Consider the following 56,371-nt stretch of genomic DNA (forward strand, 5'->3'; position numbering starts at 1 on the left):
CGTGCGTACAGGTCGGCGACGACGGCGCGGCGCATGGCCGCCGCGGCGACCTCCCGGTCGCCTCCGGCCGCAGCCAGTTCCGCCGGATCCAGGGGCAGGTCGGCCCGCAGGTGCTTGCCGAGGATCTCCTGCGCCCCGACGGCGTCGGGGCGGTCGATGCGGATCTTCACGTCGAAGCGGCCGGGCCGCAGGATCGCCGGATCGATCATGTCCTCCCGGTTGGAGGCGCCGATGATGACCACATTGTTCAGCGACTCGACGCCGTCGATCTCGGTGAGTACCTGCGGCACGATCATGGTCTCCACGTCGGAGGAGACACCGCTGCCACGGGTGCGGAACAGGGCCTCCATCTCATCGAAGAAGATCACCACGGGCCGGTCCTCGGCGGCGACCTTGCGGGCCTGGTCGAAGATGGCGCGGATCTGCCGTTCGGTCTCGCCCACGAACTTGCTCAGCAGCTCCGGGCCCTTGATGTTCAGGAAGGCGGCGTCGTGGACGCCGGCGCCCGTCGAGCGGGCCAGGGAGGTGGCGACCGCCTTGGCGATCAGGGTCTTGCCGCAGCCGGGCGGACCATACAGGAGCATGCCCTTGGGGGCCTGCAGCCCGTAGGCGCGGTACAGCTCGGGATGCGCGAAGGGCAGTTCGAGGGAGTCGCGGATCTGCTGAATCTGCGGGCCCAGGCCGCCGATGTCGTCCCAGGACACGTCCGGGGTTTCGGCGACGACCAGCTGCTGGACGCTGGTGCGGGCGATGCGGGCGGTTACCAGGTCCGCGCGCAGGTCGGCGGCGAGCGTGTCGCCGGGCCGCAGCGCGTCGGCGTCGAGGTGCCCGGCCAGCCGCACCACGCGGGTGGCGCCGGAACCGGTCGTGACCAGGGCGCGGGCCGCGGGCACCGCGGTGCGCTCATCGGCCGCCGCGGCGTCGTCGCCGTCGGCCAGCACCTCGTCCAGGGTGACGGCCTCACCGGTGTCGGGCGCGGGCAGGGCGTCGACCACCAGCATCTGGTCGTTGACGGCCACGCGCTGCCCCACCCGCAGGTCGGCCGCCTGCAGATCGGGGTGAAGTCCCAGCCGCAGGTGACGTCCGCCCAGGGATACGTCGGCCTCGGCGGGGCCGGGCAGGCCCGTGAGCAGGCCGAGCGTGACGGGCGGGCGGGTGACGGCGTCGAGCTGGGTGCCGAGTTCCGCGATGCGTTCGCGGGCGGCGTTCAGGGCCGTTGCGAGGCGCTCGTTCTTGGCGGACAGGCTGATGGCCTCGGCGCGGGCCTCACGCAGCTGGTGGCTGGTGAAGTCGCGCGCCGGCATGCCCAGGGGTTGGGAGTCACTCATGTTCCGGCTCCTGTGGTTCGGGCAGGCCCGGCTGAACCGGGGTCGCGTCCTCGGGCTGCTTGGCCCGGCAGTCGCGCAGCACGCGGCGGACCTTGCGGTCGGTGCTGGTGCGCTCCCCCACGTCCTCGATGGTCCAGTAGCCGGCGTCGTCGTAGGCGCCGCGGGTGGGCGGGCGTTTACGGGTCAGTGGGGCGGAGTCGGCGGCGAGGCGGCGGGCGGAGATCAGGAAGCCGGTGTGGGCGACCATGCGGTGGTCGGGACGCACGGCCAGGCCGTCGACGTGCCAATTGCGTACCGCCGACTCCCAGGACTCGGGCTCGGTGAAGCGCCTGGACTGGCGCAGTGCCTCCACGGTGCGCGACAGCTGCGGGACCGTGGCGACGTAGGCGAGGAACACGCCGCCGGGCACCAGCGCACGGGCGGCGGCGTCGACGTTCTCCCAGGGGGCGAGCATGTCCAGCACCACCCGGTCCACGCTTGCCTCGGCGACGTGGGTGGCAACCACGTCGGCGAAGTCACCGGTGCGCAGCTCCCAGGCGGGGTGGTGGCGGCCGAACCAGGCGTCGACGTTGGAGGCGGCGATCGCCGCGAAGTCATGTCGCCGCTCAATGGACAGCAGGTGGCCGCCCTCCCCGATCGCGGACAGCAGGCTCATGGTCAGGGCACCGGAGCCCACCCCCGCCTCCAACACCCGGGCACCGGGAAAAATGTCCGCGAAGGCAATGATCTGGCCGGCGTCCTTGGTGTAGACGACCTGTGCGCCACGCGGCATGGACAGCACGTAGTCCGCCAGCAGCGGTCGCAGCAGCAGCAGCTCATGCCCGGACTCGGTGGTGATCACCGTGCCCTCATCGCGGCCGACCACGTCCCGGTGGTAGAAGCTGCCGCGCTGGGACTGGAAGTAGCCGCCGGGGTCGAGCACGAAGGTGTGCTTGCGGCCCTTGGAGTCGGTGACCTGCACGCGTTCGCCGTAGCGGAGGGGGCCGCGGCGCCCGGCCTGCCCCAGTACCTGCTGGGTGGCTACGCGCGGCTGCGCGGCGGGAGTGGTCTGCTCGCTCATCGCGTCCGAGTCTAATAAGCCCCGAAGACGGTGGCGTTACGCTGTTACCGGCGTCCCAACCGCGGGCGCCGACCCGGTTGCACGAATTGCACGGTCCGGAGGAAGTCCGGATGGCGCCGCTCCCCGAGGGGAAAACACAATCAGGCGCTCGTCACCGCGGTCCTGCGGAAATTCGGGCACGTGCCCGGCCGCGGGCCAAGGACTCCAGTTGCACCGGGTGCGTTTTTCGCACCCGTAGGAGTCCTCATGCCGCATACACCGCCGACGTCTGTTCCGCCCACAGTGCCCAATACCTCAGCGGAGAGCAGCGTCTACTTCGACGGCCAGTTCTGGGTGCTGGTCCTGACCATCACTTCCGGTGGCCACGTGTACGCCGCCCGCCAGATACTCGGCGCCCTGCCCAGCGACGCCGAGCTGTACGCGTGGCTACTGGCCCACGGCGGACAGCTGATCGACGCCGCACTTGCCGGTCCCGGAGTGCAATCCACCTCCCGGGGCGGGCCGCAGCGCGTCAATCCCAAACGCGCCGCCCGCCAGGCGGCCAAGCAGGCGGCCCAACACGCGCCCTCGACGGCCTCGCAGGAGGCCTTGGCACGCGCCCGAGAACAGCAGGCCGCCACGCGAGCGCAGGCGTCGACCGCCGCACGACGTCGCCGTGAACAGGAGCGCTATGAGCAACGTCGGATTCGGGCTAAACGCCGCCACCGGGGTCACTGACCTCCGGTTTGCTCCGGCAAGTGGGCCACCACCGCGAGCTGAAGCGGAAGCCGGTCGCGCAGCGCCGCATCGCTGAAGCGGTATCCCTCCGCACCTCGTTCCATGAGCTCGGGCCAGCGGCACCAGGCGGAGAAACGGGTCTCGGTCACCTCGTCGATGACCAGACCGGCTTCGAGCAGCGCGGTGAGGATCTCGCCTACGCCGTGATTCCACTGGTGGCTGACCGTATGGGTGATGGTGGGCGACCCGTCGGCGGCGGCGACGTAGGAGCCCTCGTCCTCCCAAGTCATGGGTTCAGTGCGTTGGAAGTAGGGCTCGTGAAGCGTCAGGCCGTGGGTGGTGTCGTCCCCCACCGCCTGCAGCACAGGGTGGTCGTCGCGCAACACCAGGCGGCCCCCGGGCCGCAGCAGCGAGGCGACCACGCGGGCCCATGCCGCCACGTCGGGCAGCCAGCACAGCACCCCCAGAGAGGTGTACACGAGGTCGAAGTCTCCCGTGAGCGCCTGACGGGCGTCATAGACATTGGCCTGCACGAAGTCGATGTCGGCGCCGGCGCGCTCGGCAATGGACCTAGCGCGGCGCAGGGATTCCCCCGACAGGTCTAGCCCCACCACCCGGCGGGCGCCCAGACGGGCCAGGCTCACCGTGTCCAGACCGAGATGGCATTGCAGGTGAACTACGTCCAATCCGTTCAGGTCGCCCAGGCGCTCGCGGTCCGGGGCGATCTCCGCGGTGATGGCGGTCGGGGAGGCGAGCAGTTCATCAATGCCGTAGCCGCTGGCCTCGTGTAGGGCCGCACGGTCATCCCAGTTGGCACGGTTGTCGGTGAAGCGACCGGCATGATCGGCCAAGTCGGCCCGGACGGCGTCGTTCATGGCGCCAGTGTCCCATGCCCGCGCGATGTGCGGCCGGGCGCCGTCGAGTCAGCGGGCGCCGGTGGGGACGGTGCCGGTGACGCGCCCGCCCTCCACCAGCACCAGCCACCGGGAGACCGTGCGCGCCCGCGCCAGGGCGTCGGCGGCCGGTTGCCCGGTCATCTGGGTGGTGACCGCGGCCGCCGGCAGCACGGTGCATACCTGGCCGACGGTGACGGCGGTGGCGTCGGGCAGGCCGGATCGCTCCAGCTCGGCCAGGGCGGGACCGTCCAGCGTGCCCAGAATCCGCGCGCCGTCGGCCACGAGCACCAGCCCCGCTCCGGCGTCGAGCTGCTCACGCGCAGCGACCAGAGGTGTTTCGGCGCCGACGACGGCGACCGGCCGGGCCAGGGCGCGCAGGTCGAGCCGGGCGGCGGCGCGGGTGCCCCGCCCCAGGCCGAGCACCCGCCAGGAGGTGGTGGCGATGGGCCAGGCGACCATAACTGCCAGGATCAGGCTGAAGGAGTCGGGCCGTGCGCCGGCCAGCAGCGGCGCCAGCACCCAGCGCCAGGCGATACCGACCACGACGGCAAGCCCGCCGACGGCGGCCACCCGCTGGCCCATTCGACGCCGGCCGCTCAGCTGCTCGACCAGTGCGGCCAGCGCATGGCCGCCGTCGAGTGGCAGCCCCGGCAGGGCATTGAAGACGCCCAGGGCGAGGTTGACCCAGGTCAGTGCCCACGCCGCCACGTAAACGGGTGCGGAGGAGGCCCGATCCAGCAGGCCGTGCCCGACGGCCCACAGGGCCAGGTTCACGGCCGGCCCGGCCAGGGAGGTGAGCACGTCCTTCCAGGGGCGCCACCGGGACGACGGGCCGAAGCTGGTGCGTCCGCCCCACAGGTACAGCTCGTAGCGCACCGGCCTGCGCCCCAGCAGCGCACCGACCGCCCCATGGGCGAACTCGTGACACATCACACTCACCCCCACGCCCAGCACCGTGGCCGCCACCGTTCCGAGCACGATGGCGGGGCTATATCCGGCCAGTGCAGAGGACACCAGCGGATACCAGCTCCCGGCGATGAGCAGGCCCAGCAGCAGCGAGGTGGGGGCGACCACCACGGGGGCACCACCGAGCGTGAACAGCGTCCAGGAGTCCGAACGGCGTCGGGCAGCAGATGCAGTCATGCCCCGACCCTAGCGGCGGTGCCTATGGGAGCACCGCCGCCGTCCACAGGACCCGCCCGGAGCAGGGCGTCACGTCGACCTGTGGATGCACGGGCTGCTCGCCAACATTGATGTCGGCCGACGGCGGTAGGTTCGCACCGTGAGTGAGCAACCAGACCGCCCCGACGCAACCCCCGCTGCCGCACCCGCCGAAACGCCCGCCGCGGGTCCCGCCGTCGGCGTGCGCCCCACGGGCCCCGGCGGGAGCGCCCGCCGCCGCGGTTCGGGGCGTACGGCGCTGTCGCCGTCGCGGGCGAAGGACTTCATGCAGTGCCCGCTGCTGTTCCGCCTGCGCACCGTGGACCGCCTCCCGGAGCCCGGCTCCCTGGCCACCCACAAGGGCACGCTCGTACATGCGATTCTGGAGCGCCTGTACGACCTGCCGGCCCGCGAGCGCACCCGCGAGGCCGCCCTGGACATGCTGCCCGGACAGTGGGAGACGCACCGGGAGAAGCATCCGGAGGTCATGACCCTGTTCCCGGACTCCGCCGCGATCGATCCCTGGCTGGACGAGGCCAGGACGCTGATCAGCGCCTACTTCCAGCTGGAGAACCCCACGCGTCTGGAGCCGGCCGAGCGGGAGCTGTTCGTGCAGACCGAGACGCGCGACGGGCTGCTGCTGCGCGGTTTCGTCGACCGCCTGGACGTGGCCCCGGGCGGCGCCATGCGGGTAGTCGACTACAAGACCGGCCGCTCCCCCAGCCCACGCTTCCAGGAGGATGCGCTGTTCCAGATGCGCTTTTACGCCCTGGTGCTCTGGCGGCTGCGCGGGCGGGCTCCGGCGCGCTTGCAGATCGTCTATCTCAAGGACGGCCGCACCCTCACCCACGATCCGCGCCTGCCGGAGCTGGAGGCGACCGAGACCAAGCTCGCCCACATCTGGGACGAGGTGGAGGACTGTGCCGCCGCCGGCGAGTTCGCCCCGCGCCGCTCCCGCCTGTGCGACTGGTGCGCCTACCAGGCCCAGTGCCCGCTGTTCGGCGGGACCACCCCCGAGCTGCCCGCCGACGGCGTCGCGCGGCTGCTCACCGCCCGGCGCGCGCCTACAGCCCGAGCCTGATCCGGCCCCGCGTCTCACAAAGTGGTATCCCCTTGGCATGAGGCCACCGCCCGCGCCTACGATTCCGGCCACCGCTGCCGACCTCAGTCGGTGACGGTCATCAACCCCTCCCCTGCACGGAAGAAAGCACTCATGAGCTCCCAGATCGCAGCCCGCAACCTTCGCGCCCGGCGCGGAGCGTGTTGCTGCATGCTCGACCTGGCCAGGGCTCACTGAGGCAGCAGCACCCAAATACAGCACACTCGAGCGAGTACGTAACCCTGCTTCTTCCCCCGGCCCACCGGCGCAACGGCACGCGCCGGTAGGCATCCCTGGCCAGGCCAAAGCCCAACCCCCATCACAGTCGCGGGTGGGCCACGCCTGTGGCCGACGGCGTCATCGCGCCGAAGCAGTCGCCCCACCTGCGTCCTTGACCACAGATTGCAGGCCGCTCTCCCAGCGGCCCGGACAGTCGGACAAAGGACCTCCATTGATATTCACCGGACTACTCGTCGGCGGCGTGCTCGGACTCGTCCTCCAACGCGGCCGCTTCTGCATCACCGGCGCCTTCCGAGACCTTTGGGTCTCCGGATCCTGGCGGTGGATGACCGCCTTCCTGCTGGCCATCGCCGTCCAGGCCGTCGGCGTCACCCTGCTTACGGCTACCGGCGCCATCACCCCCGAGGTGCCCACGCTGTCGGTCGTAGCGACAGCGGTCGGCTCTCTACTGTTCGGCGTCGGCATTGTGCTGGCCGGGGGCTGCGCCACCGGCACCTACTACCGCGCCGGAGAGGGCCTGGTGGGGTCCTGGTTCGCGCTCATCGCCTATGCCGGCACGGCGGCGGCTTCGAAGACCGGCGTGCTCGCCCCGGTGACCACCTGGATCAAGGGCCTGTGGACCACGCAGCTGACCACGATTCCCGCCGCCTTCGGGCTACCCGACTGGGTCGGCGTGCTCGCACTGGTGGCGGCAGTCGCTCTTCTGGTGCGTTGGCAGCTCCGGCTTGCGGCGGACCGGCCCGCCGTACTACAGCTGGCTCCCCAGCGCACGGGCCTGAACCACCTGCTGTTCGAACGCGCTTGGAACCCGCTGGTGACCGGCGTGCTCGTCGGACTCGTGGCGATCATCGCTTGGCCGACCTCGTGGGCCAGCGGCCGCCACGACGGGCTGGGAATCACCACGCCGTCGTCGAACCTGGTCGGCTGGTTGGTGACCGGGGATGCCGACCGGCTCGACTGGGGCGTGCTGCTGGTGCTCGGCATCCTCCTCGGCTCCCATCTCAGCGCCCGCGCCTCGGGCGAGTTCCGCGTCCGCGTACCCTCCGCCACCGTCATTCGCCGTTCGATCGCCGGTGGGCTGCTCATGGGCGTGGGCGCGGCCTGGGCCGGCGGCTGCTCCATTGGCAACGCCCTGGTGCAGACCTCCCTGCTGTCCTGGCAGGGCTGGACCGCGCTCGTCTTCCAGGTGCTGGGCGTGGGCACCGCCGCGTACGTCACCCTTATCCGCCCACGCAATCAGCGGCGTGCCGCGCGCGCAGCAGCGGCCTCCGCCGCCTCCTCCGAGCGCCTGGGTGAGTCCGAGGCGGCAGGCGCACTCGCGAGCCGCTGACCACGCACCCCCCGTCATCCCATCCTCATTCACTCATCGAAAGGACCCAGTCATGCGTACCGTGTTGGAGACCGAGGGCCTCGTCTGCCCCTTCCCCGTTATGGAGGCCGAGGAGGCGATGGCCGATCTGGAGATCGGCGACGAGCTCGTCATCGCCTTCGACTGCACCCAGGGCACCCAGTCACTGCCCGCCTGGGCGGCGGACAACGGTTACACCGTCACCGAGTTCACCAAGACCGGCGAGGCCTCCTGGACCATCACCGTCCGCAAGTGAGTCGGAGGGCGCCCCGCCACCCGCCTCCGAATGTCAATCGAGGCGAGTGACGGGGCGCGCCGTCGGCGGCCTGCCCGGTATGGCGCCGACGACGCCATACGGTTGGGCCATGGAACACAGGCGGCTCGGGCGCACCGGATTGCGCGTCTCGGCGGTCGGCCTCGGCACCATGACTTGGGGCCGGGACACCGACGAGTTGGAGGCCAAGGACCAGTTGGAGATCTTCCTCGACGCCGGCGGCACCCTGCTGGACACGGCTGCCTCCTACTGCGAGGGCGCCTCGGAGGAGGTGATCGGCGGTCTGCTCGCCGGGACGGTGGAGCGGCGCGACGTGGTGCTGGTATCCAAGGCGGGTGTGCGCACCTGGCGCACCGGCGCCCGCTCGACGGCGGCCGATGCCTCTCGCGGCACCCTGCTTGACACGCTGGATGACTCGCTGACGCGTCTGGGCACCGACCACCTGGATCTATGGCTGGTGCAGGTCCCCGATGCGACCACTCCGTTTGAGGAGACCGCCGACGCGCTACGAATCGCCGTCGCCAGCGGCCGCACCCGCTACGTGGGGGTGTCTAACCACCCCGCCTGGGCGAGCGTGCACCTGGCGGACCTGCTGCGTGAGGCCGGCGGGCCGGGGCTGGCCGCCGTGGAGGTGGAGCACTCGCTCCTGGCACGCGGCATCGAGCGGGAACTGCTGCCGGCGGCGGCGGGCCTTGGCTTCGGCGTGATCGGCTACGCCCCGCTGGGACGCGGAGTATTGACCGGCAAGTACCGGGCCACCACTCCCCCGGACTCCCGCGGCGCCTCCCCCCACCTGCGCTCCTACGTGGCCCCCTACCTGGGTGAGTCCCATCGCGGGGTAGTCGAGGCGGTGGCGACGGCCGCCACCGGGTTGGACCGCAGGCCCGTGGAAGTGGCCCTGGCATGGGCGCGCGACGCCGCCGGGATGGCCTCCACCGTGGTCGGGGCGCGTACCCCCGCCCAGTTGCGCGGCGCCCTGGCCGCCGAGGACCTGGACCTGCCGGCGCAGATCCGCCACGTCCTTAACGAGGTGACGGCGCCGGAGGTCGGCTACCCCGAGCGCTTCTGACACTCGGCCGGAACGAGAGTTCGAACGTGACCGGCTGCCGGGACCGCGTTGACGCGTAGGTTAAGCCATCCTAACCTGCCTCTGGTCGTGGTTGCCGAGGTCCGTCCGACGGCACGGAAGCAGTGACACAGGAGAACGCTCATGCCGAAGAAACTCAAGAACAGCATCCTCATCCCCCTGATCCCGGCGGCCTTGAGCCTTCTGCTCGTCATTGGGGTGCTGACGGCCTTCTCCGCATGCGGGCCGAAGGATGACGGCACCTGGATGCACTGCCACGACTGTCAGAACGCGGTGGCCGCCGGCGGAGCGGGTCTCCTCGTGCTCTTCGGCGCGTCTGCCTGGGTGAAGAACCCTCCCCTCCGGATCGCGCTGCAAGTCGTCGCCACCGTTGGCGGCGTCGTCGTGTTCCTCATCCCCGGCGTCATCTGCCCCTTGTGCATGATGCGCACCATGCGCTGCTACACGGTTTTCCAGCCCTTCGTCAGAATCATGGCGGTGCTCATCGTCGGCTCCGGCATCGGCGCGCTCATCGGATCGCTGCGGACGACCGGGCCGAGCGCCGCCTGACTCCTCCGGACGGCGACGCGGGCGATGACCGCAAGAATGACCACTCACAGGACCAGCCTCATTGCCTGCGTGGCGGCCCTGCTCGTGCTGACCGCGGCGCTGCTGATGACTGCGGCGGCATGCCAGCAGCGGCGATCGAGCTACCAGCAGGCCGTGCGCCTGTCCGCATCCGGTAACGCCGCAGAGGCCTACCGGATCTTCGATGGGCTCGGCGACTACCGCGACGCCGCGGAGCGGGCGGCCGCACTGGCCCAGGCCGACCCCGCCCTGCCCTACCGGGACTCCCAGAAGGGCGACGTCATCGCCTTCGGCGCCTACGAGCAGGATGGCGACGCCGCCGACGGCGCCGAGCCGGTCGAGTGGTTCGTGCTCGACCGGATAGACGACCGGCTGCTGCTACTGAGCGTCGACTGCCTGGCCTCCCGCCGGTACAACGCCGAGCCCTTCGCATCCGTCACCTGGGAGGACAGCGAGCTGCGCACCTGGCTGAACGACGCCTTCCTCCAGGCCGCCTTCAGCCCGACCGAGCGGCAGATCATCCGGGCCACGCGGTTGCGGAACGACGACCAGTCCGTGGTCGGCACCGACGGCGGCGTGGACACCACGGACCGAGTTTTCGCGCTCAGCCACACCGAGGCACTGATCTACCTGCACGACGACGCCGACCGGGACTACCTGGGCAGGGCGGCCGCCTCCGACGCTGCCGCGACCGGGCAGGCATATGTCGACGCGGACGGGATGGCCGACTGGTGGCTGCGCTCGCCGGGCGGCTACCCCTACGCCGCCCAGTACGTCTCCACCACCGGGGAGACCGCCGAGGCGGGTGCCTACGTGGACGCCGAGTACGGGGTGCGCCCGGCCCTCTGGATGGACGTGTCCGAGGCCGGTGACGGCGAGCCGTGAACCGTAGCCTCTCCCTGCGGACGATACCGCTGAAGAACCTGAGCGCGCATCCGGCCCGGACGGCGATACTACTGGCCCTGGTGCTCGTCCAGGCGGCATGCGTGTTCAGCGGGCTGCTGCTGGTGCAGAGTCTGCGGCAGGAGGCCGCCCTGGCGGAGCAGCGCCTCGGCGCCGACGTGCTGGTGTATCCGACCGCCGCCATGAACCGGCTCTACCAGGATCAGCTGCTCATGCAGGGCACCCCGGTGGAGTGCTACCGGCAGCGCTCCACGCTCTCCCGCCTGTCCGCCAACGATGACATCACCGCCCTCTCCTACCAGCTGTACCTGTCCGACACGCGGGCGGACGGCCAGCGGGTCTGGATCGTCGGCTTCGACCCGGAAACGGACTTCGTCATCTCCCCCTGGCTGGCCGAGGGCGCCGACTTCACGCTGGGCGACGGCGTCGTCGCGGTCGGCCCCGAGGTGGACGCCGCGGCGGCGTCCGGCCCGGAGACGGTGGAGCTGTTCGGGCGTGAGCGGCCGGTGGCCGCGCACCTGCTACCCACCGGCTCCGAGCTGGACGGCGCGGTCTTCGTCACCATGAATACCCTGTCGGAGTTGATCGACGACTCGCTCGCCGCCGGCGTCGACACCTATGCCGATGTCGACCCGCAGCGCGACTACTCCGTCGCCCTGCTGCAGGTGGAGGACAGGCAGGACGTGGAGAGCGTGACCGCCTGGATCAACATCTACGTGCGCAGGGTAACCGCCGTGGGCGCAGACGCGAGCCTGACGTCCACCGCCAATGACATCGGCGGGCAGACGGCCGTGCTCGCAGCGGCCGCCGCCGGCACCTGGCTGCTCCTGCTGCTCGCCCTCGCCGTCGCCCAGTGGCTGCTTTTGCGCGAGCGCGAACCCGAGCTGCGCGTGTGGCGCGTGATCGGCGCATCGCGCCGGACCTTAAGCCGCGTAATCATGTCGGAGGCCGTGCTCGTCTACACGGCGGGCGCCGGCGTCGGCGTGCTGGTCGCCGCCCTGTTGTTCATCGGGGCGGGCGGGAGCCTGCTGGCCGAGGGCACGGCGACGCCGGCGCACATGCTGTCGGCGGCCGGGCTCACCCTGCTGGTCACGCTCGGCACCGGGGGCCTGAGCACCGGGCTGGCAACCGGATGGGCCGCGCGCAGGAATGACCGACGGAGGCCACCGGCCGGATGAGGAGACGAACGCACATGCTTTCACTGAACAGGCTCCCGTGGCTCAACCTGCGCGGCTACCCCGCCCGGACGGCGGCGCTGGTCGCCATCGCGGCCCTAATGTCCAGCGTGCTCTTCGGCGGCACGCTACTCGTCCGGGGCATCCGGGAGGGCCTGGAGACCACCCGGTCCCGCCTGGGGGCGGACATCCTGGTCACGCCGACGGAGGCCGCGAATGAGTTCGACGCCCAGAACGTCCTGGTACAGGCCGAGCCGGGCTACTTCTACATGCCGGCGGACACGCTCGACGCCGTCGCGGCCGTCCCCGGCGTGGAGGCCACCTCGCCGCAGCTGTTCCTGGCGTCCGCCAAGGCGAGCTGCTGCTCGGGGCACTACCAGATCATCGCCTTCGACCCCGGCAGCGACTTCGTCATCCAGCCCTGGATCACCGACACGCTCGCGGATGCCGACCTGGGCCCGCTGGGCATCATCGTCGGCAGTAACGTCGCGCTGACCGACGGGGACGACTTCCGCCTGTTCGACAACGACTACCACGTGGTCGGGCAGTTCGCGGCCACCGGCTCCACCCTGGACAACGCCATATACACCGACTTCGACACCGCCAAGGTACTCATCGCATCCTCCGTCGCGAAGGGACTGAACAAGTACGGCGACGTCGATACCGACAACGTGGTCTCCTCCGTCCTGGTGCGGGTCGCACCCGGTCACGACGCCGCGGCCGTCGCCGCAGACATCGCCAGCCAGGTCGACGGGGTCAGCGTCGCCACGTCCGCGAGCATGGTCGCGGGTATCACGGACAGCCTCGACAGGATCTCGGACACGGTAGGGATACTCGTGGGCGTTGTGTGGGTGATCGGCCTGGTGATGACCGTCCTGGTGTTCGGCATGCTGATCAACGAGCGCAAGCGGGAGTTCGCCTGCCTCGTGGCGATGGGGGCGGCCCGCGGCACGCTCTCAAGGATCGTGGTGCGGGAGTCGGTGGCTGCCAACCTCGGCGGTGGGGTCCTCGGCGTCGTCATCGCGGGTGTCGGACTCGGGGCCTTCAGGGGCGCTGTTTCTCAGGGCCTGAACGTCGGCTTCGTGCTTCCCGGACTCGGCGCGCTGGCCACACTCGCGGGCCTCGCGCTCGCTGCGGCGATCCTCGCCGCCGGGATGTCCACGTGGATCGGGGTCCGCATCCTGAATCGGATGGATACGAGCCTACTGCTGCAGGAGGGCGAGTGACATGGAGCTGAGAGCAAGGGAGTTGGCGAAGGACTTCTCCCGGGGACGGAGCCGCCGGACATTCACGGCGGTGCGGCCGGTGGACCTCGAGCTGGAGGCGGGAACGCTCACGGTCATCACGGGTCGCTCCGGCAGCGGCAAGAGCACGCTGCTGAGCATGCTGGCCGGGATGCTGACGCCCACCGCCGGCAGCGTCATGGTCGGCGAGGAGAATCTGTACGCCTTGGGTGAGGCCGAGCGCTCGCGGCTGCGCAACCGGAGAATCGGCCTGGTGCCGCAGGGGCACACGGCCCTGCGCAGCCTGACGGTGCTGGAGAACGTGCTGCTTCCGGCGGTCCTGTACGGCCGCGCGGAGCCCCCGCAGCAGCGAGCGGAGGAGCTGCTGGAGGCGGTCGGCCTGGCCGAGCTGAGGGAGGCCCGGCCCAGCGAGCTGTCGGGCGGCGAGCTGCGGCGGATGGCCGTGGCCAGGGCCCTGCTGCTGCAGCCGCGAATCGTGCTGGCCGACGAGCCCACGGCCGGACTGGACGGGGAGAACACCGTGGCGGCACTGGAGCTGTTGCGTGAAGCGGCGAACGCCGGGGCGGCGGTGCTGGTGGTCACGCACGAGAGCGAGGCGGACCGGTTCGCGGACCGGGCCTTCACCATGGGTGGCGGGAGTCTGTCCCCGCAGGCCGATCAGCCCTCGTAGTCGTCGTCGACCTCCCGGTCGTCGTAGTCGTCGTAGTCGTCCTCGTCCACGTCTTCGTCGTCGTAGTCGTCCTCGGCACCCTCGTCCTCGTCGTCCTCCGCCTCATCGTCGTCCTCGTCTTCATCGGAGTCGAAGGCGTCGAAGGGCAGTTCGATGCCGTAGGCGGTGAACAGGGCGTCGTCGTAGGTGAAGAAGGCGTCCTGGAGGGCGTCCTCCGCCGCGACAACGGCCGGGGACGTCTCGTCACCCGTCGCGGCGGCGTCCAGGTGCGCCTCGAAGGCGGCAATGAGTCGGTTGAGCGCGGACCGCGGGTCATTCGTCATGTGGGCAAGGATACCGGCTCAACCGTGGGCCGCGTCTACCGCCAAGGCCACGATCTAGTTCAGCCCGCGGCGCCGCAGCAGCGGTTCGATCTTGGGGTCGCGGCCGCGGTAGGCGCGGTAGGAGACGAGCGGGTCGCGGGAGTCCCCACGGGAGAGGAACTCACGGCGGAAGCGCTCCCCGGCCCGGCGATTCAGGCCCAGGTCGCCGCCGCGGCCGCCCTCGCCGTCGGTGCGGAACCATTCGGTGGTGTCCGCGTCCATGACCTCGCTCCAGATGTAGGCGTAGTAGGCGGCCGCGTAGCCGCCGCCGAAGACGTGGGCGAAGTAGGTGGTGCGGTAACGGGGCGGGACCAGGGCGTCGTCAATGCCGGCGTCGGCCAGGGCGGCGTGCTCGAAGGCCTCGACCGCGGTCACGTCGTCGGGCACGTCCTGTGCCTCCAGGGTGTGCCAGGCCTGGTCGAGCAGGGCCGCCCCCAAGTACTCGGTGGTGGCGTAGCCCTGGCCGAAGGCGCCCTGGCTGCGCAGCTGCTCGGCGAGGGACTGCGGCAAGGGTGCGCCGGTGTCCACGTGGCGGGCGTAGGAGGCGATGACCTGCGGGTGCAGTGCCCACTTCTCGTTGACCTGGGAGGGGAACTCGACGACGTCGCGGGGCACGTTGGTGCCCGACGCGCTGGGCCAGCGGGTATCGGCGAACAGTCCGTGCAGGGCGTGGCCGAACTCGTGGAAGGCGGTGATGACGTTGTCCCAGCTCAGCAGCGTCGGCCCGGATTCGGGCTTGGTCAGGTTCAGGCAGTTGATGACCACCGGCCTGCGGCCGGTCAGGTGGCTCTGCTCCACCAGGGAGTCCATCCAAGCGCCACCGTGCTTGCCCTCGCGGGCGTAGTAGTCGCCGACGAACAGTCCCAGCAGGGGTGCGGCATCGCCCTCGCCGTCACGGACCTCCCAGACGCGCACATCCGGGGCGTACATGTGGGCGGCCAGGTCGGGACGCTCGTGGAAGCTGATGCCGTACAGGCGGGTCGCAGCGTAGAAGACGCCCCGTTCGACGACGTTGTTCAGCTCCAGGTAGGGGGCGAGGGTGGCGTCGTCGACGCCGAAGCGTTCCTTGCGCTCGGCCTCCTCGTAGCGGGGCCAGTCGGCGGGGCCGAAGCTCTCCCCGGGTTGGGTGGCCGGGTCGGCGGCCATGCGGGCGGCGTAGGTTTCGGCATCGCGGCGGGCGTTGGCCATGGCCGGGGGCACCAGGCGGGTGAGCAGCTCGTTGACGGCCTGGCTGGTGCGGGCCGCCGACTCGGCGGCGACGACCGCGGCGTGGTGGGGGTAGCCGAGCAGCCGGGCGCGCTCGGCCCGCAGCCTGGCCTCCTCCAGCACGAGGGCCCGAGTGTCATGTTCACCGGACAGTCCACGGCCCAGCGACCGGTTCAGCAGGGCGACGCGCTCGGCGTGGGTGGCGGTGGTGGCCAGCGCGGGAGTGGCAGTGAAGTTGGCGACGCCGGCGGCGTGCATCGCGTTGGTGGTGAGAGTGGCGAAGCGGGTGGACAGGGCCGTCAGCCGGGCGTTGATGGCGCGCAGCCGGTCCGCGTCCGGGCCGGTCAGGGCGACGCCGTCGCGTTCGAACTCCTCCACGGCCAGGCGGATGTAGCGGGCGGTCTCGGCGTCGATCGCCTGACCGTCGGCGTCCACCGGGGTCCGAGCGGGCGTGGCCTGGGCGGCGGCACGCACCTGTTCGTCGAGGGTCTTGAAACGCCGGTAGATGCGCGCATCCAGGCTGTAGGCGTCGTCGTGGGCGGCCAGGTCGGGGGCGAGGGCCTCCTCCAGCGTGTCCAACTCGGGGCTGTCGGTAGCAGAGGTCAGGGCGTACAGCACGGTCAGGGCGCGGGACAGCAGTTCGCCGCTGCGTTCGACGGCGGCGACCGTGTTCTCCACGGTCGGCGCGGCGGGGTTGGTGGCAATCGCCTCCCACTGGGCACGCTGAGCCGCCATACCGGCCCGTACCGCCGGCTCGATGTCCGCCGGCGAGACGGCGCCGAAGTCGGGCAGTTCCAGGTCGAGCTCCCAGGGGCGGGCGAAGGGGTTGGTTTCGGGGAGTGCGTCCGCCGCAGCGGGATCGGCCTGAGTCATGGGACTCATCCTGCCACGCGCTCCGGCCCATCCCAGGGAGCACCGGACGACGGCGGCTGCGTCCCGGGGTTCTTAGAGGCCGAGCACGCCGGGAACGTCCGGCGGGAAGAAGCCGGGCCCCTTGAGGACCTTGCCGTCCTCCCGGTAGATGGGCCGACCATCCGCCCCGAGCTTGGACATGTTGGAGCGCTGCACCTCGGCCAGCACCGCGGCCAGGTCGATGCCGGTCTCCAGCGCCATGCCGTAGATGACGTAGACCAAATCGGCCAGGGCGTCGGCGGCCTCCACCGTGTCGCGGGTGCCGTCGTCGGCTGCGACGGCGCGCCGGTAAGCGGCCTCGACCTCGCCGCGGGCCGCCTGCCCATAGACGGCGCCGATCAGCTCACCGAACTCCTCGGCGATCAGGCTCATGCGCATGTGCAGGCTCTCGCGGTCCAGACTCGGCCCATCCGTCCGGATGGGCAGCCCGTAGGTGGAGTGGAAGCGGCGCACCAGCGCCTCGGGGTCGTCGCCCTCGCGCTCACCGACCGGGTCGGCGGCCACCAGTGGCGTGGCGGCGCCGTGCGTGTGCGAGGAGCCGGCCACCTGCCCGCCGACCGTGACGGGACCGTCCCAGGGGGCGGCGGGGCGGCGCGGGTCGGCGGGCAGGAGCGTGCCCACCCACCCGTCGTGCAGCACGCCGTCGTTGGCGAGGAAGGAGCGCACTCGCCCCTCACGGCGGAAACCCAACCCCCAGGCGACCCGCCAGGACGCCCAGTTCGGCACGCCGTCGTGAATGTCGCAGCGCCAGCGCAGGGCGACGGCGTGCAGTGGGCCGTCCGAGTGAAAGGCCGTGTCGATGAGCGCGCGTGCCGCCCGAGAGACGGTGCCGCGACCGCGGGCCTCGGGAGCGAGCCAGTAACCAATCTCCCAGGCGCCGTCGGCCTGTCCGGAAATGCTCATCATGCCCACCAACAGGGCGGAGCCGTCGGCGGCGACCTCGCGCACCGCCCAGGTCAGGTCGTTGCCGGCCTCCCAGCCGGCCCGCACGATGCGGTCGATGAAGTCCTGCGCCTGCGCGCGGGTGTAACCGCGCGGGACGGTGGTCCACTCCTGAATGTCGGGATCCTGGCAGATCTCCGCCACCCGGTCGACGTCGGCGCTGGTGGGAACAGACAACAGGAGCGCGGGCAGGTTGGCGCCGTCGCGGGTCTCGGCGGGCACGCGGATCTCGAAGGGCTGCATGCGGCGAGCCTACCGGCGCCGCCTGCACGCGGGCAGGCGGTCAGGCCGCGGCAGTCCGTCCGACGGCGTCGAGCCGGCGTTCAGTGGATACGACTAAGGGCCACGACCTACCGGCCGCGGCCCTTCGAGCGGGTGTCCGAGGGGGGACTTGAACCCCCACGCCCTTTTAGTCAGGCACTAGCACCTCAAGCTAGCGCGTCTACCTATTCCGCCACTCGGACTTGTGGTCACCGCCGCAGGGCACAGGCCCGCATTGCTGACTGAGGAAAGTTAACACGCTCCGGGCCAAGGCGGGCAAATCCGTCCCGGGTGCCGTGCATCACAGGGACGCGACGGTGATACGGGTACCCAGCGACAGCGATTCCCCCGGCGCCAGGCGCACGGCATTATCGCCCACCACGGCACTCTCCACACACAGCATGGAGGCGAACTCGTCGTCATCCAGGTCCGTCAGCGCGGCGGCGCCGGCGCTCCACGGGTTCCACACCACGGTGTTGGCTGCCCCCACACCGATCACGCTCACTCGGCGCCCCAAGGCCGGGTCGGAGAGTGTGACTGGGGCGCCGGAGGCGTAGACGCGGTCCGTCTGCCCGGTGATACGCAGCGGGCCGTGTTGCACCTGGCCGGCCTGGCCGGTCACCTTGTCCAGATAGGTGGCTCCCTCCAGGCCCGCCACTTCCACAGCGGTCACGTCCCCCACCGCCAGGTAGGTGTGCAGAGCGGCCTCCACCGGTTCGTCCGCCCCGGGACCGCCGGTGCGCCGCAGGGACAGTGATAGGCCCAGCTCCTCCCCCACGTCTACGGAGTACAGGGCGGCGATGCCGTCACGCTCGAGTGCGAACAGGGCCTGCACACCGCCGCCCGGCCGTGACTGCACGCTGGACAACTGCCAGGGCGAGATCCGCCCCCACCCGTGGGAGGGGCGCCGATCGCCACTCACACCCGCCCCGAACCAGGGCAGACACAGGGGGACGCCGCCCCGGATCGGGGCCGCGCCGTCGAAGATCGCCCGGCGCGAGGTGAAGATGACTGGCCTGCCGCCGCGCGGCGTCCAGGCGGTCAGGTGCGCTCCGTGCAGGTAGATCTCAGCACTGCCGGCGGGTGCGTCGATCAGCAGTCGTGGCTGACCTCCCCGGCCCGGGGTCAGGGCGGTGGTCCGCGGCAGGCGGGGGCGTGTGGCGTGCGTGCTCATGGGTGCCACGCTAGTAGTCTGAGCCGCGTCCGCGAGCGAGAGCGAGCCGAGAAAAACATGCATGTCACCGCCGGAGCCGGTCGCGAGGACCGTCAACTCCCCCTGCCCTACGCCCCGACCGCCGTCCTGTTCGATCTGGACGGCACCCTGATCGACTCTGCGCCGGCCATCCTGGCGGCACTGGAGTTGGCCTTCGACGAGTTGGGCCTGCCGAAGCAGACGCCGGCGGAGCTGATGCGCTTCGTCGGCCCGCCGCTGGTGGACGGCTTCCGACTTAACGCCGGACTGACCGGCACGGCCAACGCCGAGGCGGTCGCCACCTACCGGCGCCACTACCGCGATACGATGCTCGACTCCCCCCTGTACGACGGCGTGGCCGAGTTGGTGCGTGCCCTGCATGCCGCCGGGGTGCCGCTGGCGGTGGCGACCTCAAAGCATGAGGGCTACGCGCGCGAGATCCTGGAGCACGCCGGTCTGCTTGACTGCTTCAGCGCGGTCAGCGGGGCGGCCGCCGGGGACCTGGGCGGCCGGAAGGCTCAGGTCATCCACGCCGCCATTGAGCGTCTGGCCGAGGCGGGAGCCGACGTCAGCAGACCGGTGCACATCGGCGACCTCGATCACGACGTCGCCGGCGCCCGGACGGAGGGCATCGACTGCATCGGGGCCCTGTGGGGATACGGCAACCCGGAAATCCTGCGCGGCGCCAAAGCCCTCGCCGCCGCCCCGGCCGAAGTGGGCGCACTGCTCGGAGTGGAGGTTTGAGATGGCGGACGCTATAGACAAGCCGGAGCAGGCCGAACCCGCGCCCCCGCCGGAGCCGACGAGCCAAACGGAGCCGCAGCGGCCGGAATCGGACTCGGCGCTGCACCACTTCACCTCCCGGCTGCGCGAGGGACGCGATGTGCTGGGCCGCACCATCGACCGGGCCGAACGCGCCCGGCTGGACGCGCGCGAGCAGCAGTTGCGCTATGAGGGCGCCTCCACCGCCGACGCCGCGGACACAGACGGCGAGGCGGCAGCCGGTGCGCCTCGCCCCTCGCCGCTCAACTCGCTGCCCTCCTGGCTGGTGCGCGGCGGGCTCGGGGCCTGGCTGCTGCTGGGGATGATCATCATCATCGGCCTGGTGTTCTTCGCCACCTCCCGGGTGGTCCCCGTGTTCGTGGGCGTGTTCATGGCGCTGGTGCTCACCTCGATCCTGCAGCCGCTGGTGAACCTGTTCGCCCGGGTCATGCCCCGCTACCCGGCCACCTTCCTGGCGCTGCTCACAGCCCTGGCCCTGGTGGTGGGCATGGTCACCTACGTGGTGACCTCGGTTACCAACCAGTGGAACACGCTGGCATCGCAGTTCTCGGACGGCGTCGACACGATCGTGGACTTCATCGTCAACGGCCCCCTGCCGCTGGACCTGACCCAGCAGGAGCTGATGGGGCGGCTGCAAGACCTGCTGCGACAGGGGCAGAACTATCTGGCGAACAATGCCCCCACCCTGGCTACCGAGGTGCTGTCCAACGCGGGCACGGTGGTGAACATCTTCGCGGTGCTGGCGCTGGCAATCTTCTCAACGATCTTCTTCCTGGCTTCCGGCGGGCGCATGTGGCGGTGGTTCCTCAACGAGTTGCCGGCCCGCATGCGCGAGGATGTCCACCACGCCGCGGGAGCCGGCTGGTACACCTTCGCGGGTTACGCCCGCGGCACCGTGCTCGTGGCACTGACCGACGGGATCATGGCGGGAATCTTCCTCCAGGTCATCAGTGTGCCGCTGGCCGCGCCGCTGGCGGTGCTGGTGTTCATCGGCGCCTTCATCCCGATCATCGGTGCACCGACGGCGATGATCATCGCCATGGTGGTGGCGCTGGCCTCCAAGGGCTTCATCACCATGGTCGTCGTGGGCCTGGGGGTGGCCGGTATCGGCCAGATCGAGGGGCACATCCTGCAGCCGCTGATCATGGGGCGGCAGGTGTCGCTGCACCCGGTGGTGGTCATCATTGCCGTGGCCGTGGGCACCTATTCGGCGGGCCTGCTCGGCGCGATCGTGGCGGTGCCGCTGGTGAGCGTGGCCTGGTCGATGTACTCCGAGCTGCACACCAAGGACGCGCCGGTCGTCGGCGAGCTGCCCGCCTACACCGGCGACAAGGACTGAGCGACGCGCTGATCGCCCAGCTGGCGCGACCGCCTCAGCACCAGTCGCGGCTGCCCGGTGAGGTGACTCCCGGCAGCACCTCCAGGTGCTCGGCTACCAGGGCGGTCACGCCGTCACCGGACTCGACCATGCCCCGTGCAACGAGGGCTGCGGCCCGCCGGCCGACGTCGCGATAGCGGCGCCACATGCCGGCGGGACAGATGACATTGAGCAGGCCGGTCTCATCCTCGAGGTTCAAGAAGATCGTGCCGGCTGAGGTGTTGGGGTGCTGCCGGTGGGTGACGAGCCCGGCCACCCGTACTCGGCGCCCCGACTCGTGGTGCAGGACCTCCGCGACGGTGAGCACGCCGGCGGCGGTGAGCCGGTCGCGCTGAAAGACGATGGGTGAGGCCTCCGTGGAGACCCCGGTCAGGCGCAGGTCGGCGTCCTGCCGCTCCCGGGCGGTCATGTCGGCCAGGCGTGGAGCGCGAGCGCCGACGGCGGTACCGGGCAGGGGCGGCTGGTACCAGGCGGTCCGCTCGCGGCCGACGGCATGACGCTGCCCGTACTCCTGGGACAGGGCGCCGGCCGCCCACAGGGCCTCGCGGCGGGCGACACCAAGGGAGGCCAGGGCTCCGGAAGCGGCCAGTGCTTCAAGACGGGAGCGGCTCAGCCGCACGCGGCGGGCGAGGTCGGCGACGCCGGTGTAGGTGCCGTGGGCGGTGCGCTCGGTGACGATGGCGGCGGCGACGTCGTTCCCCAGCCCCTTGATGGGGGCCAGGCCCAGGCGGACGGCCAGGTCGGGGTGAACATCGAGGGGGCTGAGGGCATTGGGGTCGGCGGGCGGGGCGGCAGCGTCGTCCTGGGGTTCGACGCAGGCCTGCTCGCGTGAGGCGTTGACGTCGGCGGGCAGTACCCGCACGCCGTGGCGGCGGGCATCGGCGACCAGAGTCTGTGGGGACCAGAACCCCATGGGTTGGGCGGCGAGGATACCGGCGTAGAAGTCCTCGGGCTTGCGGACCTTCAGCCAGGCGGAGGCGTAGACCAGGTAGGCGAAGGAGAAGGCGTGCGATTCGGGGAAGCCGAAGTCGGCGAAGGCGCGGAGCTTGTCAAAGATGGTCTCCGCGGTCTGGTGGTCGATGCCTCGTTCCTGCATGCCGCTGACTAGCCGCTCATGCAGGGCCTCCATGCGTTCGACGGAGCGTTTGGCACCCATCGCCTGCCGCAGCGCGTCGGCCTCGGCCGGGCTGAAGCCGGCGGCGTCGACGGCGATCTGCATGAGCTGCTCCTGGAACAGCGGAATGCCCAGGGTCTTGGCCAGGGCGGGCTTGAGGGACTCGTGCAGGTAGGTGACCTCCTCTCGGCCCAGGCGGCGACGGATGTAGGGGTTGACGGCGTCGCCCTGGATGGGGCCGGGCCGGATGAGGGCGACCTCGACGACGATGTCGTAGAACTTGCGCGGGCGCAGGCGGGGCAGGGTGGCCATCTGGGCGCGGGACTCGACCTGGAAGACGCCGACCGTGTCCGCGGCGCTGAGCAGCCGGTAGACGGCCGGGTCCTCCTCCGGGAGCGTGTGCAGCCCCCAGGGGCGGCCCCTCTGGGCGGGGCGCAGGACTCCCCCGGTGGCGAGGTCGGGCACCGTCTCGCCGCGCTCGGCAAGACTGGTGAAGGCCAGTCGCAGCGCGGTCAGTTCCCCCAGTCCCAACAGGTCGAATTTGACCAGGCCCGCGGCGGCGCAGTCATCCTTGTCCCATTGCAGGACGGTGCGCCCCTCCATGGCGGACCAGCGCACGGGGCAGACCTCGGTGACCGGGCGGTCGGCGAGCACCATGCCGCCGGAGTGGATGCCCAGGTGCCGGGGCAGGCGCAGCAGGTGCTCGGCGACGTCGAGGACCTGCTCGGGAGGAGCATCCGCTGCGGGGCCGTCCTCGATGCGAACCTTTCTCCAGTGGTAGGACATCCGGGAGGCCCAGGCGTCCTGCAGTCCGGCGGGGTGGCCAAGTGCCCGAGCGGCGTCGCGGATCGCGGAACGGGGCCGGTAGGAGATGACGTTGGCGACCTGGGCGGCGTAGTCGCGCCCGTAGTGGGCGTAGACGTGCTGGATGACCTCCTCGCGGCGGCAGGCCTCGATGTCGAGGTCGATGTCCGGGTAGCCGGCCCGCCCCGGGGAGAGGAAGCGTTCGAAGAGCATGCGGTGGCGGACGGCGTCCACCGCCGTGATGCCCAGGGCGTAGCAGACAGCCGAGTTGGCGGCGCTTCCCCGCCCCTGACACAGGATGCCGGCGCTGGCACAGAAGTCGACGATGGAGCGGACGATGAGGAAGTAGCCGGGGAAGCCGAGGGATTCGATGACGTCTAGCTCGTGGGCGAGGATCCTCCAGGCCTCGGGGTCCTCCGCCTCCGTGCCGTACCGCGCCAGGGCACCGCGGCGGGTGAGCTCCCGCAGCCAGGTGGCGGGGGTGTGCCCCGCGGGCACCTCCGGGTCGGGCAGGCCGGGGGCTACGAGGGCGAGGTCGAAGGCGAGGTCCCGGGCGATCTCGGCGGCGGCGTCGACGGCGTGGGGCGCCCGACGGTGCAGCCGGGCCATGTCCTGTGGGCCGCGTAGCCAGCGGCCGATGGCGGGCAGGTATCCGCGGGCGTTTTCGAGGTCGGTGCGTAGCCGGGTGGCGGTGAGCACGTCTGCGAGATGGGAGTCGGCCGCGCGGGCGCAGCGCACCGCGCCGGTGGCGACGAGTGGGAGGTGGTGCTCGGAGGCCAGCTTGGTCAGGACGGCGGTCAGGGCTGCGTCGGTGGGGCTGCCGTCAAGACAGATCTCGACGGCGACGCCGTCGTGGCCGAAGAGGTCAACCAGGTGCCCGAGGGCGGTGTCGGCGGCGGCGGGGTCCCAGGCATCGGGGCGATGCGGGTCGCCGAGGGCACGACGCAGTGGCCCGTTGACAGTGCCGGTGAGGACCAGGCAGGTCGAGTGCAGCTCGTCGGCCAGGATCGGCAAACGGTGAGCTGGATCGGTACGGTGCCCGGCGGCGAGATTGTGGCGGGAGATGGCGGCGCACAGGCGGTGATAGCCGAGTGGGCCACGGGCGAGGATCGGCAGGTGGGCGCCGTCTTCGAGGGTGAGTTCGGTGCCGTGAACGGTGGGGATTCCGTGGGCACGGCCGGCCTGGGCGTGGCGGACGATGCCGGGCATGCCGTCGTGATCGGTCAGAGCTAGGGCTTCCAGACCGAGCTCGACGGCGGCGGCGACGAGGTCCTCGGGCTCGTTGGCGCCGTCGAGGAAGGAGTAGGCGGAGTGAGCATGTAGTTCGGCATAGCGATGGGTTCCGGTAGTGCCTGCCGGCCCCGCCGTACCGGTGAGGGCCATGGTGCCGGCGGGCATTTGCGGGAGCGCACCGGAACCGCGGCCGCCGATGTCGGTATCGAGACTCATGGAAGTGGTCCTCATGGTTATGGAAGTCATGGAAGCGGCCCTCATGAATGTCCTCGGAAGAGCTGCTGGGCCTGGTGCTGCCAGTGGCTAGAACCTCACGCCCCCAACGGCTCGGGGCCTGCGCCACCAACGACTAGAACCTCACGCCGCCTTTCCGGGGTGTGTTTTAGAAGGGCGGGATTTGGTCAAGTAATGGAGCTAACCCCAGGTCGTGGAGGGCTTGGGGAAAGGGAGCGGTCTCGAATGCGCCGATGGGGTGCCCGGGCCGGGGCCCACGGCTGACTACTTGCGGGGGTTGCGGGGGCCGACCGGGACGCCTGCTGGGACGCGTGGAGGCGCCGCCAGGCGTCTCGGCAATAGCGGCACCGGAGCCGACAGCGGGGGCGGCTTCCTGAGCTGCGCCACCGGAACCGGCGGCTGAGTCGACTTCCTGCACTGTGTCACCGGAGCCGACGGCGGGGCCTCCTTCCTGCACTCGTGCTTGTTCCTGTGCTTGCGCAGCCAGACTCAAGCCGTGCTCAAGCCGACTCACCACTGCGCTGTCGACCGCGTCGGCTAGGTGTTGGGGTGCCTGCTGGGCGGGCATGGCCAGTTGACGCGGCCCGACGCGGCGGGGCAGGAGGGTGATGGTGCCGTCGGGGGTGCGCCGGTAGCGGGCCCCGGTGGGGGTGGTCCAGATCAGCACGCCATCGCCGTCGGCCGTGTTCTGACGGGTGAGGGTCCATCCGGGAGTGTGCTTGAGGCGGTGGTGGGCTTGGCACAGGGTGGTGAGGTTATTCAGGCTGGTGGCCCCACCGGAAGCCCAGGGGGTGATGTGGTCGGTGTCGCAGCGGGCTGCGGGGGTGCCACAGCCGGGGAAGACGCATTCCTGGTCACGGGCTTGCACCAGGTCGCGTAGGCCGGCTGGGGGCCGATAGTGACTGCGGCCCACGTCCAGCACCACCCCGGATAGTGGATCGGTGACCAGCCTGCGCCAGGTGCCGCCAGCTGCCAATGCCCTGGCTGTGGCGGCAGGAACCGCCACGCGACCGGTGCCGACCACAACCTCCGCCGCCCCAGCCTTCTCGGCTGCCTCGACGGCCCGGGGGACGGTAGCAGCCCCGCCGGATCCGATCCCAGCCGCCCGTGTGACCTCGACGTCGGTGGGCAGACTGCTCCCTCGGACGCTGGCTACGGCCAGACTCCCGCCGCCGGTTTCAGGCAGACTCCCGCCGCCGGTTTCAGGCAGACTGCTCCCACTGCCACTGGCGGTTTCGGGCGTAGTTGCCCTGCTGCCTGTAGGCACCGTTCTTCCCCCGGACGAGGTGGGCAGACCTCTCCCGTCACAGGCGGGCAGGCCTTCGCTGCCGTCTTCGGGTAGGAGCTGGTTCAACGGCACGGTGACGTCAACGTTGACGCTGATTCCGGGTGGCGGGAACACGGGGGTGATGCCGGATGGCGTCCACCAGGGACGAGATGGCTCCACCAGGCTGCTTAGCGCCCCCAGCAGGCCTGGCAACGGCACCCCATCCGGCAGCAAACCAGCAGCCCCCGGCCCGACCGTCGCGAGGGCAGGGCCAGTCCCACTGACGGCGGTGGTGAAGGCACTGACGTCATTGGCGTTTGCGGTTCGACAGGCCAGGTTCTGGCTGCCCTGCAAGGTGCGCAGGGTCATGCCGGTGATGGCATCGGCCCGCAACTGAGACAGGGACCGACTGTCGCCGGCGGCTCGTGCGCTGGCGGCGATCGCGTCCAGGGTGGCGTCCAGTAGTAGCGCGTCCAGGCTTGGCAGTAGCAGACGCATTTCGTGGGTCCCCTCACCGGCCGGACGGGGCCGGGTCACCCGCCGCCCCGCCACATCTCGCCTATGGCGACTGCTAGCACCGTTGGGGTCGAGGGCGGCCAGGGCCCGATCAATATCCCGCCCCAGCTGCGAGCAGGTGCGGCGTGGAGCACGGGCCAGCACCCGTTCCTGCACCGCTGCCGCCGTGTCGGGGTTGACGTCCTGCAGCCGGCGGACGATCAAGGCAGTCTTGGAGGTGTCCAGTAGACCGGCCCGGTGCAAGGCCTCCGTGGCTGCGAACTCGGGTTGCAGCAATGCCTGGCCACGGTCCAGGAGTAGGTCCACACTGCTGCGAGTAGTGCCGAGTCGGGCGGCGATTTCCCCGCTGGCGGTGAACCTCCGCTCATCCTCGGTAATGAACTGCTCAAGCCGGCCGCCCGGCCCCCAGGGCGGGGTGCCGCGGTTCATCTCTGCTGTCCGGGTCAGGCAGGCGGCCGCCACGCCCTCCGCCCAGGCCGCCCAGGCACCCAGCCGGTGGCAGGCCCCCACCAGTTCGCTGAGTACCTGGCCACCCAAGCAGGCCAGCGCATCAGCCCCTGCACCCTGTCCCCAGTCCATACCCAGCCGCCCGGCCGCCTCGGCCAGCATCCGCTCGGCCGGGCTGGTAACCGCTGCCAACACAGCGTCGGTATCAGGGATACTCAAAACCTCATTGGCGTCCGCCGCGCCATCGGTGTCATCGGTGTCATCAGTGGCGACGTCCGGGTGGGCGGGCACCAGCAGCACCGACAACAGGCCCTCAATCAGATCTGCCAGGTCAGCGCCCGCCGGCACCCCCGACAGACGACCGACCAGGTCCTCAACCTCACCATCCATCCGGGATCCTGCCGCATGGCGAGGTTGAGGATTTGCCAGGGGCCCGGCCGTCAGCTTCGCGGCAGCAGGCGACGTCACCCGACCCGCCCGGGCACGCCGGGCGGGCTGGCTCTCAACACCCCTACCTTCGAACATATGTACACAGTAGCGCGAGGGTCCGACACGAATTCGCCCCTCACAGCCCTAAACGCACCCACGTCAGTGAGACGTGCATCACATTTCTCGCGCATCTCTCAGCACCCAGCAAGCCGCTTCAACCGGCCCCGCATCGGTTCAGCCCGCCCCGGCACCACGTGGCACGCCCCTATCGGATGACTTCACGCGATCGTTCCCCGTGAGCCCGCCCCGGCACCACACGACACACCCTCCAACTCAAGCCACCGACACCGCAGCGATGGCAAGCACCGCCAGAATCCAGGAGGTCATTGAGCCGATGAGGAACTCCTCCGCCTTGCGGCCGTCCTGATCCTTGTTGATCTCAGGAAAGCGGATCACACCCTTGGCGGCGATGACCGCCGCAACCGCTGCCTGCGCTCCGGCTGCCGCGAGCAAGAGGATGAGGATGCGCTCAAGCGGTCCGATCCAGCGGCCACCACGCATCGCCACAACCAGCGGCGACAGCGTGCCCGCGGACGAGTTGGAGCCCCGAGCGAGATTGAGGACGGCCGACACCAGCCCATTCGCCGGCGCCCCCAGGAGAATGACCACGCCCGCCACGGCGCACGCCCGCGCCGCCGACATGCCGACGGGGGCGGCTAGCACGGCACAGGCCCCACAGCCGACGGCGAGCGCAATGAGCGACACCGCCCCTCCCCACTCACTGGGCGCGAGCATTTCCCAAACGCTCCACACCACCGGGACGACGATGGCGACCACGACACCGGCGGCCGCAAGTCCCAGTGGTCCCCGGGCGAGAAGAATCCCGACGACGACGAGCGCCCCGGTCCCGGCGGCGATTGCTACGGCTCGCCGCCTTGGACGTCCCTCGCCGAAGAGTCGCCGCGCCAGCACAGGCAAGGTGCTGGCGAGCCCGGCGAGTAGCAGTACGAGCGCGGTCATTGCTGCACCGCCTGCGGTTCGCGTCCCGTGCGCGCCACGGCGACAGTGTCGAGCAGGGTGTCGAGCAGGGTTTGGCCCTCGATGAGGGCGGCCCCCGGCCCGCGGAAGAAGTCGGAGACGGCCTGCTGGCTGACCTTCTCCGCCCGAGCCACCTCGACCTGGGTGGCGCCGGCCAGGAGCGCCGCGGTCATGCGCCGCTGTCGCGGTCGCAGGCGGGTGACGGCCTGGTCGCGCAGCAGGAGCAGCGCATTGACGATCGCCTCAACCTCCTGTGCATCGCCCGGGACGACGGCGTCCTGCGCCACACGCAGCCAGCTGCGGCAGAACTCTCGGCCCGCGTCTTGGACGGCGTGCGCCTGCTCGATGGCCTCGCGTGCCGCCCACCAGGCACTGCCGTCCTGAATGGTGGCGCCAGCGCCGTCGGCGTCGGCGGAGACCGTCTCCACCCGTCCGGCACCAATGCCGAAGCGCAGGGCCAACCCCTCGGGAAGAAGCAGTTGGACGCGCACAGTGAGCGTCAGGGCAGCGGGCAGCGAGGCGGCGATGGCCTGAAACTCATCACCTACGGTGGCGATGGGCGATTGCGGCAGCGACAGCCCCCCGGCCGCCCGCGTGAGCGCATCGGCGAAGGTGGCCTGCGCGGCGCGCCGGTCGGTCAGACGCCGGGAGCCGACGATGTCGGCGATGATGGCGTAGTAGACATCCACGTCTCCACGGTATCGCTTGTATTTCCCCCAATACAAGGACCTCCTCGGAAGTGCACTCTGGCCCGCATATCCCGGTGTGCGCCGGCTCGCGCGTCGCGGCCCGGCGCCCTCCCCCGGCCCTCACTCCCCCGGCAGCACGCCCCCGAATTCCAGATAGCACTTGCCGCACAGGGACTCGTAGGTGACGTCGACGCCATCGATGGCGACCTGATCGCCGTCGAAAACGAACTCCTCCCCCACCTTGCGGGCATTGAAGATGGCCTTGCGCCCACAGCGGCAGATCGTCTTGAGCTCCTCCAACGAGTGGGCGATCTCCAGCAGGCGCCGCGATCCGGGGAAGCTCACGGTGCGGAAGTCGGTGCGGATCCCGTAGGCGAGCACGGGAATGTCGTCGATGAGCACGATCTCCATGAGCTGGTCGACCTGCAGCGGGGTGAGGAACTGCGCCTCGTCGACCAGTACGCAGTCGACGGTCTCACGCGGGCCGGCCTGCGGGTCGGCGGCGCGCTCCCCCAGGGCGGCCCGGCGTACCAGGGCGCGCACGTCGTCGTCGGCGGTGACGAGCAGGTCGACGCGGCGAGTCATCCCCAGGCGGGAGACCACGGTGTCATTACCCTTGGTGTCGATCGCGGCCTTGACCAGGAGTACCCGCTGCCCGCGCTCCTCGTAGTTGTAGGCGGTCTGCAACAGTCCCGTGGTCTTGCCCGAGTTCATGGCACCGTAGCGGAAATAGAGCTTGGCCATGCGCGTCCTGATTCCTCTCCCGGAGCGGGCGCAAGGCCCTCTCCGCAACCTCCGGTGCCCGCCCGTCGGGTCCGGGGCGACCCGCCGTAGATGCTACCGGCCGACCGCGCACTCCCCCGCACCCGCTCCGCCGCAGTCGCGCGTCACAGGTTGCACCCAGGGCGGGTCTATAGGCTTGCGTCCAATGCAGCAAACCATCGCCGTCCCGCAGCGGGACCTCCGTCCGCTTCTCGCTCTTATGGCGACGGCGGCGGCCGCCGTGTTCGCATGGCTGGCGGTTAGCACCGAGTGCGGATACTCCCCGGCCGTCTACGATCCGGCGGTTACCGCCTGGGCGGTGCGGGCACGGCACGGGCTGGTCACCGCGGTGGCACGACCGGTCACTCAACTGGGCGGCACGCTCGGGCTGACGCTGCTCACCGCGGCCGTATGCGCGTTCCTGCTGTTGCGTGGGCATTGGCGCCGCGCCCTGGTGCTGGCCGGGGCCATGGTCGGCTCTTCGCTGCTCACGGTGACACTGAAGCTCATCTTCGCTCGCGCGCGCCCATCCACCGCGCTGCTGCTGGGCGACCCCGCCTCCTCCTGGTCGTTCCCTTCCGGACACTCGTTCAACACCGGAGTGTTTGTGGGCGTGCTGGCGGGATTCGCGCTGGTCTCGACGGCGTCGCCTGCCCGCAAGGCGCTGGCGGGCATAGCGGCGTGCATGGCCGCCGCCGCTGTGGGCCTGTCGCGCGTATACCTGGCCTACCACTGGTTGACGGACGTATTGGCCGGCTGGGCCATCGCCCTGGTGTGGTTGTGCGTGGTCGGCATCGTCAGCCTCACCGTGCTGGGACCCCGTCAGGAGTAGACGCCGTCGACCCACCAGCGGCCCGCACGAGCGAGTAGCAGAGGCGGGCCGACGTCGGTGACAACCTGCAGGTAGGCACGGCGCGACGCGCCCCCGGGCCGCCACCAGTGCTCGTCGACCGGCCAGGGTCCCGCCCAAGACACGACCCGCCGCTCCCCGCGCCAGTACTCCAGCGGCTCACCCCATCCGTCCCATGCGGCTGGGGCGGCGTCCCCGCGGGCGCGGTCCAGGTCGACGCGTGCCGGCGCGGCTACCAGCTGCCCCTGGGCATCGACGCCGACGTCGTGCCCGCCGTCGTCGAGCAGGCGGGCCGGCAGCGGCGCAGGGGGAACCATGGTGGGCGAGGGGGCGGGCAGGGCGCCGGCCCAGGGAGCCGTCTCCGCGGCCGCACTTCCGGGGCCTGTTTCACGGATGTTGTTCGCACCGCCGACGGATGTCTCCCCCCAGCCGACGAGGGCGGTGCGCGAACGCGGATCCCGTCCGGGGCGCAGCACGGGGACGCACACACCGCCGGCACCGAGGAGGGATTCGACGCGTCCGGCCGCACGGTGGGCTCGGCGTTCAACCTGCTCCCCGGGCCGGGTCCACAGGCCGGCCTGGGCAGCGCCCGCGGGAGTGAGCTCTAGGGCAACGAGGCGCAGGCGGGTCAGGGGTGCGGCGGGCGGTCGGCCGGAGCGACCGGCCAGCCAGCCCTCCAATTGCCAGCGCACGCGGTCGGTGAGGTCGGCGGGCGCGGGCGTGGTGCCCAGCAGCCAGGAGCGGCCCAGCTCTGCCCCGTCCTCGCACTCTGCCTCCACCCGGAGGCGTCCGGCCGACAGGCCCAGCGCGACAAGACGCTGGGACAGTTGCTCGGCGAGGGAGCGGGCGGCCCAGGCTGCGGTGTCGGCCCGCGCGATGGGAGGGTCCAGCGGAGTCTCGGCGACGACGTCGGCAGCGGGACGGGCGGCCCGAGGCAGGGTCTCCCAGTCTCCTGAGGCGAGGCGGTGCAGGCGCTCCCCCGCTGGCCCGAAGCGGGCGGCAACGTCGCGGCGGGGCAGGGCGGCGAGGTCGCCGAGCCGGCGCAGGCCGAGCCGGTCGAAGTCCTCCAGCAGCTCTCGTGCCTGTCGGCGATCCCGCTCGGCGGCCAGGGCGTGTAGGAGGGAGGGCAGCGGCCAGGGGGTGAGGAACTCGGGCGTGCTCCCGGGCGGGACGATGACACCGTGGCGGGCGGCGAGGACGACGCCGAGCAGGGAGTCGGCAATGCCGATCTGGCATTCAACCCCCGGCCCGGTGGCGACGGCCTCAACGAGGGCGGCGGCCAGCGGCTCTTCCCCGCCCGCCCAGCGAGCCGGGCCGCGCGCGGCAGACAGCGCCAGTCCGGGGCGGGCGACGAGCGGATCGGCGAGAAACTCGGTGAGGGCCTCCATGACGGTTTCGTAGGTGCGGGCCTCCCGTTCGGGCTGCGGGGGCAGGACGACGAGCTCGGGGCACAGCGACCGGGCCACACGCAGCCGCATGCCGCGGGCGACACCGGCCGCACGAGCCGGCGCCGAGGCCGCAATGACGCCCCTGCCGCCCACGACGGCAACGGGAACCAGGGCCGGATCGGGCACATCGGGTCGTTCTCGCGACTCCAGGGTGAGGGCGACGACGGGCCAGTCCGGCGTCCAGACGGCGACGAGCCGCAGCCCGCGAGACTCCGGGGCGGGCGGGAACACGCTCGCAGCGGGAGTTAAGGAGGTCATGCACCCTCCCGTCCCGGCGCTTTCGGTGACCGGCGCGCCGCGGTGACGAGGGCCAGGTGCGAGTGCCGACGCGGCGAATTGGCAGCAGGAGCCTCGGCGGCCGCCGGGGCGAGGCGGGCGCCGGCGGCATCGAACAGCAGGCCGACCCGCCCGGGGCGGTGGGGGTCCTGCACGCTCCAAGTAAGGCGCCGCAGGTAGCCGTCGGCCAGCTCTCGCGCCTCACCCGGCTCCGGCTCCCCGGCCGGTTCCTGCCCCGGTGCCACCGCCGCGCCACGCAGCGACACCAGGACACCGCCCGTCTGCGCTGCGGACGCCGGTGAGGCGGACGAGGCATGCAGGGTACGGGAGCCCTCCCAGGGGAAAGGGGTGAGGATGAGGCAGCGGCGTTCCCGGGCGCGTGCCAGGAGGGTGCGGCGGTCGCGGGGGCGCAGGCGGGCAGCGGCCGTCGCGGAGATCAGGAGGACGGCGACACCGTCCATTAGGGCGCCGAGGGCCGAGGTGAGCAGGTTGGACGGCAGGTCCGCGGCGGGGACGGCGAGCACGCGGGAGAGGTCGAGGCCGGCCTCGGCGGCGGCGCACCAGCCCAGCCCCTCACAGCCGACGACCCCACACCAGTCCTCCGCCCCCTGCCGGAGGGCCGCTACGGCCAGTAGGGCGCCGGCCGATCCGGTCAGGGACACCGCGCCGACGGCGTCCGCTCCGAGCGGCAGGAGCGCCGCGGGCGTTGCGGCCCCCGTCTCCGGGAGGGCGTCCGGGGCCGCGAGCGCGACGGCGCCGGATACGGCCGCCGCCCGCCCGGTTTGCGCAAACGCTTGGGCGACCTCCCGGGCGGCCCGCCCGTGCAGGCCGGCGCGCTCCTCGGCACGGGCGAGGGCGGCGCGGGCGGCGGCGAGGCGCTCCACGCGCACCGCCACCCCGGGTGCACGGGCGCCACGCCGGGTCTGTTTCATGGCACCTCCTCTCAGCAAGGAACATCTATCGAACACCTGTTCGATGTCTGCTTGCAAGGGTAGCGCCGGCCTCTGACACGAATCGCCGCGGGGGGCGCGTCTACAGTGGTTGAAACGGCCCCGGCCAGCCCGCCGACGGCCGTCCGATTTTCAAGGAGGTCCGCCATGCCCGCAGATCTGATACGTCCCCGTCCGCCCTTCCCCTACGACTTGCTTCCGGCCGTTCCCGCATTCACGCTGGCCTCCGCCGACCTGGTCGACGGCGAGCGCATGCCCGACCGGTTCACCGCCGTGCACGAGAACATCTCCCCCGAGCTGCACTGGTCGGGTTTCCCGGCCACCACCCGCTCCTTCGTGGTCTCCTGCTTCGACCCCGACGCCCCCTCTCCGGCCGGCTGGTGGCACTGGACGATCCAGGACCTGGACGCGTCGGTCACCTCACTGCCGCAGGGCGCGGGCGAGTCCGATCTTCAACTGGACGGCGCCGCCTTCCACGCCGTCAACGACTCGGGCACGCACGCCTGGTCCGGCCCCTACCCGCCGGCGGGCGACGGCGACCACCGCTACATCTTCGCCGTGCACGCCCTGGACGTGGACACCCTCGGCCTGGACGACGACGCCTCCCCGACGACGGTGGCGGCGCAGTGCTCCTTCCATGCCATCGCCCGGGCCCTGCTGACCGTCACCTACTCCCAGCCCGGCGAGCCCGGCGCCGCCCCGTTCCTTCAGGAAGCCCGCTAAGGCCGGTCGGGGACGCCCCACGCGGCGCGCTTACGCGGCGCCGGGGAAACCGAGGCTTCGCCACGCCTCATACAGGCCGACGGCGGCGGAGTTGGCCAGGTTGAGCGAACGGCTTCCGGGGAGCATGGGAATGCGTACCCGTCCGGTGACGCGCGGATGACTCATCACCGCTTCGGGCAGGCCGGTGGGTTCGGGGCCGAAGAGCAGCGCGTCGTCCTCACGCCAGGTGATCTCGGTGTAAAGGGTGGCGGTGCGGGCGGTGAAGGCGAAGATGCGTCCGGGCACCTGCTCCAGGCACTCCTCCCAGGTGGCGTGCACGCGGGTGCGGGCCAGGTCGTGGTAGTCCAGGCCGGCGCGGCGCAGTTTGGCGTCATCCATGTCGAATAGGGGATCCACCAGGTGGAGCGTCGCCCCGGTGTTGGCGCTTAGTCGAATAGCGGCGCCGGAGTTACCCGGGATGCGCGGTTCAAAGAAGACGACGTGCAGCACGCGGGATATCCTGCCACAGCGACGGCCGCGCCCTAGCGCTCAGTGCGGTGCCGCGCACGCCCGCTGAGGAATACCGTTCACAAGAAGGACCATCATTGAAGAAGCTGCTGCAATCCTTCGGGTTCGCCCCGAGGACATTCGTCCAACTGTTGTTCATAACCCTCAATGCGCAATTACTGTATGCGTTCTGGGACATCCGCAATACCCTGCCGAAGGATTTCCCGATCGCCATGGGGGTTACCGACGCACAGGCCGGGCAGCTGTACTCCATGCAGGGCCTCGTCATCATCCTGGGCACGATTCTCCTGGGATGGATCGGTGACCGGTTCAGCGTCCGCACCATCATGGTGCTGACCACGCTCGGAGTCGGCGCGATCTCGCTGTTCATCTCCGTGTTCTCCCCCAACCTGTCATTCCCCACCCTGCTGGCGTGCTTCTTCCTGATGCTGCTGCTCAGCGAAGTGCTCTTCAAACCCGCCAACTTCAAGGCGGTGCGGACCTCCACCTCCGAGGATCACCAAGGGGCCGCATTCGGGTTCTTCGAGTTCGGCCGCGGTCTGCTCGCGTTCCTCGTCTCGCTGCTGTGGACGGCGCTCATTGCCGCCGGAGTGGGCGCGCGCGGCATCATGCTGACCGGATCGGTAATCGTCCTGGCCACCGCCATCCTGGTCTTCTGGGCCGCCCCCAAGGGCACGCGCGTGGGAGACGACGACGAGGTCAACGCCTCCACCATCGAGGCGATCAAGGGGATCGGTAGGGTTGCGAAGCTTCCCGTCGTCTGGCTCGCCGGCCTCAACGTTTTCTGCATCTACGGCACCTTTGTGGCGGCCGGAACCTACTTCGCGCGGTTCCTGCAGGCGGGTTACGGGTCTTCCGCCCTGGTCGCGGCGGTCTTCTCCACCGTGGTCATCGGCCTGCGCATGCTGCCTCTGGTCTCCTCGGTTCTGGTTGAGAAGGTCTTCAAATCCACGTCCCACTTCATGCGGTTCATGTCAGCCGTCCTCAGCGTGCTGCTGCTCGCCATCGCCGTCGTTCTGTTCACCCATCCCGCGTCGGTGACCAGCTTCCCCGCCGGGAACCCGCCGGCGCACATCGTGTCTTCCGGCGTCATGCCCGCACTCATCGTCCTGATGCTGCTGGCCTCGGGATGCTGCTTCATGATCCGCGGCGTCTACTACGCCCCGATCGGTGAGTTCAACGTGCCCGCAAAGCAGTCCTCTGCCGCCATGTCGTTCGCCATCACGCTCGGCTACATTCCCGCCCTGCTCGGGCCGATTGTGTTCGGCGGGCTGATCGTCCCCTCCGAGGCGGACGCGTCCGGCAACATCATCACCGAGCAGCTGACTCCGACCAGCACGCTTGGGGCCGCTTTCGTCGGGCTGGCGGCGCTCGCGGCGGTCGCCTTCTGCCTGTCCTCTGTGCTGATCCGCCTTAAGAACCGGCAAGACGCCGACGCAAGAAAGGCAGCTGCATGAACGCGCCCAACGCCAGCGCCGCCTTGGAGGACTTCGACACCCAGGTGATCGGTCCCGTCTGCGTCGACATTAATGTCGATCACACTGGGAAGACCACCCGTGCCGTTGGTGGGGCGGTCATTTGCGCGGCCGCCGCGGCCGCTTCCCTGGGGCACAGCGTCCAGGCGGTGGCAACCGTGGCCGCTGCGGACCGGGGGCTGCTGTCGCACTTCCCGGCGAGCGTGCGGCAGGTGGTTCCCGTAGGGTCTGCGCACACGGCGTCGATCCGAAACGAGTACGCCACCGCCGACCAGGAGCGGCGGACATCTTCGGCCATCTCCTACGCGGACGCGATCGGTGCGGCCGACGTGCCCGCCTGCTCCGCCCGCATTCAGCACCTGGCGGGGCTCATGGTGGGCGACTATACGCCCGAACTGGTCCAGACGCTGTCGCAACGCGGGGACCTGGCCGTCGACATGCAGGGTTTCATCAGGCAGCGCGTACCGGGCTCAAACCTGCTGCGCTTCATGGAGTTCAAGCACGGCGCGGATTTCTATAGCCATATCCGTTTCCTCAAGGTGGATACCGCCGAGGGCGAGCACCTCACCGGCCGCACCGACAGGCGCGACATCGCGCGTGCTCTCAAGGACCAGGGGGCAGACGAGATCATGGTGTCCAACGCGCGCGAGATCCTCATCCTCGACGACTCCGGCTTCCACGTGTGCCCACTGCGGCCAAGGAGCCTAGCGGGGCGGACGGGACGCGGAGACACGGTGTTCTCCGCCTACATAACCGAACGCATCGGACACGACGTGGATCAATCCCTGCTCACCGCATGCGCGACGGTGTCCCTAAAGATGGAGACTCCCGGCCCGCTGGTCTGCGGCCGAGGCGACATCGAGGCATATCTGAGGCGTTTCTATGCCGACCTGGCCGGCATGGCTCACCACGATGGAGGCGACCGTTGACCACCGCGGACCCGGCCGAGTTCATTTCCGACCTGCCCGACGACACTCCCCTGTGCGCGCTGACAATTCCCGGCACGCACGACACGATGACGAGTGCGTGCACGCATCCCTACTACCGCACCCAGGATCTCGGTCTGGCCGAGCAGATCGGTTGCGGCGTTCGGTACTTGGACCTGCGGCTACGGCGCACCATGGTTGCGGCCCACCGTGAATGGATCAGTGACATCTCCGCCGAGTCCATCCTGCAGACCCTACGTGAACACCTTACCGCCCACCCCCGGGACTTCTTCCTCGCGCGGATACAGAACGCCAATGAGGCGAAAGACGACTTCGAGGCGTATGGGAACGCACTGATGACCCTCATCGCCAAGAATCGAGACCTGTTCTGGACTCCGGAGCAAGCGGGCGGGGGCACCGTCTGGCCTGCCCTGGGGAGCATTCGCGGGAAGGTGGTCGCCTTCGAATGCGCACCGGCACAATTCTGCCTGACGGCTGTCGGGGATCGGCCCTGGGCCGTGCCCTGGCACGACAATCGACGCATCCTGCTGCAAGACGACTGGGACGGTCCCGAACCCGCGGCTAAGCTCTCCCAGATTGAGCGGCTCTACACTCACCGCGGCGACGACGACTGCCTGCTGCTCAACCATGTCAGTGCCACCAACGGACGACTGGGCACGCCGATCGCCTATGCGCAGCGCACCAATCCGCAGGTGCTGCGGCTGCTGCGGCAGGCGCATGGGCGCGGCGTACTCATCTTCGACTTCGTCGACTCCGAACTGGTTGATGCCGCCTGGGGCGTAAGCGCCCTCCGGTCCTGACGCCGCCGCGGCGTCCGGCCGCAAGACGCGGCTCAGCCCAGTGAGTCGAGGACGATGTTGAGCCCCTCCCCCATGGTCGGGTGGGAGATGGGGGCGTCGCGCAACTGCTGCCAGGGCATGCCGGCGAGCATGGCCACCTGGACGGCGGTGATGACCTCTCCGGCGCTCTCACCGATGATGGCGGCGCCGAGGATCCGGTCGGTGTCGGCGTCGACGATCACCTTGTAGAAGCCGGCGGTGGCGCCCAGCGTCTTGGCGCGGGGAACGGCGGCGGTGGGGGTCTTGGCGACGCGCACGTTGTGCCCGGCCGCCCGCGCCTGGGCCTCTGTGAGGCCCACGTGCCCGAGCTCCGGGGTGGCGAACACGGTCCAGGGGATGACCCGCCCGGCGGTGGAGGCCTCGCGGTCGTCCAGCAGGTCCCGCAGCACCCGGAAGTCGTTCCAGGAGGCGTGGGTGAACATGGGCGTGCCGGCCACGTCTCCGGCCGCATAGACGCCGTCGGCGGTGGTGCGCAGGTGGTCGTCGACGCGCACGAAGCCCCGCTCGGTCAGTTCTACCCCGGCCGCCTCCAGGCCCAGCCCGGCCGTGACCGGGGTCCGTCCCAGGGCGACGAGCAGGTGGGATCCGGTGGCCTCGCGGCCGTCCTCGGTGCGCACCACCACCGGCCCGGAGCGGGCGGAGGAACGCACGGCGCTCACGCGGGCGCCGGTGAGGACCTCCACGCCGAGCGCCTCCAGGCCGGCGGTGACCTCGGCGGCGACGTCGTCGTCCTCCCGGTTCAGCACGTGCTCCCCGGAGTGGAGCAGCGTGACGGGCACACCCAGCATTCCCATCAGGGAGGCCATCTCCACGCCGATGACCCCACCGCCGAGGATGAGCAGGTGCCCGGGCAGCTCGGGCAGCGTGAGCAGGTCCTCGCTGGTCCAGTAGGGGGTGTCGGCCAGGCCCGGAATGTTGGGGATGGCCGGGGTGGTGCCGGTGTTGATCAGGACACGTCTGCCGCGCACCCGGCGCACGGCGCCGTCGGCGGTGGCGATCTCCACGGTGCGCGGGGCCACGAAGCGCGCGGTGCCGCGCACGAAGTCCATCCCGGAGTCGGCGAACATGGTCTCGTGGGCCGCAACCATGCCGCCGACAACGCTCTCCTTGCGGCGGCGCAGCGCGACCAGGTCGATGCGGGCGCGGGTCAGCAGCGCGGTGTCGTCGCGAGAGCTGGAGTCGTCGGCACCCAGTTCGGGCAGGGACACGCCGTAGGCGGCCGCACCCTGGACCTGGTGCAGAACACGCGCGGAGGAGATCAGGGTCTTGGTGGGGATGCAGGCGACGTTGATGCAGGTGCCGCCGACCTTGTCGCGCTCAACCATGACTACGGTATCGCCCTTGCGGGCACGCAGCATGGCCAGTGACTTGCCTGCCTTACCCCCTCCGACGACGAGTAGATCGACCTCCTGGACCTGTGGGGATGCGGTGACGGCGGTGGTGTCGCCCATGTACTTCTCCTCGGTCTTCCCGTGGCCGGTCCCATGCCCACTTGGGCCTCCGGTCCGCGGCGGTGTTCGTGAGGCGCGCGCCTCGATCGGTTGCTGTCGCAGGTGGCAACGCCGCACATGGCACGGTTCATTCCCACTGTTGGTCACCACCGTGGGGCAACTGCGCCGTAGACTCCCTGCGGAGCTCCCCTCCGGCAAGGACTCCTCCCGCCGCCCAGAATTGAGAGGTTGTGCCGTATGACCGAACTGCGTGAACCCGCCGATGTCTTCGCCGAGACGCTCGGCTGGCAGCCCGCCCTGGAGCGCACGGACCTGCTCGCCCCGCCCGTCGCCGCAGCGCTACACGCCCTCGCAGACACCACGGAGGGGCATGACCTGGCTGCTGCGGCGCAGGTGGTGGAGATCGACCCCGCCCTGTCCGACACGGATGCGCTGAACGCCGAGTACTCGTTGAACCCCGAGGCCACCGGCAACTGCGTACTGGTGGCGGGCAAGCGCACGGGCGAGCGACGCCTGGCGGCCTGCGTGGTGCGGGCCACCGACTTCGCCGACGTCAATCACCTGGTCAAGCAACTCATCGACGTGCGCAAGGCGTCCTTCCTGCCCATGGAGCAGGCCGTGGAGATGAGCGGCATGGCCTACGGCGGCATCACGCCGGTCGGCCTGCCCGCCGATTGGCGGCTGCTGATCGACGCGCAGGTGGCCGCGCGCGACACGATGCTCATCGGCTCCGGCGTGCGCCACTCCAAGCTGCTGGTGCCCGGGGCCCTGCTGGCCGCCCTGCCCGGCGCCGAGGTGATCGAGAACCTGGGCGTCACGCCCGCCTGATGGTGTCAGCGCCCAGCCCACTCGCCTTCGCACAGCAGCCCAGTCACCTAGCAGAACGCCGGAGCGTATACAAATGACCCCCAGTTCGACGAGCCCACGTTTGTCGCGGCGCCACTATTTGCTCACCACCACCGTCGGCCTGGGAGCATCATTGGCCGGCTGCTCAGCAGCGGCACCGCGGGCGACCAGCACAGTTTCCAGCGCATCCACGCCCCCCCCCGCACACGACCGCAACACCACCGGCTCTCGGGGAGACTTATTCAATTGACCTGACCGGGGTATACGATCCTTTCGGACTCAACCCGAGCATTATCGACAAATATGTGCCTTTAGATAACGGCACCGACGGACCGCAGGTCAATGCTCAGGGCGCCCTGGTGGTTTCGTTCGAAGACGTTGGCGACGACGTGTACCACCCAACCTCGTACTGCTGGTATGCGCTGCGGGCGCTGAGCGCCTACGACCTCACCGGAAACGAGGAGTACTGGAGGCGTTCCGTCGCCACCGCGCAACGACTACTCGACGGTGCCGACATCGACGGTGAACAATGTTGGCTGCCGTACCCCTTCGACTACGCTCCGCACGGAGACTCCACAATCACTCTACATGCGCCCTGGTACTCAGGCATGGCGCAGGGTATGGCGCTGGCCCTGTGCACACGACTGGCCAGGCGCGCATCGGACCAGAACTTGAGCACCAGCGCCGAGCAGATCCGTAACTCATTCTTCGCTTCCACGGACGGCCCCCATGTCACCGTCACAGACTCGGAGGGATTGACCTGGCTTGAGGAATACTCGGGAGACGCAAATCCGCTGTACGTGATAAACGGACACATTTACGCCATGCTGGGATTGGCGCAGTACGCTCAATACACTAACGACGCAGATGTCATCAACCTGTTCTCCCGAGCCGCGGATACACTTAAAGCCACCTTCACACGCTGGCGGGTACCCGGCGGCATCTCATATTACTGCGCTTCCGACTACTGTAAAAACGCCGACTGGACGCCCGAAAGCTATCACCGCGGTGTCGCCCGACTGCTACAAACCCTGGCGACCATCACCGGCGACGCTGAATTCAGAACCATGGGACTTCAACTGGACGCGGATTACTCCGCGTGACTCGGTGGTGGAACGGCGGCGCCGCCGTTCCACCACCGAGTCAGACCGCCTTCAGCTCAGCTCCGGCACCATCTCGATAGCGCCGCAGGGGCACTCCTCCACGCAGATACCGCAGCCCTTGCAGTAGTCGTAGTTGAAGGCGTAGCGCTTGCCGGGCTCCAGCTTGATCACGGCGTTGTCCGGGCACACCCCGAAGCAGTTGTCGCACTCGAAGCAGTTGCCGCAGCTCATGCAGCGCCGTGCCTCGAACAGGGCGTCATCCGCGCTGAGTCCCTGGACCACCTCGTCAAAGGTCTGGGAGCGGCGGGCCCCTTCCAGGCGCTCGCGCACCTGCTGGGGCGCGTCGGAGTAGTACCAGGAGTTGATGGCGCCGATGTCGGCCAGCCGATGGCGCTCCGGGTGCTGGTAGACCTCGCCGCGCAGGTAGGCGTCAATGGCGCGGGCGGCCTGCTTGCCATGTCCGATGCCGACCGTGACTGTGCGCTGGGAGGGCACCATGTCACCGCCGGCGAACAGTCCCGGGTGGCCGGTCATGAACTGGTCATCGACCTGCACCACGCCGTCCTCGATCGTCAAGCCCTCCACCCCGTCGACCAGGCCCAGGTCGGATTCCTGTCCCAGGGCGAGGACCAGGGAGTCGGCCTCCAGGTCCTCGAACTGACCGGTGGGCTGGGGGAAGCCGGTCTCGTCCAACTCCATCTTCTCGATGCGCAGCTTGCCCGCGTCGGCGTGCTGGACGGTGGACAGCCACCGCATCTGGATGCCCTCTTCCAGCGCCTCAACCACTTCGGAGTCGTGGGCGGGCATGCGGTCGCGGGTGCGCCGATAGACGATGATCGCCTCCTCGGCGCCCAGGCGCTTGGCGGTGCGGGCGGCGTCAAGGGCCGTGTTGCCGCCGCCGTAAACCACCACGCGCCGCCCCAGCATGAGCTGGTCGGCGGCGTCGTCGCCGGCCTCGCGGTCGTCCTCCACGTCCTTGAGCAGGGTGACGGCGTCGAGGATGCGGGCGGCCTCACCGGCCGGAATGTAGGTGCGCCGCCCGACCTGGGCGCCGATGGCCAGGAACACGGCGTCGAACTCGCCGGAGTCCAGTTCGGAGGTGATGTTGTCGACCTTGCTGTTCAGGACGAAGTGGACCCCCATGCCCTCGATGCGGGCGATCTCGGCGTCGAGCACGTCGCGAGGAAGACGGTAGGCGGGGATGCCGTACCGCATCATCCCGCCCGCCTTGGGGGCGGCGTCGCGGACGGTGACGGCGTGGCCGCGCCGGCGCAGCTGGTAGGCGGCGCTGAGCCCGGCCGGGCCGGCCCCGACCACCAGCACGTGCTTACCGGTATCCGGCGCGCACGGGTCGGGCTGCCACCCCTGACGCAGCGCCTCGTCGCCCAGGAACCGCTCGACGGCGTTAATGCCGACGGCCTCATCCACCTTGCCGCGGTTGCAGGCGGTCTGGCAGGGGTGGTAGCACACGCGGCCCATGACGGCGGGCAGCGGGTTGTCCTGCATGAGTGTGCGCCAGGCCCGCTCGTAGGAGCCGTCCTCGGCGTCATAGAGCCATTTCTGAATGTTCTCCCCGGCGGGGCAGGCGTCGTTGCAGGGCGGGAGGAAGTCGCGGTAGACCGGGCGCTCCACCCTCCAGGCGCCGGTCTTGTTCGCCAGGGAGGAGGCCGTGGCCAGGGTGACGGCGAAGGGACGGACCTTCCCGGCGCCGCCCCCGGCGGGCGCGGCTTCAGGAGCAGAAATAGTGGTCATGTCAGTCCTCCTTGGGGGCGTCGTTGAGGTCCGCGCGTGCCCCCAGGGTGGAGGTGGCGCCGGTGGCCTCGTCGTTCAGGACGGGTACCGCGTCGGGATGCCCCAGCAGGCCGTAGCGACGAATGTTGCGGTCGGCGAGGGCCTGGAGACGGCCGATCGTCTGCTCATCCTTGGTGGGGCGGAACAGGTGCGCGAAGCGGCGCTGGAGCACCAGGTAGTCCTCCACCGGCACCTGGCGGCGGATGGGACTGACCCCGGTGACCTCGCCGTGCTCGGCCTCGAAGACCGGGAAGAGCCCCGACTCCACGGCCAGTCGGGCGATGCGCACGGTGTGAGAGGACTTCGCCCCCCAACCCAGGGGGCAGGGCACCAGCACGTGGATGTAGCGCGGACCGTGCAGGCCCATCGCGTAGGTGACCTTGCGTTCCAGATCGTGCAGGTCCGCGACGGTGGCCGTGGCCACGTAGGGGATCTCATGGGCCATGGCGATGCGGGGCACGTCCTTGCCCTGGCCGAACACGTTGCCCGGGGCGTCCCCCACCGCCTGCGTGGTGGCGGTGCGGGCCGCCGGCGGGGTGGCGCCCGAGCGCTGGACCCCGGTGTTCATGTAGGCCTCGTTGTCGTAGCAGACGTACAGGACGTCGTCGCCGCGCTCGAACATGCCGGAAAGGCAGCCGAAGCCGATGTCGACGGTGCCGCCGTCGCCGCCCTGGGCGACCACGCGGATGTCGTCACGCCCCTTGGCCCTCAGCCCCGCGGCCACGCCGGTGGCCACGGCGGGTGCGTTGCCGAACAGGGAGTGCAGCCAGGGCAGGCGCCAGGCGGACTCGGGGTAGGGCGAGGAGAAGACCTCAAGGCAGCCGGTGGCGTTGACGGTGACCAGGCTGCCTCCGGCCCGCTCGGCCGCCGCCGTGGCGGCGTCGAGCACGTAGCGGGCTCCCAGCGCCTCCCCGCAGCCCTGGCAGGCGCGGTGCCCGGAGGTGAGCGTGTTGTTCCGCTCCCGGCTGGACTGGAGGGAACGGACCTCCGGCAGGAGCCGGTTGCCGACGGCGAAGGAGCCGACCTGGTAGAAACGGGTTCGTCCGCCCGACTGCTGTGGTGCGGTGGTGACGGTGGTCGACGTCGTCATGATGCTGCTCCTTCCGTGCGGGGGCCGACGGCCGCCAGGTGGGCGGCAACGGTGGCTTCATCCAGGTCCAAGAACTCCAGTGGGGCGAGCTCGCCGCGGTCGGCGCGGCGCAGCACCTCCACCAGGGAGGCCGAGGTGATGTCGCGGCCTCCCAGGCCCGCGGCGACCGTGGTCAGGGTGACCTCGCCGGCGCGGTTCCAAAGGACGCGGCGCAGGTCCTCCTCGACGATGCCGCCGCGTCCCAGGGAGAAGGCGCGCTCCAGGCTCACCACCCGCTTGGCCCCGGCCAGCGCGCGCGCCATGGCGGCCTCCGGGAAGGGCCGGAAGGAGGTCAGTGTCACCAGGCCCACCGGCACGCCGTCGTCCCGCAGGGCGTCGACGGCGTCCTTGAGCGTACCGGTGACCGAGCCCAGGGCCACCACCACGGTTTCGGCTCCCTCGGTGCGATAGGTGTGCAGGAGGCCACCGGACTGCCTGCCGAAGGCCGCGGCGAACTCCCGGCCCACGCGCTCAACCACCTCAACGGCCGCCTGCTGCTTGCGGTGCGCCAGGTAGCGGACCTCGGTGAAGGCCTCGGGCCCCACCATGGCGCCGATGGTGACGGGATCCTCCGGGTCGAGCGTCTGGACGGGCTGGAACGGGGGCAGGAAGGCGTCCACCTGCTCCTGCTCGGGAACGTCCACGCGTTCGACGGCGTGGGTGAGGACGAAGCCGTCCATGCAGACCATGACCGGCAGGCTCAGCTCCTCGGCGATGCGGAAGGCCTGAACGTGCAGGTCGGCGGCCTCCTGGTTGTCCGCGGCGAAGAGCTGCAGCCAGCCGCTCTCGCGCTGACTCATGGTGTCGGACTGATCGTTCCAAATGTTGATGGGACCGCCGATGGCCCGGTTCGCCACGGTCATGACGATGGGCAGCCCCAGGCCGGAGGCGTTGTAAACCGCCTCCACCATGTACAGCAGGCCCTGGGAGGCGGTGGCCGTGTAGGCGCGGGCACCCACGGCGCTGGCGCCGATGGCAACGGACTGGGCGGCGAACTCGGACTCGACGTTGATGTACTCGCAGTCCAACTCGCCCACCTTGACCAGCCGCGATAGCTCCTCAACGATGTGCGTCTGGGGCGAGATGGGGTAGGCGCACACCACATCCGGACGGCAGGTGGCGACGGCTGCCGCCACCGCCTTCGATCCCTCAATCTCACGCAGCACCGGCGTCCTCCTCCTGATCGTGGTTGGTCCCGGTCTGGGACTCGGAGACGTTGCCGGCGAGCTTGTCCGCAACGATCTTGTGGGCGGCCCGGGCGGCGGCAATGTTTCGCTCACCGACCTTTCCCGGGAAGCGGTCTGCAATGGCGGCGCACACGGCCTCGATGCCGAGTACGTCGGTTACGGCGGTGAATGCCCCGAGCAGGACGGCGTTGGGCAGGGGCCGTCCCAGGTGCTCCATGGCCAGGTCCGTGGCCGGCACGGTCAGGCGGTGCTCCGGGGGAACGGCGGCCACCGTGGCCGGGTCCAGGTCAAAGCTGTCAAAGGGCTTGGCGGAGTTGATGAGCGCATAGCCCCCCGGGCGCAGACCGGCGAAGACATCGATGGCACCCAACAGGGTGGGATCTTGGATGATGACGGCATCCGGGGTGAGGACGGGCTCGTGGGCGCGGATCGGGCGGGTGTCGATCCGGCAGTAGGAAACCACCGGCGCTCCCGTGCGCTCAGAGCCGAAGGACGGGAAAGCCTGGGCGTAGCGGTCCTCCTTGAAGGCTGCATACGCCAACAGGTCGGACGCAGTGACTACCCCTTGGCCACCCCGACCGTGGATACGGATCTGGAACATTTGGCCTCCTTGCCCGGTGCCTGTTCGGCGCCGCGTTCGCTCAGATCCGACTTTAGGACGCCGTGTCGGATTCGTGAGCGCGCTCATATACGGCGATCCACCGGAACGCGGATTTGTCCGCACAATTAGGAGCGTTGAGCGGAGCTGCGCAGCCGCCCCTCGCCCGGGCCCGCGCACGCCGTCGCCACGGTCCCGACGCGCGCGGCGCACCCACCGCGGCCACGGCCGCGGCCGCGCAATTTCGCCATTCTTCCAGCCTGTTCCGAGACTCCATGCAGTCCGGCCCGGCGGCCCGTGCGCGGCCTGAACAGACGCGGCGGACCGCACCTGCGAGGCTGCATTCGGGCCGAGTCGCCACAGCCGGAAACGTCTGCGTTCAGCTCCCCCGACTCGCGCAAACCACGGGCGGGGGACCCGCCGCAAAAGCCGCGTGACCGCACCAAAAAGGCAACTTAGCCTTTCCGTAATTTCCGAGTGCGAGGTCGCGCCCCGCGCCCGGCGAACCGAGCTCACGCACGGGGCCGTCCAGGGTCACCTCCACCCGCAGGCCTCCGCGCGAAGGCTCGCTACCGCTGCTCGCCGCGGGCCAGCCCGCGCAGCACGTACTGCAGAATCCCGCCGTTGCGGAAGTAGTCCGCCTCCCCGGGAGTGTCGATGCGTACGGTCGCCTCGAACGTGACCTGCTCGCCGTCGTCCCGCCGGGCGGTGACCGTGACCGTGCGGGGGGTGACGCCGTCGTTGAGGGCGGTCAGCCCGGTGATGGAGAAGGTCTCGGTGCCGTCCAGGCCCAGTGAGGCCGCCGACTGGCCGACGGGGAACTGCAGCGGCGCCACGCCCATGCCGATCAGGTTGGAGCGGTGAATACGCTCGAAGGACTCGGCGATGACCGCCTTGACCCCCAGCAGGGCCGTGCCCTTGGCCGCCCAGTCGCGCGAGGAGCCGGAGCCGTACTCCTTACCGCCCAGCACCACCAGCGGCACGCCCGCGGCCTGGTAGGCCTGGGAGGCGTCGAAGATCGACTCGGTCTGGCCGGTGAGGAAGTTGCGGGTGTATCCGCCCTCCACGCCGTCGAGCAGCTGGTTGCGCAGGCGGATGTTGGCGAAGGTGCCGCGGATCATGACCTCGTGGTTGCCGCGGCGCGAACCGTAGGAGTTGAAGTCCTTGCGCGCCACCCCACGGGCGGCCAGGTAGCGGCCCGCCGGGGAGTCGGCCTTGATGGCGCCTGCCGGGGAAATGTGGTCGGTGGTGACCGAGTCGCCCAGCAGGGCGAGCACGCGGGCTCCGGTCACGTCCTCCACGGGGGTCAGCTCCATGGTCAGGCCGTCGAAGAAGGGGGCCTTGCGCACGTAGGTGGAGTCCTCGTCCCAGGTGAAGGTCTCACCCTCCGGGGTGTCCAGACCCTGCCAGCGCGCATCGCCGGCGAACACGTCGGCGTAGTCGCGCGTGTACATCTCCCGGTCGATGGTGGCGTCGATGACGGCCTGCACCTCGGTGGGGTCGGGCCAGATGTCGGCGAGGAACACGTCCCGGCCCTCGCCGTCCTGGCCCAGCGGCTCGGTGGCGAAGTCGAAGTCCATGGTGCCGGCCAGGGCGTAGGCGATCACCAGCGGCGGGGACGCCAGGTAGTTCATCTTCACGTCGGGGTTGATGCGCCCCTCGAAGTTGCGGTTGCCGGACAGCACCGACACGACGGTGAGGTCGGCATCATTCACCGCGGCCGACACCTCGGCGGGCAGCGGCCCGGAGTTGCCGATGCAGGTGGCGCAGCCGTAGCCGACCAGGTTGAAGCCGAGCTCGTTCAGGGCGGGCCACAGCCCGGCCTTCTCGTAGTAGTCGGTGACCACCTGGGAGCCGGGGGCGGTGGAGGTCTTCACCCACGGCTTGGAGCGCAGTCCCTTGGCAACGGCGTTGCGGGCCAGCAGCCCGGCCGCCACCATCACCGACGGGTTGGAGGTGTTGGTGCAGGAGGTGATCGAGGCGATGGCGACGTGGCCGTGGTCGAGGGTGACCTGCGTGCCGTCCGCGAGCGCGACCGGCGTGGGCTTGTGCGGCTCGGCGGCATACGTCGGCAGGGTCTTCTCGAAGGCGGCCTTCGAGTCGGACAGCTCGATGCGGTCCTGCGGCCGCTTGGGGCCGGCGATGGAGGGCACCACGGTGGACAGGTCCAGCTCCAAGTACTCGGAGTAGACGGCCTGTCGGGACGGGTCGTGCCACAGGCCCTGCGCCTTGGTGTACTCCTCCACCAGGCGGATGTTCTCCTCGGAGCGGCCGGTCAGGCGCAGGTAGTCCAGGGTGACGTCGTCGATGGGGAAGATGGCGGCGGTGGAGCCGAACTCGGGGCTCATGTTGCCGATGGTGGCGCGGTTGGCCAGCGGCACCGCGGCCACGCCCTCGCCGTAGAACTCCACGATCTTGCCGACCACGCCGTGTGCGCGCAGCATCTGGGTGATGGTGAGCACCACGTCCGTGGCGGTGGCCCCGGCGGGAATGGCGCCGGAGAGTTTGAAGCCGACCACGCGCGGGATCAGCATGGACACGGGCTGGCCGAGCATGGCGGCCTCCGCCTCGATGCCGCCCACGCCCCAGCCGAGCACGCCCAGGCCGTTGACCATGGTGGTGTGGGAGTCGGTGCCCACGCAGGTGTCCGGGTAGGCCTGGGTGACGGGGGCGCCGTCGGCCCCGGCGGTCTGGCGGGTGAAGACGGTGCGGGCCAAATGCTCGATGTTGACTTGGTGGACGATGCCGGTGCCCGGCGGGACCACGCGGAAGTTCGCCAGGGCGCCCTGTCCCCAGCGCAGGAACTGGTAGCGCTCGGCGTTGCGCTCGTACTCGCGCTCCTTGTTGTGCTCCAGGGAGCTGGGCAGGCCGAAGGAGTCGATCTGCACGGAGTGGTCGATGACCATCTCCGCGGGGGCCAGCGGGTTGATGACCTCCGGGTCGCCGCCCAGCTCGGCCACGGCCTCGCGCATGGTGGCCAGGTCGACGATGCAGGGCACGCCGGTGAAGTCCTGCATGATCACCCGCGCCGGGGTGAACTGAATCTCGGTGTCCGGCTCGGCCGCGGGGTCCCAAGAGGCGAGCGCGCGCACGTGGTCGGCGGTGACATTGGCGCCGTCCTCGGTGCGCAGCAGGTTCTCCGCCAGGACCTTCAGGGCGTAGGGCAGGCGGTCCAGGCCGTCGACGGCGTCGAGCCGGAAGATCTCGTAGGGGCGGCCGTCCACGTCGAGGGTGGCGCGGGAGTGGAAGGTGTCAAGACTCGTCAAGTTCGTTCCTGTTCATCCTGGTGCGCTGGCGCGCAGGGGCGGCTGGACCGCACGCGGCTGGTGGTCTGCCGGCCACGTTAGCGGATACGGCGTCATTCGGTGTCAACCCGGAGAGCCCCGCCGTGCGTGCGCCGCCGCATACGCCACGCGCGGCTTACGAAAACGGCGGTCGGCGCCCGCACGCGGCGGGGGCCCGCACCGGTCAGCCGCGTTCCAGCACCGCGATGGTCTCGAAGTGGTGGGTGTGGGGGAACATGTCCAGGGCGCTTATCGCGGCCGGCCGGTAGCCGGCGCGCAGGAAGGTCCCCAGGTCGCGGGCCAGTGCGGCCGGGTCGCAGGCGACCAGCACCACCCGGCTCGGGTTCAGGGCGGCGACGGCCTGGATCACCTCGCGACCGGCGCCGCGGCGGGGCGGGTCGAGTACGACGACGTCGGCGCCGCCGGCGTTCTCGAAGCGGCCCAGTTGGGCCACCGCCGCGGGGGTGACGCGCCCCACCGACAGCTGGGCGCCGTCGTAGTCGTGCAGGGTACGGCGGGCGTCGCCGACGGCGCGCGCATCGCCCTCCAGGGAGTGGACCTGTCCGGTCAGGGCTACCAGCGGCAGGGTGAACAGGCCGGCCCCGGAGTACAGCTCGAGCACGCGGGTGCCGGCCGTGCGCGCGGCGTCCAGCGGTTCGTCGCCGGGCCGGGTGCCGGCGGCCGTCGGGGTCTCGGCGAGGACGGCGCGCACCACCCGGTCGACGAGTACGGTCGGCGCCTCGCGGTGTGCCTGCCAGAAGCCGTCGGCGTGCACCGAGTAGTGCAGCCGTCCCAGGCCCAGGCCGGTGGCGTCCACCGCCTCGCCGACGCGGCGGCGGCCGGTGGAGTGGCCGGCGGCGGTGAGCACGGTGGGGGCCTGCCCGGGGGCGTCCGGGTCCTCCAGCAGCACCAGCGGATCGCCGTCCGAGGGGGCGACGGCGGTAATGCGCATGCCGGGGCGGAAGTGCTTGCGCCACAGGGCCCGCTCGGTCAGTCCGAGGTCCTGGATGGCCTGCACCGCCAACGGCAGGGAATGCACGGGCAGGACGGTGCCGCTGCGGAAGGCGTGCATGCCGGCCGCGCCGGCGTCGGTGACGGCGAGCGACACGCGCGTGCGGGTGCCGGCGCCGGCGCGCTCGCGCACCCGCGGGTTCGGGTCCGCTTCGGCCGCCGCGTCGCCGGGCATTGGCTCAACCGATACGGCTCCCCCCGCGGTGCCGGGCAGGGCGGTCACGGCGTCCACGACTTCTGCTCCGCCGATGCGGCGCAGGCAGTCGGCCAGCACCCAGCGCTTCCAGGTGCGCTGGGCGGGCAGGGCCACGTGGGACAGTTCGCCGCCGCCCACGCCCCCGGGGCCGGCGTCCTGCCACAGGGGACGCACCCGGTCGGGGGAGGCGGTCAGTACCTCCACGGCGTCGGCCCGCCAAATCTTGGAGTTCTTCTCCGTTATCACCGCCCGCACGGTTTCCCCAGGCAGGGCGTGGCGGACGAAGATGACCCGGCCGGAGGGGTCGTCCACGGGACGGGCGACGCAGTGGCCGCCGTGGGCGGGGGCGCCGACGGCGAGCGTGACGTACTCGGGTGTGGCGGGTGCGGGGGCGGGTCGCCGGGGCGGGGCACTGCGGCGGTGGGGGCTCATGCGTTCTCCTGCGTCTTCGAGTGTTCGGGCGAGGTGGGGGACTCCAGGGTGGTCAGCCGGTTGGCGTGCGCATGGCGGGTGGCCTCGTCGGCGTCCGCGATGCCGCGCGGGGTCGCGAACCGCATGCCGTGGCGGATGTGAGTTTCACCGGGAAGGCCCAGCTGCCACGGCACTGAGGCGACCACGACGCCCGGGGTGAACAGCAGGGCGGTCTTCAGGCGCAGCGCCGTCTGATTGTGCAGGGCCTGTTCCCACCAGTGCCGTACCAGATACTCGGGCAGGAAGACCACCACCAGGTCGCGGGGGGATTCACGCCGCACGCTGCGCACGTAGGAGATGATGGGGCGGGTGATGTCCCGGAACGGGGAGTCGAGCACCGTCAGCGGCACCGGCAGCTCGGCGTCCTCCCAGTCGCCCAGGAGCCGTTCGGCGGCGCCGTCACCGGTGTCGACGGTGACGGCCTCGATGGAGGTCGGTTGGGTGGACAGGGCGTAGGTCAGGGCGCGCAGGGTGGGCCGGTGCAGGCGGGAGGCGAGGACGATGGCGTGCACGTGTGCCGGCAGCAGGCGCGCGTCGTGCAGGTCGGAGATGGCGATCTCCTCGGCCACGCGGCGGTAGTGCCGACGGATGGCGTTCATGACCAGGTAGAGGACCGCCATGACGCTCAGCGTGATCCAGGCACCGCGGGTGAATTTGGTCAGCAGGACGATCACCAGCACGATGCCGGTACCGACCACGCCGATGCTGTTGACGATGCGGGAGCGGCGCATGCGCCGGCGGGCGCCGGGGTCGGTGGCGGTGGCCAGTTCCCGGTTCCAGTGGCGCACCATGCCGATCTGGGAGAGCGTGAAGGAGATGAACACGCCCACGATGTACAGCTGGATCAGCCGGTTGGTGTTGGCCTGGAAGCCGACGATGAAGGCGATGGCGCCGGCCCACAGGACGATGATCCCGTTGGAGTAGGCCAGCCGGTCGCCGCGCTGGGACAGTTGGCGGGGCAGGAACTCGTCGCGGCCGAGCACGCTGGCCAGCACCGGGAAGCCGTTGAAGGCCGTGTTGGCTGCCAGCACCAGGATCAGACCGGTGACCACGGTGACCAGGTAGAACATGGGCAGGAAGCGGGCGAACACGGTCGCGGCGATCTGCCCGATCACCGGATCCTGGTGGTAGCCCGTGCCCAGTGGCACGCCGTCGTCGAGCAGCTCGGTGGCGGGGTTCTCCACCATGTGCACGCCGACGGCACCGGCCAGATGCACCACGCTCATGAGCATGGCGGCGGCGATGATGCCCAGCAGCAGCAGAGTGGTGGCGGCGTTCTTGGACTTGGGCCGACGGAAGCTGGGCACGCCGTTGGAGATGGCCTCAACACCGGTCAGGGCGGCGCAGCCGGAGGAGAAGGCCCGCAGGATCAGGAAGGCGCCGGCCAGGCCCGTCAGGCCCTGGTCCCAGCCGGACTGGGCAACCACCTCATAGCCGGCCGACGGCGCCTGCCCGAGGGTGCCGGTGAGCTCCTGGATGAAGCCGACCACGGCCATGACCCCGACCGCCCCCATGTACAGGTAGGTGGGCAGGGCGAAGGCGCCGCCGGACTCGCGGCTGCCGCGCAGGTTGATCAGAGCCAGCAGGGTGACGATGCCCACCGCGATCTCCACCTTGTAGGCGGCCAGCGCGGGGACGGCGGCGACCAGGTAGCCGGTGCCGGAGGAGATGGACACGGCGACGGTGAGCACGTAGTCACTCAGCAGGGCGGAGGCGACCAGCAGGCCGGCCCGGTGGCCGAGGTTGGTGGAGACCACCTCGTAGTCACCACCGCCGGAGGGGTAGGCGTGGACGGTCTGCCGGTAGGAGGCGACCACCACCACGAGCACACCCACCACGGCCAGGGCGATCCAGGGCGACAGGGCGGTAGCGGCCAGGCCCGCCGCCGCCAGGGTGACGAGGATCTCGTCGGGGGCGTAGCCGACGCTCGAGAGGGCGTCGGAGGCGAACACCGGTAGGGCGATCCGTTTGGGGAGGAGGGTCTCCCCCAGGGCCCGGCTGGGCACCGGACGACCGACGAGAAGCCGCTTGACGCGGTCGGCGAAGTCACGCACGGACGACGATGCTACGTCCGCCTCCCGCCCGGGCCAAGCCTCCCGCCCGGGCCAAGCCTCCCGCCCACCGGGGCCCACGTCGACGGAGTACCGTTCCCCTCGTGCACTTCGTCATCATGGGCTGCGGCCGGGTGGGGGCCTCCATGGCCTCGCAACTGGACCGCATGGGACATTCGGTGGCCATCATCGACCGGAACTCCGACGCCTTCAGGCGGCTGCCGGCCGACTTCAATGGTCGTAAGGTCAAGGGCATCGGCTTCGACCGGGACGCGTTGGAGCAGGCGGGCATCGACGAGGCCTACGCCTTCGCCGCCGTGTCCAATGGGGACAACTCCAATATCATCGCCGCCCGCGTGGCCCGCGAGCTGTTCGGCGTCGAGCATGTGGTCGCCCGCATCTATGACCCCACTCGCGCCGACGTGTACGAGCGGCTAGGCATTCCCACCGTGGCGACGGTGCGGCAGACGGCCGAGCACATGATGCGACACGTGCTTCCCGGCGGGACGGCGCGGGAGTTCATGGACCCGTCCGGCGCCGCCGGGCTGGTCCAGCCCGACATCTCCCCCGCCTGGGTGGGCACCACGGTCGGCTCCCTGGAGGAGCGGCTCGAGGTGCGGGTGGCCTGGATCTCCCGCGGCTCCGGGGTCGTCATCCCACAGGCGGGAACCATCATCCAGGAGCACGATCGCCTGCACCTGGCGGCCACCACCCAGCAGCTGCCGGCCATGCAGCGCGCCCTGTCCCGTCCGCCCGCCCAGGAGGTTTGAGCGTGAAGATTCTCATTGCCGGAGCCGGCTCGGTGGGCCGCTCGATCGCCCGCGAACTGATCAGCCACGGCCACCACGTCACCTTGATGGACCGTGCCCCCGACGCCATGCGCATCGCCTCCGTGCCGGAGGCGGACTGGCAGCTGGCGGACGCCTGTGACCCGGGTTCTCTGGCCGACGCGGGCGCCGGCGATTGCGACGTCGTCGTCTCCGCCACCGGGGATGACAAGGTCAACCTGGTGGTCTCCCTGCTGGCCAAGACCGAGTACGGGGTGCCGCGCACGGTCGCAAGGGTGAACAACCCGAAGAACGAGTGGCTGTTCGACGACACCTGGGGTGTGGACGTGGCGGTCTCCACCCCGCGCATCATGACGGCCCTGGTGGAGGAGGCGGTCAGCGTCGGCTCGTTGGTGCCGGTGTTCACCTTCCACCAGTCCGGCGCCATCATGCACGAGTTGACGCTGCCGGACGACTCCCCCGTCATCGGCGAGCTGGTCAGCGACGTTGAGCTGCCGCCGCACACGGTGCTGGCGGCGATCCTGCGCGATTACCGGCCGATCCGGCCGGGACGCGACGACCGCTTCGAGCGGGGCGACGAGCTGCTGTTCCTCACCGCCCGGGCGGGTGAGGCGGCGCTGAGCGAGGTGCCGGCCATCTTCACCACCATCGACGAGCCGGTGGCCGAGCCCGACGTCAACGCTGAGGGTGGGGCTGCGGAACTGGCCTGAGCGTCGGGTTGACGATCAGCCAGACGAACCACAGGGTCAGGGCGAACAGGGGCAGGCCGAGCAGGAGCCGGGCCACGCCGAGGGCGCCCACGGCCGCCTCACCGGCCAGGTATAGGGGCAGTTCCACCGCCAGGCGCAGGGCGAACATGGCCGCCAGGATGCCGGTGCCGACCGCGTAGCGGCGGCGCGCGTCGGCGGCGGCGGGCCGGGACTCGCCGGCGGCGGGCCGGGACTCGCCGGCGGCGGCGTGCCAGGCGTCCAGCAGCAGCCCGACCAGGGGGCGGCGCACCAGCAGCGAGCCGCCGGTGACCGCCAGCCAGCAGGCGTTGATGACCAGTCCGGTGGCGTAGAAGTTCGTGGCGCTGCCCGAGCGCCACGCCCACAGGGCGCTGACGACGGCCAGGGCGGCACCGCCGAGCACCTGGGTGAGCCTCTGGCGGGCGCACAGCCGGGCCACCAGGGCGACGGCGCTGACCGCCAGGGAGGCTAGCAGGGCCGGCGCGAGGGCGTGGGGGCGCGCGGCGAGTACGCAGACGAACACCAGGGTGGGGGCGGCGGATTCCAGGATGCCGCGCCAGCCGCCGACCGCGGCGGCGGCGTCGAAGCGGTCGGTGTCCAGGGCGCCGAGCCCGCTGCGGGTGGCCGGGTCGGTGTCGGGCCGCTCACTCATGCGTCCTGCCCGAGGAGCTCGTACACGGGGTTGTAGATGCTGGGGCGGCTGTGGCCGGCCACCACCATGCCCTCGGCGCGCAGGTGGGTGCCCGGAGCGATACCGGCGATGGCGCGTCGACCGATCCAGATCAGATCCACCGAACCGGTGCCGTCGAACAGCCGGCCCACCAGCACGGGCTTGGCGGAGGCGGGCCGGTAGGTGACGGCGCGCAGCACGCCGGACACGCAGGCACGCCGACGGGGCGTCAGGTCCCTGATGAGAGTCGTGCCGCGCCGGGAGGCGGAGTCCTGCTCGTCGGCGGCGGCCAAGTCCTCGCGGCTGGCGCGTAGGGAGCGCACCCGGTCGGTCAGACGGCTTCTGAGCGAGCGGGCGGGTCGACTCACCGGACCTCCGCAATGGTCGGGCCGGGCTGCAGCGGATCCAGGCCCGGTAGATCCTCGGCTTCCGGCGCCTTCGTGACGCCGGGGGCGTGCAGGGGCAGGATCTCGCGTGGAGGCCGGGCGGCGCCGTCCCGCACCACGACGGTGTTGGCGAATACCTCGCGCAGGGGGCGGGCGGCGTCGGCGTCGGTGGCTGCGGGCCCCTGGAGGACGCCGCGCAGGAACCAGCGCGGCCCGTCCACGCCAATGAAGCGGGCGGCGACGGTGGCGGCCCGCCCCTCGGGGGTGCGCACGGGCACCTGGGCGAGGATCTCGGTGCCCCACTCGCCGTCGACCACCTCATAGGTGGCCTTCGCGCGGGACAGTTCGGCGGTGATGTCGGCGCGCAGCTCCTCCCAGATGCCGGCGGTGCGGGGGGCGGCGAAGGCGCGCAGCTCCAGGGTCGACCCGCCCAGGATGAGGACCGCGGCGGATGCGTCCGCATCCCGACCGGCGCGCTCCATCCGGATCTGCATGCCGTCGACGGCGGGCACGCGCAGGGCGCCCAGGTCGATGCGGCCGGCGGGGGCGGAGTCGGCGGGAACGGCGTCGACATCCCAAGGTCCGGTGCCGGCCTCCACCGGCTCCTCCGGAACGGACTCCTCCTGGGCGGCTGCCTCGCCTCCGGCGTCGTGGTGACGGCGGGAGAACAGGCCCATCAGTACCTCCTATCAGCCGGCGCAGTCCGTGCACACGGGCAGGCCGGTCTTGTCATCGACGTAGGCGAGCGAACTGCGGTGGTGCACCAGGAAGCACTCCGAGCAGGTGAACTCGTCCTCCAGCTGGGGGACGACATGCACGCTCAATTCCTCCCGGGACAGGTCGGCTCCGGGAAGTTCAAAGCCCTCGGCGACTTCGTTCTCGTCCTCCTCAATCGCCTCCGAGGACTGGTCCTTCTGACGAGCCGTGAGCTCCTCGATGGAGTCCGCTTCGGGCTCGTCGTCGTTCTTGCGCGGGGCGTCGTAGTCGGTTGCCATAGCCTCGTCACTTTCTGTTGTGGACGGCTCTGCCTAGGGCTCCCGGGCAGCGTCGGGCTGCCGGGAACGGCTCCCGCTCAATGAACGTGCGCCGCCCCAGGGAGCCAGGGCACGCGCACCATAGCACCAGGCGGCGGCGGCGGGAACCGGCTGATCGGGCCAGCAGCAGCGGCTGTGGGCGAACAGGCGGCGGCTGGTGGATGCCACGCGGCCCCGCCTCCCGGACACGGGGCGGCTTAGATGGCACGCTGAGCCCTGTGCGGCCCGCCCGCCTCGGGCCGCGGGGGACTGTAAGGAGGCCCACGTAAATGATCGAACTCGAGCTGCTGGGCG

50 protein-coding genes and 1 tRNA gene (2 of these 51 cut by a window edge) are annotated in these 56,371 nt (G+C 70.6%); 22 read left to right on the forward strand and 29 right to left on the reverse strand.

Features of this window, described 5'->3' with window-relative positions; translation table 11 throughout:
* Together arc and ACGLYG10_RS12390 are read right to left on the reverse strand one after the other, a co-directional pair.
* Positions 1 to 1,328, reverse strand: the 5' portion of a protein-coding gene (gene arc, locus ACGLYG10_RS12385; RefSeq protein ID WP_073332501.1) for a proteasome ATPase. Its footprint begins 334 nt before the window's first position; only the first 1,328 of its 1,662 coding nucleotides appear in the window; its start codon is at positions 1,326 to 1,328; its stop codon lies off the left edge, out of view.
* Positions 1,321 to 2,388: a tRNA (adenine-N1)-methyltransferase gene (locus tag ACGLYG10_RS12390; protein WP_073332504.1), complete on the reverse strand. Its 1,068-nt coding sequence runs from the start codon at positions 2,386 to 2,388 to the stop codon at positions 1,321 to 1,323. Before ACGLYG10_RS12390 ends, arc begins: the two co-directional genes overlap by 8 nt.
* A 246-nt stretch (positions 2,389 to 2,634) precedes the next feature.
* On the opposite strand from ACGLYG10_RS12390, the gene ACGLYG10_RS12395 reads away from it, so the two are divergent.
* Complete coding sequence (locus tag ACGLYG10_RS12395) at positions 2,635 to 3,105, forward strand: YjdF family protein (protein WP_073332506.1); 471 nt, start codon at positions 2,635 to 2,637, stop codon at positions 3,103 to 3,105.
* On the opposite strand, the gene ACGLYG10_RS12400 is transcribed toward ACGLYG10_RS12395, so the two are convergent.
* Both ACGLYG10_RS12400 and ACGLYG10_RS12405 read right to left on the reverse strand, forming a co-directional pair.
* On the reverse strand, positions 3,099 to 3,980 hold the full coding sequence (locus ACGLYG10_RS12400; RefSeq protein WP_073332509.1) for a class I SAM-dependent methyltransferase: 882 nt from the start codon (positions 3,978 to 3,980) through the stop codon (positions 3,099 to 3,101). The two genes, ACGLYG10_RS12395 and ACGLYG10_RS12400, sit on opposite strands and share 7 nt — an antisense overlap.
* Positions 3,981 to 4,028: 48 nt before the next feature.
* A complete protein-coding gene (locus ACGLYG10_RS12405; protein WP_073332511.1) occupies positions 4,029 to 5,144 on the reverse strand; it encodes a site-2 protease family protein in 1,116 nt (371 codons plus the stop codon).
* Between the two features lie 277 nt (positions 5,145 to 5,421).
* Between ACGLYG10_RS12405 and ACGLYG10_RS12410 the strand changes: the two genes are divergently transcribed.
* The 9 genes from ACGLYG10_RS12410 (at position 5,422) to ACGLYG10_RS12450 (ending at position 13,769) form a co-directional block, all read left to right on the forward strand.
* Complete coding sequence (locus ACGLYG10_RS12410; RefSeq protein WP_073332747.1) at positions 5,422 to 6,243, forward strand: RecB family exonuclease; 822 nt, start codon at positions 5,422 to 5,424, stop codon at positions 6,241 to 6,243.
* Between the two features lie 469 nt (positions 6,244 to 6,712).
* Positions 6,713 to 7,831, forward strand: a complete 1,119-nt coding sequence (locus ACGLYG10_RS12415) for a YeeE/YedE family protein (protein ID WP_073332514.1) — start codon at positions 6,713 to 6,715, stop codon at positions 7,829 to 7,831.
* Positions 7,832 to 7,883: 52 nt separating this feature from the next.
* Positions 7,884 to 8,105, forward strand: coding sequence for a sulfurtransferase TusA family protein (locus tag ACGLYG10_RS12420; RefSeq protein ID WP_073332517.1), 222 nt, complete (start codon positions 7,884 to 7,886; stop codon positions 8,103 to 8,105).
* A 109-nt stretch (positions 8,106 to 8,214) separates the two neighbouring features.
* Complete coding sequence (locus ACGLYG10_RS12425; RefSeq protein WP_073332519.1) at positions 8,215 to 9,192, forward strand: aldo/keto reductase; 978 nt, start codon at positions 8,215 to 8,217, stop codon at positions 9,190 to 9,192.
* A gap of 141 nt (positions 9,193 to 9,333) precedes the next feature.
* A complete protein-coding gene (locus ACGLYG10_RS12430) occupies positions 9,334 to 9,759 on the forward strand; it encodes a DUF4418 family protein (protein WP_073332522.1) in 426 nt (141 codons plus the stop codon).
* A 36-nt stretch (positions 9,760 to 9,795) separates the two neighbouring features.
* The gene (locus ACGLYG10_RS12435; protein WP_073332524.1) at positions 9,796 to 10,662 is read left to right on the forward strand and encodes a DUF6273 domain-containing protein; all 867 of its coding nucleotides are present in this window, start codon (positions 9,796 to 9,798) and stop codon (positions 10,660 to 10,662) included.
* On the forward strand, positions 10,659 to 11,858 hold the full coding sequence (locus ACGLYG10_RS12440) for an ABC transporter permease (RefSeq protein WP_073332527.1): 1,200 nt from the start codon (positions 10,659 to 10,661) through the stop codon (positions 11,856 to 11,858). Before ACGLYG10_RS12435 ends, ACGLYG10_RS12440 begins: the two co-directional genes overlap by 4 nt.
* 14 nt (positions 11,859 to 11,872) lie before the next feature.
* Positions 11,873 to 13,081, forward strand: a complete 1,209-nt coding sequence (locus tag ACGLYG10_RS12445) for an ABC transporter permease (RefSeq protein ID WP_073332529.1) — start codon at positions 11,873 to 11,875, stop codon at positions 13,079 to 13,081.
* A gap of 1 nt (position 13,082) precedes the next feature.
* Positions 13,083 to 13,769, forward strand: a complete 687-nt coding sequence (locus ACGLYG10_RS12450; RefSeq protein WP_073332532.1) for an ABC transporter ATP-binding protein — start codon at positions 13,083 to 13,085, stop codon at positions 13,767 to 13,769.
* Here the strand turns inward: ACGLYG10_RS12450 and ACGLYG10_RS12455 are convergent.
* The 5 genes from ACGLYG10_RS12455 to ACGLYG10_RS12475 form a co-directional block, all read right to left on the reverse strand.
* Positions 13,757 to 14,092 carry a DNA primase gene (locus ACGLYG10_RS12455; RefSeq protein WP_073332535.1) on the reverse strand — a complete coding sequence of 112 codons (336 nt, stop codon included), beginning with the start codon at positions 14,090 to 14,092 and terminating at the stop codon, positions 13,757 to 13,759. The two genes, ACGLYG10_RS12450 and ACGLYG10_RS12455, sit on opposite strands and share 13 nt — an antisense overlap.
* A gap of 54 nt (positions 14,093 to 14,146) precedes the next feature.
* Positions 14,147 to 16,219, reverse strand: coding sequence for a M3 family metallopeptidase (locus ACGLYG10_RS12460; RefSeq protein ID WP_073332537.1), 2,073 nt, complete (start codon positions 16,217 to 16,219; stop codon positions 14,147 to 14,149).
* Positions 16,220 to 16,282: 63 nt separating this feature from the next.
* Positions 16,283 to 17,434, reverse strand: coding sequence for a bifunctional GNAT family N-acetyltransferase/nucleoside triphosphate pyrophosphohydrolase family protein (locus tag ACGLYG10_RS12465; protein ID WP_073332540.1), 1,152 nt, complete (start codon positions 17,432 to 17,434; stop codon positions 16,283 to 16,285).
* A 133-nt stretch (positions 17,435 to 17,567) separates the two neighbouring features.
* Positions 17,568 to 17,655 (reverse strand) — tRNA-Leu (locus tag ACGLYG10_RS12470).
* A 98-nt stretch (positions 17,656 to 17,753) separates the two neighbouring features.
* Positions 17,754 to 18,626 carry a D-hexose-6-phosphate mutarotase gene (locus ACGLYG10_RS12475; RefSeq protein WP_073332542.1) on the reverse strand — a complete coding sequence of 291 codons (873 nt, stop codon included), beginning with the start codon at positions 18,624 to 18,626 and terminating at the stop codon, positions 17,754 to 17,756.
* Between the two features lie 57 nt (positions 18,627 to 18,683).
* On the opposite strand from ACGLYG10_RS12475, the gene ACGLYG10_RS12480 reads away from it, so the two are divergent.
* Positions 18,684 to 19,388, forward strand: coding sequence for an HAD hydrolase-like protein (locus tag ACGLYG10_RS12480; protein ID WP_073332545.1), 705 nt, complete (start codon positions 18,684 to 18,686; stop codon positions 19,386 to 19,388).
* Between the two features lies 1 nt (position 19,389).
* Entirely contained in the window at positions 19,390 to 20,766 is a 1,377-nt protein-coding gene (locus tag ACGLYG10_RS12485) for an AI-2E family transporter (RefSeq protein WP_073332547.1), read from the forward strand.
* Between the two features lie 34 nt (positions 20,767 to 20,800).
* On the opposite strand, the gene ACGLYG10_RS12490 is transcribed toward ACGLYG10_RS12485, so the two are convergent.
* The 5 genes from ACGLYG10_RS12490 to ACGLYG10_RS12510 form a co-directional block, all read right to left on the reverse strand.
* Positions 20,801 to 24,106, reverse strand: a complete 3,306-nt coding sequence (locus tag ACGLYG10_RS12490) for an error-prone DNA polymerase (protein ID WP_073332750.1) — start codon at positions 24,104 to 24,106, stop codon at positions 20,801 to 20,803.
* Positions 24,107 to 24,338: 232 nt separating this feature from the next.
* Positions 24,339 to 26,810, reverse strand: coding sequence for an HNH endonuclease signature motif containing protein (locus ACGLYG10_RS12495; protein ID WP_073332550.1), 2,472 nt, complete (start codon positions 26,808 to 26,810; stop codon positions 24,339 to 24,341).
* Between the two features lie 372 nt (positions 26,811 to 27,182).
* On the reverse strand, positions 27,183 to 27,869 hold the full coding sequence (locus ACGLYG10_RS12500; protein WP_073332552.1) for a hypothetical protein: 687 nt from the start codon (positions 27,867 to 27,869) through the stop codon (positions 27,183 to 27,185).
* Positions 27,866 to 28,576, reverse strand: coding sequence for a SatD family protein (locus ACGLYG10_RS12505; protein ID WP_073332554.1), 711 nt, complete (start codon positions 28,574 to 28,576; stop codon positions 27,866 to 27,868). The genes ACGLYG10_RS12500 and ACGLYG10_RS12505 overlap by 4 nt, the downstream gene beginning before the upstream one ends.
* A 120-nt stretch (positions 28,577 to 28,696) precedes the next feature.
* Positions 28,697 to 29,320, reverse strand: coding sequence for a thymidine kinase (locus ACGLYG10_RS12510; protein ID WP_073332556.1), 624 nt, complete (start codon positions 29,318 to 29,320; stop codon positions 28,697 to 28,699).
* Between the two features lie 184 nt (positions 29,321 to 29,504).
* Here ACGLYG10_RS12510 and ACGLYG10_RS12515 point away from each other — a divergent pair, with 184 nt between their 5' ends.
* Positions 29,505 to 30,170, forward strand: coding sequence for a phosphatase PAP2 family protein (locus tag ACGLYG10_RS12515; protein ID WP_073332558.1), 666 nt, complete (start codon positions 29,505 to 29,507; stop codon positions 30,168 to 30,170).
* Here ACGLYG10_RS12515 and ACGLYG10_RS12520 read toward each other — a convergent pair.
* Both ACGLYG10_RS12520 and ACGLYG10_RS12525 read right to left on the reverse strand, forming a co-directional pair.
* The gene (locus tag ACGLYG10_RS12520; RefSeq protein ID WP_073332560.1) at positions 30,161 to 31,894 is read right to left on the reverse strand and encodes a DNA polymerase Y family protein; all 1,734 of its coding nucleotides are present in this window, start codon (positions 31,892 to 31,894) and stop codon (positions 30,161 to 30,163) included. The two genes, ACGLYG10_RS12515 and ACGLYG10_RS12520, sit on opposite strands and share 10 nt — an antisense overlap.
* Positions 31,891 to 32,844 carry a hypothetical protein gene (locus tag ACGLYG10_RS12525; RefSeq protein ID WP_073332563.1) on the reverse strand — a complete coding sequence of 318 codons (954 nt, stop codon included), beginning with the start codon at positions 32,842 to 32,844 and terminating at the stop codon, positions 31,891 to 31,893. The genes ACGLYG10_RS12520 and ACGLYG10_RS12525 overlap by 4 nt, the downstream gene beginning before the upstream one ends.
* A 165-nt stretch (positions 32,845 to 33,009) precedes the next feature.
* On the opposite strand from ACGLYG10_RS12525, the gene ACGLYG10_RS12530 reads away from it, so the two are divergent.
* Positions 33,010 to 33,585 (forward strand): YbhB/YbcL family Raf kinase inhibitor-like protein, encoded by a 576-nt coding sequence (locus ACGLYG10_RS12530; RefSeq protein ID WP_073332565.1) that lies wholly within the window; start codon positions 33,010 to 33,012, stop codon positions 33,583 to 33,585.
* Between the two features lie 30 nt (positions 33,586 to 33,615).
* On the opposite strand, the gene ACGLYG10_RS12535 is transcribed toward ACGLYG10_RS12530, so the two are convergent.
* On the reverse strand, positions 33,616 to 34,074 hold the full coding sequence (locus ACGLYG10_RS12535; RefSeq protein WP_073332568.1) for a tRNA (cytidine(34)-2'-O)-methyltransferase: 459 nt from the start codon (positions 34,072 to 34,074) through the stop codon (positions 33,616 to 33,618).
* A gap of 95 nt (positions 34,075 to 34,169) precedes the next feature.
* On the opposite strand from ACGLYG10_RS12535, the gene ACGLYG10_RS12540 reads away from it, so the two are divergent.
* Genes ACGLYG10_RS12540 through ACGLYG10_RS12550 form a run of 3 tightly spaced genes read left to right on the forward strand, consistent with a single transcriptional unit; the run spans position 34,170 to position 37,314 of the window.
* The gene (locus ACGLYG10_RS12540; RefSeq protein WP_073332569.1) at positions 34,170 to 35,549 is read left to right on the forward strand and encodes an MFS transporter; all 1,380 of its coding nucleotides are present in this window, start codon (positions 34,170 to 34,172) and stop codon (positions 35,547 to 35,549) included.
* On the forward strand, positions 35,546 to 36,496 hold the full coding sequence (locus tag ACGLYG10_RS12545; RefSeq protein ID WP_073332572.1) for a PfkB family carbohydrate kinase: 951 nt from the start codon (positions 35,546 to 35,548) through the stop codon (positions 36,494 to 36,496). Before ACGLYG10_RS12540 ends, ACGLYG10_RS12545 begins: the two co-directional genes overlap by 4 nt.
* Positions 36,493 to 37,314, forward strand: coding sequence for a PI-PLC domain-containing protein (locus ACGLYG10_RS12550; protein ID WP_073332574.1), 822 nt, complete (start codon positions 36,493 to 36,495; stop codon positions 37,312 to 37,314). The genes ACGLYG10_RS12545 and ACGLYG10_RS12550 overlap by 4 nt, the downstream gene beginning before the upstream one ends.
* A gap of 32 nt (positions 37,315 to 37,346) precedes the next feature.
* Here ACGLYG10_RS12550 and ACGLYG10_RS12555 read toward each other — a convergent pair whose 3' ends face one another.
* Positions 37,347 to 38,804 (reverse strand): dihydrolipoyl dehydrogenase family protein, encoded by a 1,458-nt coding sequence (locus ACGLYG10_RS12555; protein ID WP_073332577.1) that lies wholly within the window; start codon positions 38,802 to 38,804, stop codon positions 37,347 to 37,349.
* Between the two features lie 237 nt (positions 38,805 to 39,041).
* On the opposite strand from ACGLYG10_RS12555, the gene ACGLYG10_RS12560 reads away from it, so the two are divergent.
* Entirely contained in the window at positions 39,042 to 39,632 is a 591-nt protein-coding gene (locus ACGLYG10_RS12560) for a YbaK/EbsC family protein (RefSeq protein ID WP_073332579.1), read from the forward strand.
* A gap of 323 nt (positions 39,633 to 39,955) precedes the next feature.
* Entirely contained in the window at positions 39,956 to 40,753 is a 798-nt protein-coding gene (locus tag ACGLYG10_RS12565) for a D-glucuronyl C5-epimerase family protein (protein WP_170866514.1), read from the forward strand.
* A gap of 51 nt (positions 40,754 to 40,804) precedes the next feature.
* On the opposite strand, the gene ACGLYG10_RS12570 is transcribed toward ACGLYG10_RS12565, so the two are convergent.
* The 7 genes from ACGLYG10_RS12570 to ACGLYG10_RS12600 form a co-directional block, all read right to left on the reverse strand.
* Complete coding sequence (locus tag ACGLYG10_RS12570) at positions 40,805 to 42,505, reverse strand: NAD(P)-binding protein (RefSeq protein WP_073332584.1); 1,701 nt, start codon at positions 42,503 to 42,505, stop codon at positions 40,805 to 40,807.
* A 1-nt stretch (position 42,506) separates the two neighbouring features.
* Entirely contained in the window at positions 42,507 to 43,634 is a 1,128-nt protein-coding gene (locus ACGLYG10_RS12575; RefSeq protein ID WP_083565899.1) for a thiamine pyrophosphate-dependent enzyme, read from the reverse strand.
* Positions 43,631 to 44,839, reverse strand: coding sequence for a pyruvate ferredoxin oxidoreductase (gene porA, locus ACGLYG10_RS12580; RefSeq protein ID WP_073332587.1), 1,209 nt, complete (start codon positions 44,837 to 44,839; stop codon positions 43,631 to 43,633). Before porA ends, ACGLYG10_RS12575 begins: the two co-directional genes overlap by 4 nt.
* Positions 44,829 to 45,461, reverse strand: coding sequence for a 2-oxoacid:acceptor oxidoreductase family protein (locus ACGLYG10_RS12585; protein WP_073332590.1), 633 nt, complete (start codon positions 45,459 to 45,461; stop codon positions 44,829 to 44,831). The genes porA and ACGLYG10_RS12585 overlap by 11 nt, the downstream gene beginning before the upstream one ends.
* A gap of 566 nt (positions 45,462 to 46,027) precedes the next feature.
* Entirely contained in the window at positions 46,028 to 48,724 is a 2,697-nt protein-coding gene (acnA, locus tag ACGLYG10_RS12590; protein ID WP_073332592.1) for an aconitate hydratase AcnA, read from the reverse strand.
* A 202-nt stretch (positions 48,725 to 48,926) separates the two neighbouring features.
* On the reverse strand, positions 48,927 to 50,381 hold the full coding sequence (locus tag ACGLYG10_RS12595; RefSeq protein ID WP_073332594.1) for a class I SAM-dependent RNA methyltransferase: 1,455 nt from the start codon (positions 50,379 to 50,381) through the stop codon (positions 48,927 to 48,929).
* Positions 50,378 to 52,474, reverse strand: coding sequence for an APC family permease (locus ACGLYG10_RS12600; RefSeq protein ID WP_073332597.1), 2,097 nt, complete (start codon positions 52,472 to 52,474; stop codon positions 50,378 to 50,380). Before ACGLYG10_RS12600 ends, ACGLYG10_RS12595 begins: the two co-directional genes overlap by 4 nt.
* 101 nt (positions 52,475 to 52,575) lie before the next feature.
* On the opposite strand from ACGLYG10_RS12600, the gene ACGLYG10_RS12605 reads away from it, so the two are divergent.
* Together ACGLYG10_RS12605 and ACGLYG10_RS12610 are read left to right on the forward strand one after the other, a co-directional pair.
* Positions 52,576 to 53,241, forward strand: coding sequence for a potassium channel family protein (locus ACGLYG10_RS12605; protein WP_073332599.1), 666 nt, complete (start codon positions 52,576 to 52,578; stop codon positions 53,239 to 53,241).
* A 2-nt stretch (positions 53,242 to 53,243) separates the two neighbouring features.
* Positions 53,244 to 53,969, forward strand: a complete 726-nt coding sequence (locus ACGLYG10_RS12610; RefSeq protein ID WP_083565900.1) for a potassium channel family protein — start codon at positions 53,244 to 53,246, stop codon at positions 53,967 to 53,969.
* Here the strand turns inward: ACGLYG10_RS12610 and ACGLYG10_RS12615 are convergent.
* From ACGLYG10_RS12615 to ACGLYG10_RS12630, 4 genes are read right to left on the reverse strand one after another with little or no spacing between them, the layout of a single operon-like run.
* Entirely contained in the window at positions 53,935 to 54,639 is a 705-nt protein-coding gene (locus tag ACGLYG10_RS12615; protein ID WP_073332602.1) for a DUF3159 domain-containing protein, read from the reverse strand. The two genes, ACGLYG10_RS12610 and ACGLYG10_RS12615, sit on opposite strands and share 35 nt — an antisense overlap.
* Positions 54,636 to 55,025, reverse strand: a complete 390-nt coding sequence (locus ACGLYG10_RS12620; RefSeq protein WP_210580714.1) for an OB-fold nucleic acid binding domain-containing protein — start codon at positions 55,023 to 55,025, stop codon at positions 54,636 to 54,638. Before ACGLYG10_RS12620 ends, ACGLYG10_RS12615 begins: the two co-directional genes overlap by 4 nt.
* The gene (locus ACGLYG10_RS12625) at positions 55,022 to 55,720 is read right to left on the reverse strand and encodes a DUF3710 domain-containing protein (protein ID WP_073332604.1); all 699 of its coding nucleotides are present in this window, start codon (positions 55,718 to 55,720) and stop codon (positions 55,022 to 55,024) included. The genes ACGLYG10_RS12620 and ACGLYG10_RS12625 overlap by 4 nt, the downstream gene beginning before the upstream one ends.
* Before the next feature lie 12 nt (positions 55,721 to 55,732).
* Positions 55,733 to 56,038 carry a DUF4193 domain-containing protein gene (locus tag ACGLYG10_RS12630; protein WP_073332607.1) on the reverse strand — a complete coding sequence of 102 codons (306 nt, stop codon included), beginning with the start codon at positions 56,036 to 56,038 and terminating at the stop codon, positions 55,733 to 55,735.
* A 308-nt stretch (positions 56,039 to 56,346) separates the two neighbouring features.
* Between ACGLYG10_RS12630 and sepH the strand changes: the two genes are divergently transcribed.
* Positions 56,347 to 56,371, forward strand: partial view of a septation protein SepH gene (gene sepH, locus ACGLYG10_RS12635; protein WP_073332610.1) — the beginning only. 1,028 nt of this gene lie beyond the right edge of the window; 25 of the gene's 1,053 nt are visible here — the first part of the coding sequence; it begins with the start codon at positions 56,347 to 56,349; the stop codon falls past the right edge of the window.

This window comes from Actinomyces glycerinitolerans, assembly GCF_900098745.1.
Lineage (GTDB): Bacteria > Actinomycetota > Actinomycetes > Actinomycetales > Actinomycetaceae > Actinomyces > Actinomyces glycerinitolerans.

Coding starts and splice junctions, on each gene's coding strand:
- ACGLYG10_RS12390 (WP_073332504.1), bottom strand. CDS start 2,388: ATGAGCGAGCAGACCACTCCCGCCGCGCAGCCGCGCGTAGCCACCCAG.
- ACGLYG10_RS12395 (WP_073332506.1), top strand. CDS start 2,635: ATGCCGCATACACCGCCGACGTCTGTTCCGCCCACAGTGCCCAATACC.
- ACGLYG10_RS12400 (WP_073332509.1), bottom strand. CDS start 3,980: ATGAACGACGCCGTCCGGGCCGACTTGGCCGATCATGCCGGTCGCTTC.
- ACGLYG10_RS12405 (WP_073332511.1), bottom strand. CDS start 5,144: ATGACTGCATCTGCTGCCCGACGCCGTTCGGACTCCTGGACGCTGTTC.
- ACGLYG10_RS12420 (WP_073332517.1), top strand. CDS start 7,884: ATGCGTACCGTGTTGGAGACCGAGGGCCTCGTCTGCCCCTTCCCCGTT.
- ACGLYG10_RS12425 (WP_073332519.1), top strand. CDS start 8,215: ATGGAACACAGGCGGCTCGGGCGCACCGGATTGCGCGTCTCGGCGGTC.
- ACGLYG10_RS12430 (WP_073332522.1), top strand. CDS start 9,334: ATGCCGAAGAAACTCAAGAACAGCATCCTCATCCCCCTGATCCCGGCG.
- ACGLYG10_RS12435 (WP_073332524.1), top strand. CDS start 9,796: ATGACCACTCACAGGACCAGCCTCATTGCCTGCGTGGCGGCCCTGCTC.
- ACGLYG10_RS12445 (WP_073332529.1), top strand. CDS start 11,873: ATGCTTTCACTGAACAGGCTCCCGTGGCTCAACCTGCGCGGCTACCCC.
- ACGLYG10_RS12450 (WP_073332532.1), top strand. CDS start 13,083: ATGGAGCTGAGAGCAAGGGAGTTGGCGAAGGACTTCTCCCGGGGACGG.
- ACGLYG10_RS12455 (WP_073332535.1), bottom strand. CDS start 14,092: ATGACGAATGACCCGCGGTCCGCGCTCAACCGACTCATTGCCGCCTTC.
- ACGLYG10_RS12460 (WP_073332537.1), bottom strand. CDS start 16,219: ATGAGTCCCATGACTCAGGCCGATCCCGCTGCGGCGGACGCACTCCCC.
- ACGLYG10_RS12465 (WP_073332540.1), bottom strand. CDS start 17,434: ATGCAGCCCTTCGAGATCCGCGTGCCCGCCGAGACCCGCGACGGCGCC.
- ACGLYG10_RS12475 (WP_073332542.1), bottom strand. CDS start 18,626: ATGAGCACGCACGCCACACGCCCCCGCCTGCCGCGGACCACCGCCCTG.
- ACGLYG10_RS12480 (WP_073332545.1), top strand. CDS start 18,684: ATGCATGTCACCGCCGGAGCCGGTCGCGAGGACCGTCAACTCCCCCTG.
- ACGLYG10_RS12485 (WP_073332547.1), top strand. CDS start 19,390: ATGGCGGACGCTATAGACAAGCCGGAGCAGGCCGAACCCGCGCCCCCG.
- ACGLYG10_RS12490 (WP_073332750.1), bottom strand. CDS start 24,106: ATGGCCCTCACCGGTACGGCGGGGCCGGCAGGCACTACCGGAACCCAT.
- ACGLYG10_RS12495 (WP_073332550.1), bottom strand. CDS start 26,810: ATGGATGGTGAGGTTGAGGACCTGGTCGGTCGTCTGTCGGGGGTGCCG.
- ACGLYG10_RS12500 (WP_073332552.1), bottom strand. CDS start 27,869: ATGACCGCGCTCGTACTGCTACTCGCCGGGCTCGCCAGCACCTTGCCT.
- ACGLYG10_RS12510 (WP_073332556.1), bottom strand. CDS start 29,320: ATGGCCAAGCTCTATTTCCGCTACGGTGCCATGAACTCGGGCAAGACC.
- ACGLYG10_RS12515 (WP_073332558.1), top strand. CDS start 29,505: ATGCAGCAAACCATCGCCGTCCCGCAGCGGGACCTCCGTCCGCTTCTC.
- ACGLYG10_RS12520 (WP_073332560.1), bottom strand. CDS start 31,894: ATGACCTCCTTAACTCCCGCTGCGAGCGTGTTCCCGCCCGCCCCGGAG.
- ACGLYG10_RS12525 (WP_073332563.1), bottom strand. CDS start 32,844: ATGAAACAGACCCGGCGTGGCGCCCGTGCACCCGGGGTGGCGGTGCGC.
- ACGLYG10_RS12530 (WP_073332565.1), top strand. CDS start 33,010: ATGCCCGCAGATCTGATACGTCCCCGTCCGCCCTTCCCCTACGACTTG.
- ACGLYG10_RS12545 (WP_073332572.1), top strand. CDS start 35,546: ATGAACGCGCCCAACGCCAGCGCCGCCTTGGAGGACTTCGACACCCAG.
- ACGLYG10_RS12555 (WP_073332577.1), bottom strand. CDS start 38,804: ATGGGCGACACCACCGCCGTCACCGCATCCCCACAGGTCCAGGAGGTC.
- ACGLYG10_RS12560 (WP_073332579.1), top strand. CDS start 39,042: ATGACCGAACTGCGTGAACCCGCCGATGTCTTCGCCGAGACGCTCGGC.
- ACGLYG10_RS12570 (WP_073332584.1), bottom strand. CDS start 42,505: ATGACCACTATTTCTGCTCCTGAAGCCGCGCCCGCCGGGGGCGGCGCC.
- ACGLYG10_RS12575 (WP_083565899.1), bottom strand. CDS start 43,634: ATGACGACGTCGACCACCGTCACCACCGCACCACAGCAGTCGGGCGGA.
- ACGLYG10_RS12585 (WP_073332590.1), bottom strand. CDS start 45,461: ATGTTCCAGATCCGTATCCACGGTCGGGGTGGCCAAGGGGTAGTCACT.
- ACGLYG10_RS12595 (WP_073332594.1), bottom strand. CDS start 50,381: ATGAGCCCCCACCGCCGCAGTGCCCCGCCCCGGCGACCCGCCCCCGCA.
- ACGLYG10_RS12615 (WP_073332602.1), bottom strand. CDS start 54,639: ATGAGTGAGCGGCCCGACACCGACCCGGCCACCCGCAGCGGGCTCGGC.
- ACGLYG10_RS12625 (WP_073332604.1), bottom strand. CDS start 55,720: ATGGGCCTGTTCTCCCGCCGTCACCACGACGCCGGAGGCGAGGCAGCC.
- ACGLYG10_RS12630 (WP_073332607.1), bottom strand. CDS start 56,038: ATGGCAACCGACTACGACGCCCCGCGCAAGAACGACGACGAGCCCGAA.